The organism is Streptomyces sp. NBC_01116, from assembly GCF_041435495.1.
Lineage (GTDB): Bacteria > Actinomycetota > Actinomycetes > Streptomycetales > Streptomycetaceae > Streptomyces.
The window spans coordinates 2,349,695-2,405,876 of sequence record NZ_CP108644.1 but is presented as its reverse complement, the minus strand read 5'-3'; the positions used below and the strand labels follow the sequence as shown (position 1 = coordinate 2,405,876).

Annotated in this window: 51 protein-coding genes, 1 tRNA gene and 2 pseudogenes (2 of these 54 cut by a window edge); 27 read left to right on the top strand and 27 right to left on the bottom strand. The window is 71.2% G+C overall.

The window, feature by feature from the left end; all coding sequences use genetic code 11:
* Nucleotides 1-2,057 carry the final stretch of a DNRLRE domain-containing protein gene (locus OG245_RS10455; protein ID WP_371623251.1) on the top strand. It extends 4,138 nt beyond the left edge of the window, so the window shows 2,057 of its 6,195 coding nt (coding positions 4,139-6,195); its start codon lies beyond the left edge, outside the window; its stop codon occupies nt 2,055-2,057.
* Nucleotides 2,058-2,786: 729 nt separating this feature from the next.
* Here OG245_RS10455 and OG245_RS10450 read toward each other — a convergent pair.
* Nucleotides 2,787-3,002, bottom strand: a complete 216-nt coding sequence (locus OG245_RS10450) for a hypothetical protein (protein WP_371623250.1) — start codon at nt 3,000-3,002, stop codon at nt 2,787-2,789.
* 15 nt (nt 3,003-3,017) lie between these two features.
* Nucleotides 3,018-6,419, bottom strand: coding sequence for an RHS repeat-associated core domain-containing protein (locus tag OG245_RS10445; RefSeq protein ID WP_371623249.1), 3,402 nt, complete (start codon nt 6,417-6,419; stop codon nt 3,018-3,020).
* Nucleotides 6,420-7,095: 676 nt separating this feature from the next.
* Between OG245_RS10445 and OG245_RS10440 the strand changes: the two genes are divergently transcribed.
* Nucleotides 7,096-7,569: an ATP-binding protein gene (locus OG245_RS10440; RefSeq protein ID WP_371623248.1), complete on the top strand. Its 474-nt coding sequence runs from the start codon at nt 7,096-7,098 to the stop codon at nt 7,567-7,569.
* Here the strand turns inward: OG245_RS10440 and OG245_RS10435 are convergent.
* The 6 genes from OG245_RS10435 to OG245_RS10410 all read right to left on the bottom strand — a co-directional run bounded on the left by OG245_RS10435 (nt 7,538) and on the right by OG245_RS10410 (nt 13,696).
* Nucleotides 7,538-8,350, bottom strand: coding sequence for a serine hydrolase domain-containing protein (locus OG245_RS10435; RefSeq protein WP_371623247.1), 813 nt, complete (start codon nt 8,348-8,350; stop codon nt 7,538-7,540). The two genes, OG245_RS10440 and OG245_RS10435, sit on opposite strands and share 32 nt — an antisense overlap.
* Nucleotides 8,351-8,498: 148 nt before the next feature.
* On the bottom strand, nt 8,499-9,704 hold the full coding sequence (locus OG245_RS10430) for a glycerate kinase (RefSeq protein WP_371623246.1): 1,206 nt from the start codon (nt 9,702-9,704) through the stop codon (nt 8,499-8,501).
* Nucleotides 9,701-11,134 carry an SLC13 family permease gene (locus tag OG245_RS10425; protein WP_371623245.1) on the bottom strand — a complete coding sequence of 478 codons (1,434 nt, stop codon included), beginning with the start codon at nt 11,132-11,134 and terminating at the stop codon, nt 9,701-9,703. The genes OG245_RS10430 and OG245_RS10425 overlap by 4 nt, the downstream gene beginning before the upstream one ends.
* A 198-nt stretch (nt 11,135-11,332) precedes the next feature.
* Nucleotides 11,333-11,992: a response regulator transcription factor gene (locus tag OG245_RS10420; protein WP_371623244.1), complete on the bottom strand. Its 660-nt coding sequence runs from the start codon at nt 11,990-11,992 to the stop codon at nt 11,333-11,335.
* Nucleotides 11,989-13,413 (bottom strand): ATP-binding protein, encoded by a 1,425-nt coding sequence (locus tag OG245_RS10415; RefSeq protein ID WP_371623243.1) that lies wholly within the window; start codon nt 13,411-13,413, stop codon nt 11,989-11,991. Before OG245_RS10415 ends, OG245_RS10420 begins: the two co-directional genes overlap by 4 nt.
* The gene (locus OG245_RS10410) at nt 13,403-13,696 is read right to left on the bottom strand and encodes a small hydrophilic protein (protein ID WP_371623242.1); all 294 of its coding nucleotides are present in this window, start codon (nt 13,694-13,696) and stop codon (nt 13,403-13,405) included. Before OG245_RS10410 ends, OG245_RS10415 begins: the two co-directional genes overlap by 11 nt.
* A gap of 211 nt (nt 13,697-13,907) precedes the next feature.
* Between OG245_RS10410 and OG245_RS10405 the strand changes: the two genes are divergently transcribed.
* Together OG245_RS10405 and OG245_RS10400 are read left to right on the top strand one after the other, a co-directional pair.
* Entirely contained in the window at nt 13,908-14,408 is a 501-nt protein-coding gene (locus tag OG245_RS10405; protein WP_371623241.1) for a MerR family transcriptional regulator, read from the top strand.
* A complete protein-coding gene (locus OG245_RS10400; protein ID WP_371623240.1) occupies nt 14,408-15,421 on the top strand; it encodes an aldo/keto reductase in 1,014 nt (337 codons plus the stop codon). Before OG245_RS10405 ends, OG245_RS10400 begins: the two co-directional genes overlap by 1 nt.
* A 71-nt stretch (nt 15,422-15,492) precedes the next feature.
* Here the strand turns inward: OG245_RS10400 and OG245_RS10395 are convergent, their stop codons facing one another.
* From OG245_RS10395 to OG245_RS10365, 7 genes are all read right to left on the bottom strand, one after another.
* Nucleotides 15,493-16,722 carry an acyltransferase gene (locus OG245_RS10395; protein WP_371623239.1) on the bottom strand — a complete coding sequence of 410 codons (1,230 nt, stop codon included), beginning with the start codon at nt 16,720-16,722 and terminating at the stop codon, nt 15,493-15,495.
* Entirely contained in the window at nt 16,719-17,888 is a 1,170-nt protein-coding gene (locus OG245_RS10390) for an alpha/beta hydrolase (protein WP_371623238.1), read from the bottom strand. The genes OG245_RS10395 and OG245_RS10390 overlap by 4 nt, the downstream gene beginning before the upstream one ends.
* 131 nt (nt 17,889-18,019) lie before the next feature.
* Complete coding sequence (locus OG245_RS10385) at nt 18,020-18,709, bottom strand: response regulator transcription factor (protein WP_050361318.1); 690 nt, start codon at nt 18,707-18,709, stop codon at nt 18,020-18,022.
* Nucleotides 18,706-20,040, bottom strand: a complete 1,335-nt coding sequence (locus OG245_RS10380) for a sensor histidine kinase (protein ID WP_371623237.1) — start codon at nt 20,038-20,040, stop codon at nt 18,706-18,708. Before OG245_RS10380 ends, OG245_RS10385 begins: the two co-directional genes overlap by 4 nt.
* Nucleotides 20,041-20,246: 206 nt before the next feature.
* On the bottom strand, nt 20,247-21,212 hold the full coding sequence (locus tag OG245_RS10375) for a DUF4429 domain-containing protein (protein ID WP_371623236.1): 966 nt from the start codon (nt 21,210-21,212) through the stop codon (nt 20,247-20,249).
* An 86-nt stretch (nt 21,213-21,298) separates the two neighbouring features.
* On the bottom strand, nt 21,299-22,507 hold the full coding sequence (locus tag OG245_RS10370) for an alpha/beta hydrolase (protein WP_371623235.1): 1,209 nt from the start codon (nt 22,505-22,507) through the stop codon (nt 21,299-21,301).
* 224 nt (nt 22,508-22,731) lie between these two features.
* On the bottom strand, nt 22,732-23,385 hold the full coding sequence (locus tag OG245_RS10365; RefSeq protein WP_371623234.1) for a TetR family transcriptional regulator: 654 nt from the start codon (nt 23,383-23,385) through the stop codon (nt 22,732-22,734).
* A gap of 127 nt (nt 23,386-23,512) precedes the next feature.
* Here OG245_RS10365 and OG245_RS10360 point away from each other — a divergent pair.
* Both OG245_RS10360 and OG245_RS10355 read left to right on the top strand, forming a co-directional pair.
* Nucleotides 23,513-25,145 (top strand): annotated as a pseudogene (locus OG245_RS10360) (MFS transporter); the annotation flags it as partial.
* A gap of 223 nt (nt 25,146-25,368) precedes the next feature.
* Nucleotides 25,369-25,773 (top strand): peptidase inhibitor family I36 protein, encoded by a 405-nt coding sequence (locus OG245_RS10355; RefSeq protein WP_371623233.1) that lies wholly within the window; start codon nt 25,369-25,371, stop codon nt 25,771-25,773.
* A gap of 62 nt (nt 25,774-25,835) precedes the next feature.
* Here OG245_RS10355 and aceE read toward each other — a convergent pair whose 3' ends face one another.
* Nucleotides 25,836-28,568 (bottom strand): pyruvate dehydrogenase (acetyl-transferring), homodimeric type, encoded by a 2,733-nt coding sequence (gene aceE / locus OG245_RS10350; protein ID WP_371623232.1) that lies wholly within the window; start codon nt 28,566-28,568, stop codon nt 25,836-25,838.
* Nucleotides 28,569-29,064: 496 nt separating this feature from the next.
* On the opposite strand from aceE, the gene OG245_RS10345 reads away from it, so the two are divergent.
* From OG245_RS10345 to OG245_RS10320, 6 genes are all read left to right on the top strand, one after another.
* Nucleotides 29,065-29,502: a DUF3052 domain-containing protein gene (locus OG245_RS10345; RefSeq protein ID WP_030585952.1), complete on the top strand. Its 438-nt coding sequence runs from the start codon at nt 29,065-29,067 to the stop codon at nt 29,500-29,502.
* Between the two features lie 172 nt (nt 29,503-29,674).
* Nucleotides 29,675-30,133, top strand: coding sequence for a peroxiredoxin (locus tag OG245_RS10340; RefSeq protein WP_073801621.1), 459 nt, complete (start codon nt 29,675-29,677; stop codon nt 30,131-30,133).
* A gap of 138 nt (nt 30,134-30,271) precedes the next feature.
* On the top strand, nt 30,272-30,847 hold the full coding sequence (locus OG245_RS10335) for a TerD family protein (RefSeq protein WP_003969402.1): 576 nt from the start codon (nt 30,272-30,274) through the stop codon (nt 30,845-30,847).
* A gap of 126 nt (nt 30,848-30,973) precedes the next feature.
* Nucleotides 30,974-31,549: a TerD family protein gene (locus OG245_RS10330; RefSeq protein ID WP_371623231.1), complete on the top strand. Its 576-nt coding sequence runs from the start codon at nt 30,974-30,976 to the stop codon at nt 31,547-31,549.
* A gap of 70 nt (nt 31,550-31,619) precedes the next feature.
* The gene (locus OG245_RS10325; RefSeq protein WP_371623230.1) at nt 31,620-32,771 is read left to right on the top strand and encodes a DUF475 domain-containing protein; all 1,152 of its coding nucleotides are present in this window, start codon (nt 31,620-31,622) and stop codon (nt 32,769-32,771) included.
* 129 nt (nt 32,772-32,900) lie between these two features.
* Nucleotides 32,901-33,635 carry a Tellurium resistance gene (locus tag OG245_RS10320; protein ID WP_371623229.1) on the top strand — a complete coding sequence of 245 codons (735 nt, stop codon included), beginning with the start codon at nt 32,901-32,903 and terminating at the stop codon, nt 33,633-33,635.
* 65 nt (nt 33,636-33,700) lie between these two features.
* On the opposite strand, the gene OG245_RS10315 is transcribed toward OG245_RS10320, so the two are convergent.
* Complete coding sequence (locus OG245_RS10315; RefSeq protein ID WP_371623228.1) at nt 33,701-34,567, bottom strand: TerD family protein; 867 nt, start codon at nt 34,565-34,567, stop codon at nt 33,701-33,703.
* Nucleotides 34,568-34,788: 221 nt separating this feature from the next.
* Between OG245_RS10315 and OG245_RS10310 the strand changes: the two genes are divergently transcribed.
* From OG245_RS10310 to OG245_RS10295, 4 genes are read left to right on the top strand one after another with little or no spacing between them, the layout of a single operon-like run.
* Nucleotides 34,789-36,048, top strand: a complete 1,260-nt coding sequence (locus OG245_RS10310) for an HpcH/HpaI aldolase/citrate lyase family protein (protein ID WP_371623227.1) — start codon at nt 34,789-34,791, stop codon at nt 36,046-36,048.
* A 10-nt stretch (nt 36,049-36,058) separates the two neighbouring features.
* A complete protein-coding gene (locus tag OG245_RS10305) occupies nt 36,059-38,677 on the top strand; it encodes a phosphoribosyltransferase domain-containing protein (protein WP_371623226.1) in 2,619 nt (872 codons plus the stop codon).
* The gene (locus OG245_RS10300) at nt 38,674-39,495 is read left to right on the top strand and encodes an HAD family hydrolase (protein WP_371623225.1); all 822 of its coding nucleotides are present in this window, start codon (nt 38,674-38,676) and stop codon (nt 39,493-39,495) included. The genes OG245_RS10305 and OG245_RS10300 overlap by 4 nt, the downstream gene beginning before the upstream one ends.
* Before the next feature lie 41 nt (nt 39,496-39,536).
* The gene (locus tag OG245_RS10295; RefSeq protein ID WP_371623224.1) at nt 39,537-40,196 is read left to right on the top strand and encodes an O-methyltransferase; all 660 of its coding nucleotides are present in this window, start codon (nt 39,537-39,539) and stop codon (nt 40,194-40,196) included.
* A 39-nt stretch (nt 40,197-40,235) separates the two neighbouring features.
* Here the strand turns inward: OG245_RS10295 and OG245_RS10290 are convergent, their stop codons facing one another.
* From OG245_RS10290 to OG245_RS10280, 3 genes are all read right to left on the bottom strand, one after another.
* Entirely contained in the window at nt 40,236-40,454 is a 219-nt protein-coding gene (locus OG245_RS10290; protein WP_371623223.1) for a zinc ribbon domain-containing protein, read from the bottom strand.
* 246 nt (nt 40,455-40,700) lie between these two features.
* Nucleotides 40,701-42,146 (bottom strand): hypothetical protein, encoded by a 1,446-nt coding sequence (locus tag OG245_RS10285; protein WP_371623222.1) that lies wholly within the window; start codon nt 42,144-42,146, stop codon nt 40,701-40,703.
* Nucleotides 42,147-42,216: 70 nt separating this feature from the next.
* The gene (locus tag OG245_RS10280; RefSeq protein WP_371623221.1) at nt 42,217-43,017 is read right to left on the bottom strand and encodes a DUF4097 family beta strand repeat-containing protein; all 801 of its coding nucleotides are present in this window, start codon (nt 43,015-43,017) and stop codon (nt 42,217-42,219) included.
* Between the two features lie 327 nt (nt 43,018-43,344).
* Here OG245_RS10280 and OG245_RS10275 point away from each other — a divergent pair.
* Nucleotides 43,345-43,419, top strand: a tRNA-Val gene (locus OG245_RS10275).
* Between the two features lie 59 nt (nt 43,420-43,478).
* Here OG245_RS10275 and OG245_RS10270 read toward each other — a convergent pair.
* Complete coding sequence (locus OG245_RS10270) at nt 43,479-43,904, bottom strand: DUF4209 domain-containing protein (protein WP_371627855.1); 426 nt, start codon at nt 43,902-43,904, stop codon at nt 43,479-43,481.
* On the opposite strand from OG245_RS10270, the pseudogene OG245_RS10265 reads away from it, so the two are divergent.
* Together OG245_RS10265 and OG245_RS10260 are read left to right on the top strand one after the other, a co-directional pair.
* Nucleotides 43,878-44,267, top strand: a pseudogene (locus tag OG245_RS10265) (SAM-dependent methyltransferase); the annotation flags it as partial. The gene OG245_RS10270 and the pseudogene OG245_RS10265 sit on opposite strands and share 27 nt — an antisense overlap.
* Nucleotides 44,268-44,641: 374 nt before the next feature.
* Nucleotides 44,642-45,190 (top strand): DUF6313 family protein, encoded by a 549-nt coding sequence (locus OG245_RS10260; protein ID WP_371623220.1) that lies wholly within the window; start codon nt 44,642-44,644, stop codon nt 45,188-45,190.
* Nucleotides 45,191-45,825: 635 nt separating this feature from the next.
* Here OG245_RS10260 and OG245_RS10255 read toward each other — a convergent pair.
* Nucleotides 45,826-46,293 (bottom strand): nuclear transport factor 2 family protein, encoded by a 468-nt coding sequence (locus OG245_RS10255; protein ID WP_371623219.1) that lies wholly within the window; start codon nt 46,291-46,293, stop codon nt 45,826-45,828.
* A gap of 275 nt (nt 46,294-46,568) precedes the next feature.
* Between OG245_RS10255 and OG245_RS10250 the strand changes: the two genes are divergently transcribed.
* Nucleotides 46,569-47,237, top strand: coding sequence for a GNAT family N-acetyltransferase (locus tag OG245_RS10250; RefSeq protein ID WP_371627854.1), 669 nt, complete (start codon nt 46,569-46,571; stop codon nt 47,235-47,237).
* A gap of 55 nt (nt 47,238-47,292) precedes the next feature.
* The gene (locus OG245_RS10245) at nt 47,293-48,195 is read left to right on the top strand and encodes an inositol monophosphatase (protein WP_371623218.1); all 903 of its coding nucleotides are present in this window, start codon (nt 47,293-47,295) and stop codon (nt 48,193-48,195) included.
* Nucleotides 48,196-48,244: 49 nt separating this feature from the next.
* On the opposite strand, the gene OG245_RS10240 is transcribed toward OG245_RS10245, so the two are convergent.
* Nucleotides 48,245-48,868: a histidine phosphatase family protein gene (locus OG245_RS10240; protein ID WP_371623217.1), complete on the bottom strand. Its 624-nt coding sequence runs from the start codon at nt 48,866-48,868 to the stop codon at nt 48,245-48,247.
* A 147-nt stretch (nt 48,869-49,015) separates the two neighbouring features.
* Here OG245_RS10240 and OG245_RS10235 point away from each other — a divergent pair, with 147 nt between their 5' ends.
* The 4 genes from OG245_RS10235 (at nt 49,016) to OG245_RS10220 (ending at nt 50,499) form a co-directional block, all read left to right on the top strand.
* Nucleotides 49,016-49,234, top strand: a complete 219-nt coding sequence (locus tag OG245_RS10235) for a hypothetical protein (RefSeq protein ID WP_007459297.1) — start codon at nt 49,016-49,018, stop codon at nt 49,232-49,234.
* A 4-nt stretch (nt 49,235-49,238) separates the two neighbouring features.
* Nucleotides 49,239-49,583, top strand: a complete 345-nt coding sequence (locus OG245_RS10230) for a hypothetical protein (protein WP_371623216.1) — start codon at nt 49,239-49,241, stop codon at nt 49,581-49,583.
* Between the two features lie 133 nt (nt 49,584-49,716).
* The gene (locus tag OG245_RS10225; protein WP_371623215.1) at nt 49,717-50,181 is read left to right on the top strand and encodes a hypothetical protein; all 465 of its coding nucleotides are present in this window, start codon (nt 49,717-49,719) and stop codon (nt 50,179-50,181) included.
* Between the two features lie 93 nt (nt 50,182-50,274).
* A complete protein-coding gene (locus OG245_RS10220) occupies nt 50,275-50,499 on the top strand; it encodes a DUF2277 domain-containing protein (protein ID WP_371623214.1) in 225 nt (74 codons plus the stop codon).
* 43 nt (nt 50,500-50,542) lie between these two features.
* On the opposite strand, the gene OG245_RS10215 is transcribed toward OG245_RS10220, so the two are convergent.
* On the bottom strand, nt 50,543-51,346 hold the full coding sequence (locus tag OG245_RS10215) for a DedA family protein (protein WP_371623213.1): 804 nt from the start codon (nt 51,344-51,346) through the stop codon (nt 50,543-50,545).
* 197 nt (nt 51,347-51,543) lie between these two features.
* Between OG245_RS10215 and OG245_RS10210 the strand changes: the two genes are divergently transcribed.
* A complete protein-coding gene (locus OG245_RS10210) occupies nt 51,544-52,332 on the top strand; it encodes a superoxide dismutase family protein (RefSeq protein WP_371623212.1) in 789 nt (262 codons plus the stop codon).
* Nucleotides 52,333-52,490: 158 nt separating this feature from the next.
* On the opposite strand, the gene OG245_RS10205 is transcribed toward OG245_RS10210, so the two are convergent.
* From OG245_RS10205 to OG245_RS10195, 3 genes are all read right to left on the bottom strand, one after another.
* Nucleotides 52,491-52,940 (bottom strand): DoxX family protein, encoded by a 450-nt coding sequence (locus tag OG245_RS10205; RefSeq protein WP_371623211.1) that lies wholly within the window; start codon nt 52,938-52,940, stop codon nt 52,491-52,493.
* A gap of 84 nt (nt 52,941-53,024) precedes the next feature.
* Nucleotides 53,025-54,818, bottom strand: coding sequence for an alkaline phosphatase D family protein (locus OG245_RS10200; RefSeq protein ID WP_371623210.1), 1,794 nt, complete (start codon nt 54,816-54,818; stop codon nt 53,025-53,027).
* A gap of 137 nt (nt 54,819-54,955) precedes the next feature.
* Nucleotides 54,956-55,600 (bottom strand): HNH endonuclease family protein, encoded by a 645-nt coding sequence (locus OG245_RS10195; RefSeq protein WP_371623209.1) that lies wholly within the window; start codon nt 55,598-55,600, stop codon nt 54,956-54,958.
* Between the two features lie 279 nt (nt 55,601-55,879).
* Between OG245_RS10195 and OG245_RS10190 the strand changes: the two genes are divergently transcribed.
* Nucleotides 55,880-56,182, top strand: partial view of an ABC transporter permease gene (locus OG245_RS10190; RefSeq protein ID WP_371623208.1) — the 5' end (the start) only. It continues 432 nt past the right edge of the window; only the first 303 of its 735 coding nucleotides appear in the window; the start codon lies at nt 55,880-55,882; the stop codon falls past the right edge of the window.

Here is a 56,182-nt window from a genome sequence, read left to right as displayed (position 1 = left end):
CAGCCACTGTGTACGACTGGTCGAGGGGACTGCCGACATCTGTCGTGGTAGACCCCAGCGGGCTGAAGCTCACGTCGGGAACGAGCTACGACGCACAAGGCCGCACCGTCAAGACCACGACACCGAAGTCCAACGGCTCAGACGCTGGCGCAACCGTCACCCGCTACTGGTCCGGCACCGGAACCGGCACGTGCGAGGGACGCCCGGAATGGGCGGACCTCCTCTGTTCGACAGGTCCGGCCGGCCAGATCACCGGCGGCGGTTCGAACCCGAATGAACTACCGACCAGCACCGTCGAGTACGACCGATGGGGCAGCCCCGCCAAGATCACCGAGACGGCCAACGGAGTGACCCGCACGACAGCCCATACCTACGATGCGGCTGGACGTGCGCATCAGACTCAGATCACCGGCGGCATCGGCACTGCGGTGGCCACCCAGACAACCACCTACGACCCCGCCAGCGGTGACATAGCGACGGCCTCTGACAGCACCGCCACCATCCGACACACGATCGACGTGCTCGGCCGGGAAGTCAGCTACAACGATGGCTCGGGCAACGTCACTCGAACCGAATACGACAACCGCGACCGCAAGGCCCGGGTAACCGACTCGGCACCGTCGACGGTCAGCTACGACTACCAGGACCTCGGCGGTATGCCCACGCGGATCCATGATTCCGTGATGGGGACCATCGGCGACGTCACCGGCCTCTACGACTCCGACGGCCGCCTCTACAAACAGAAGCTGCCATGGAACATGGACGTCGAGTTCAACATCGACCCCACCGGCGCCGAAACCTCCCGCTACTGGCACTGGGAGTCGGGCTGGACCGTCCAGGGCGAGACGACTAGCCGGAGTATCCACGGCCAGATCGCCAACCGCACCACCTACACCGGGGGCGGCGCCTATCAGGAGCACCTCTACGACGCTGCTGGCCGCCTCACTCGAGTGGACGACTCGCAAGCCGGTGTCACTACCCACCGTGAGTACGCGTTCGACGACAACACCAACCGCACCGCTCTGACCACCAAGGTCGATGACGTCGATGGAGCCGCACCCGACACCAAGAACGTCACCTACGGATACGACAGCGCGGACCGGCTGATCGGCACTGGCGTCGCCTACGACGCCCTCGGCCGCACCACCACCCAGGCCAACGGGGCCCAGTACGCCTACTACGCCAACGACATGGTTCGCCAGAGCACGGCCAACTCCAAGCGTACGACCTGGAATCTGGATGCTGCCGGACGCCTCGCTTCCTGGACCACGGAAGAGCAGGCGGAAAGCGGCACCTGGAGCGGCTCTGGCACCCAGACCAACCACTACGGCGGCGGCAGCGACAGCCCGGACTGGACCGCAGGCGACAACGGCAGCGTCAGTCGCAGCCTGAAGGACCTGACGGGTGAACTGATCGCTTCGACCAGCGCAACCGGAGACGCCGTCCTGCAGCTGACCAACCTGCACGGGGACGTTGCCACGCAGATCCCGCTGGTTTCCGGCAGCACTCCGGTGGTCAATTCCTATGACGAGTACGGCAACCTGCTGCCCGGTACCGACCCCACGCGCTACGGTTGGCTCGGCGGCAAACAACGCTCAAGTGAAACCCCAAGCGGTGTGACGCTCATGGGCGTACGCCTCTATGACCCGACCATCGGGCGATTCCTCTCAGTGGACCCCCTTCCGAACGGCAACGCCACCGCCTACGAGTACTGCGCCGCGGATCCCACGGGCTGCACCGACCTGACCGGTGCCTTCAGGGTGTCGTGGTGGAGCCCATGGTATTCCCCGGTCTACTACGTCACGGTAAAATTCAATAAGCGCGAAACGAGAGACCTGGCAATTGGCGGAGGAGTGGTAGGAACCTACCTGTCCATCGTCAAGGACTACCTGCCGAAAAGCTTCAAGCACGTCATCTCGGCAGCGCGAGCCATAGCCTGGTATATCGCCGGAATATCGGCGTACGCTGCATCCCGAGGGAAGTGCACAAAGATATATGCCGGTGCAGTCAAGGGGACCGTGCTTCGCACATGGAACGTCTGGCCGACTAAGTGCTGAAGGTTTACGCCGGGAGGTAGGTAAGTGATAGAGCTCAAACGCGGTGAACTCCAGACCGCAGGTGAAGCCATCATGGTGATCATGCTGGCCATGGTCGCTCTATGGTTGGCCATGCAGGGAGAAGGCCTACTCGCTGTTCTGTTTGCGGCGGGCAGTGCGACGTACGTGGGGGATGTCCTGCGTAGAGCTCGAAAGAGACGGCGTGCTTAGCTGAAAGAGCGATTCGCAGCAGGCCGGTTTCCTCATGAAACTGGCCTGCTGGCATCAGTAGGGACGCCGTCGTTGGCTTGCCTCCCGCCTGCCCTTGCTCCTGCTTCGTCAGCACCACGGCCGGCAGTAACGCAGCCTTCCACCGCTGAACCCATCGCGATGCCGACTCCGATTCCGGCAGCCCTTGCGCATACTCCGCCGAGTCCGGCGTTCCGCATCCGGCCGGCGGCATCAACGTCGTCTACTCCCGGAGTACCGCCGGGTGCTTCGCGTGGACGGCCTGCGCTGCCTGCCCTGCGAGCCCCCAACCGTTGCCGGTTGGGGGCTCGCAGGCTGTTCGCGCTGCTCTTCCACAGGTCGGATACGGAGTGCTCGACAACGGTGAATCACAGCTCGTCCAGTGGGCCGACAAGGCGGCGGCCGTTCCCTCTTGAGCGCTCCGGCCGCGATCTCTTGGCGCGGTTGGTGGCGTCCTGCTCCTGGGCGGCCGTCACGCCTGGGTCATGTGGCGTCTCGCCATCAGCTCCTGGAGATCTCACCCACGACATAGGCGCCGGCCGAGATGAAGCAGACCACGCCTACTCCCAGGAAGAGAAATCGGGTGACCGACTTGCCGATCACTGCATTGCGCTCGTCCTGTCGCGCCGCGATCATTCTGCCTTGTGCCCGGGATGCGTAGATTCCGATGGCGACGAACAGGACTCCGAGCAGGACGAGCACGGCAGCGACAATCATGATGGGTCTCCTGGTCTAAAATTGCCTGTTGACAAAGTCTTCGGCGGCGTAACTCCCGAATTCCGTCGCTGCGTAGCAGCCGACTCCGACCGCAAGGCCCACGCCACCGGTGGTGGCGCCGAAGGCGGCTGCTGTAGCCCCGCAGGTGGCCCCGACGAGCGCGCCACCAGCCATGCCCGCCAGACCGGCAAAGCCCGCTTTCGTATCGCCACTGGCGAAGTCACTCACGACTCCGCCAATGTCGAATGCTGTTCCAGCCTTGTCCACGAATCCGCCCAGGCTGAGGAGTCCGGTGGGGTCGATGCGGTTGACGGGGTCGCCTTCGGCGTAGAGGTAGGGGTTCTGTTCCTGGCCGGAGGGGTCGGGGGTGGTGAAGCGGCCGATGTTGGGGTCGTAGTAGCGGGCCGCGAAGTGGTAGAGGCCGGTGGGGTCCTGGTAGCCGCCGGTGAAGCGGTAGGGCTGGGGGACCGTTTCGGTGGTGGTGGTGGTGCGCTGGACGCCGCGGGGGCTGTAGGCGTAGGTGTTGACCTTGGTGCCGGCTTCGTCTGTCAGGGCGACGACGCTGCCGAGTGCGTCGGTCAGGTAGTAGTGGTTCTTCCCCCCGCGGGTCATGGAGTTCAGCGTGCCCCCGGGCTCGCGGTTGAATCCCGTGTCCACACCGGCCGTCGAGGTGGCGGCCAGGCCGAGGGGCCCGTTGTGGAAGAAGGTGTCGCCGAGCTTGATCCGCTCGGACTGGTCGGTGGAGCCGTACTGCCCGGCATAGGTCTTGCCGCCGGTCGTGATCGACGTCATCTGCGAGTAGTCGGTCCACTTGACGCCGGTGCGGGTGCCCTCCGGAGTGGAGGCACCTGCGGTCTCGTTGCCGATCTGGTCGTAGGACCAGTTCGTTGTGGAGCCGTTCTTCGCGGTGATCTGCTGGGCGTCGTTGACCGTGTAGGTGGTGCCGCGGGGGCAGCCCTTGTCGACGCCCTGCGAGGTGAGGTTCCCGGCCAGGTCGTAGCAGTACTGCCAGGAGGCGTTCAGCGTGCTGCCCTTGTTCTCCGCCGCGTAGGCGAAGCGGCCCGCCTTGTCGTACTCGTAGCTCGTCTTCGTCCCCGCGACCGCGTCGGTGGTGGTACCGATCTTGCCGCCGTCCTTGCCGTCCGGGCGGGCGTAGGCGTAGGCAAGGTCGACGAGGGTGCCCTTGGGGCTGGTCGCCTTGATCTTCTCGGGGCGGCCTGACTTGTCCGGGGTGACTTCCTGGACGGTGCTGCCGGGGTAGGTGGTCTTGGTGCGGACGCCGTTCTTGTTGTACTCGTACTTCGTGATCTTGCTCTGGGGGTCCTTCAGCTCCGCCAGTTTGTTGACCTTGTTCCAGGTGTAGTCGGTCAGGCCCGCGGGGTCCTTGTACGTGTCGACGTTGCCCGCCGGGGTGTAGGCCAGCACCGTCTGGGAGCCGTTCTGCAGAGTGCGGACCGTCTCCCGGGAGAGCGGATCGAACTCGTACTTGGTGACGCCGGTGCCGTCCGAGCGCTGGATGAGGTTGCCGTCGCCGTCGTACTCGTAGGTGACGGCCAGGGAGTTGGAGGAGTCGACCTTCTTGACGCGGTCGCGGTGGTCGTAGGTGTAGAGGACCGTGACACCGCGGGCATCCTTCACCGTCTCAGGACGGCCCAGCGCGTCATAGGTGTAGGTGGTCTCGCCCAGCGGGGCGGGAGCCTTGACCGTCTTCAGGTTGCCCTGGGCGTCGTAGGTGAAGGTGGTGGAGACCGACTTCGAGGCTGTCATCTTCGTGGTGACCTTGCAGACCTGGCCCTCGAAGCCACCGCAGGTCGGGGTGGCGGGGTTGTAGTCGAAGGACTGATTGCCGCCGCCTGTACCTTCGATGGCGACGGACTTGGTGTTGCCGGCGGTGTCGTAGGTGTACTTCGTCTTCTCGTCGTCCGCCGTGGTCAGCGTCTCGGGCAGGTCCGCACCGGCGATCGTCTGGTAGCCCCCCATCGTGGCCGTCGCGCCGGTGGGCAGCTCGGACGAGGTGGGGTTGTTGCGGGAGTCCCATCCGTACGTGGTGACGTTCCCCGTGGCCCCGCCCACGCCCATGGCGTCGGTCGCGGTGTCGATGTTGCGGTTCGCGTCGAAGGTTCGTGAACGACTCTGCTCCAGCGCGTCGGTGACCTTGGTGACCTGGCCGTCGGCGTCGTGGTCGTACTTCGTGGACTGCTGCTCCGGGTCGGTGACCGTCGTCCGGCCGGCCGCCGAGGGCGAGGTGGCGGAGTAGGTGTAGGTCCAGGTGGGGCCGGTGTGGCCGGAGCCGTTCAGCTCAGTGGCGCGGAGCATGGAGGTGACGCGGTTCTGGGCGTCGTAGGTGAAGACGGTGACCCGGCCCTTGGGGGTGGTGATCTTCGTGAGACGGCGCGAGGAGTCGTAGTCGAAGACCGTGTGCTTGCCCTCGGTGTCCGTCGTCCTCGCCAGGTCGCCGGCCGGGTTGAGGTCGAACACGGCGGTGCGGCCGGTGTGGTCCTTGGCCTGCCACTGGTTCGGGTACGCCTTGACCAGGTCGACCCAGCGGCCGGAGCGGGTCTCGGTGAGTTTGAAGCCCTTGTGCTCGGAACCCGTGTTGTGCTGGGTGACGGTGATGGCGCCGTTGTTCTTGTCGGTCACCTTCGTCAGTGTGCCGTTGGCGTTGTAGGTGTCCTTGGAGCCCGATTTCCGGTCGGTCAGCGTATAGGTGCCGTCCGCGTTCTTCTTCAGGTCCTGGGAGTAGCCCTTCGGCGTCGTGAGCGCCCCGCCTGCCGCCTTGGTGAAGCGGACTGCGGCCCCGGTGGCGTCGTACAGGACGACCTCGTCCGCGTTCGACAGGTTCAGGTAGCGCTCGTACTCCTGCCACCACCGCTGCGACACCTTCCCCCACGGTGCGTCGAGCGAGTTGTACGTACGGGCCAGCCGCAGCTTCTGCCCCACCCCCGCGACCTCGAAGTCCGTCCCCGCCAGCATCAGGTTGCCCGTGGAGTAGTTCACCCGCGCCACCAGCGAATCGGTGACCCGGAAATCGGATATCTGATGCCACGGCACCGAACCCTGCCCCTCCGGGACATACGCGGACAGGGAGGCGGCCGCCGTCCCGCGGGCCGCCCCACGGGAGGGTGCGGGCGGCGTGCCGGTCCCGGCCCGTCCCTTCTCCGCCTCCAGCCAAGCGGCCTTCTCCGGCGTGAGGGCTGCCTCCGCCAGGTTGCCGACCGGCTTGTTGGAACCGACCTTGACCGGCGGTATCTCCGCCTTCGGCCCGCCCGGACCCCACGCGGAGGCAGCCGCGCCGTCGGCTCTCGGAGCGTCGGCCGGAGCGGCCAGCGCCGGGAGTACGGTTGCCCCCAGCGCGGCCACCACCAAGGCTGCTGTCAGAGCACTTCTGCGGGATGTACGCGCACGCCGAAACGGCATGCCGGAAGCACGCGAAACCATGAAGTCCCCCCACGGGATACGTAGACGCAGTGACCACTGGAGCCACCGGAGCCCCACACGCTGCCACGGCTTCTTCACAAGGTGCGAACACCTTCTTGACCGAGAACACGCAAACGGGCCGGAACAAGCCGACTTCAACGTCCCATTCGCCCCACAACGGCCTCTGCTGGAGCCTCTCTTGCCTTGTGGCAACTGTTTCAACATCAACAGAATCGGGGCTGAAAACCAACCCGAATGGCGCCGCTCCTCGCGCTCGAACGCCTGAACAGTCAAGGCCGGGCAGATGGGAACGTGCCAAGCAGGGGGATCATGGAGCAGGACGGCCAGCGAGCGAAGCACGCACTACCGCGACCTGCGGGCAGCGGAGTTCGGTGTGGCCTTCCGTGCCGAGCACGGGCACGGTCCTTCGTTCAAGCAGCTGGCCTGGTGCTCCTGATCGTGCGGTTCGTCCAACGGCGGCGGAAGCGGGCAGCCGCGGAAGGCGCCGGCGGCGAGGACTGATCCCCGAGAAGCGGCAGCGGCGGTACGGAGGGCCACTCGCCTCCGTACCGCAGCGTCCGGATGTCGGCCACGGACGGACCTCAAGGGAGCAACGCCTCGCGGCGTTCGTTTCGATACGTAGCCGAGCGTAGCCATCCCGTCGCAGTCTGGTGGCATGAATCACGTACTCGTCCCCCGGAGGGATCCCGGGGAGCCCGTCTACCGCGCCGACTTCGCCCTCGGCGAGCACTCCGCCCGGCATCTGCGCCGCGTCCTGCGGCTCTACCTCACGGCGTGGGGGCTGCTGTTCCTCGCCGACGCGGCGGAGCTGGCGCTCACCGAGCTGATCGCCAACGTCGTGCGGCACGTGCCCGACCGGCGCGGCAGGGCCTTCATCTTCCGGCTGCCGCGCGGCGAGGGCGTACGCGTCGAAGTGGCGGACAGCAGCCCCGCCCTGCCCCTCGCCATCACGGGTGACCCGCTGGACGAGGGAGGCAGGGGGCTGGTCCTGGTCGACGCCGTCACCGACGACTGGGGCGTCGAGAGGCGGTGGGACGGCAGCGGGAAGACCGTCTGGTTCGAGTGCCTGACGCCGCCGGAGAAGGGCGGCAGCCGGTTCAGGACAGCTCGGCCAGAACCGCGTCCGTGAACGGCGTCCACGCCTGTGCCGCCCAGGGCCCGAACGCCCGGTCCGTCAGCGCGACGCAGGCCGCGCCCGCCACCGGGTCGATCCACAGGAACGTGCCCGACTGGCCGAAGTGTCCGAAGGTCGCCGGGGAGGAGGAACCACCCGTCCAGTGCGGGGACTTGGAGTCGCGGATCTCGAAGCCGAGGCCCCAGTCGTTCGGGCTCTGGTGGCCGTAGCCCGGCAGGACGCCCTTGAGGCCCGGGTGCACGACGCTCTGGGCCTCCAGGACCGTACGCGGGTCGAGCAGGCGGGGGGCCTGCACCTCGGCGGCGAAGCGGACCAGGTCGGCGACCGTGGAGACGCCGTCGCGGGCGGGGGAGCCGTCCAGGGTCGTGGACGTCATGCCCAGCGGCTCCAGGACGGCCTGGCGCAGGTACTCCGCGAACGGGATGCCGGACGCCTTGGCGATGTGGTCGCCCAGCACCTCGAAGCCCGCGTTGGAGTACAGGCGGCGGTCGCCCGGCGGGGCTGTCACCCGGTGCTCGTCGAAGGCCAGGCCGCTGGTGTGGGCGAGGAGATGGCGGACCGTGGAGCCCTCGGGCCCGGCCGGCTCGTCCAGCTCGACGGCCCCCTCCTCGTACGCCACCAGCGCCGCGTAGGCCGCGAGCGGCTTGGTGACCGAGGCGAGGGGGAAGCGGTGGTCGGCCGGCCCGTGCGTGCCGAGGACCGTGCCGTCCGCCCGCACGACGGCGGCGGCGGCCGTCGTGACCGGCCAGGTGTCGATGATGCGCAGGCTCTCCATGGCTCCGAGCCTAACCGCCGCGCCCGGCACCCCGTTCCCGGCCCCGGCAGACCCGGGAGACCCGGGACAGCGAGGGCCCCCGATGGCCCGCCGCGCGTACCGCCGGGCCCCGGGGAGCCGGGGGGAGCCCGGGACCCGGGCGTGCGCGTCAGGCGGCGGCCAGGGGCGCGAGCCGGGTGCCCAGGGCCATGATCCGCATCGCGCGCTCCGTGGCGTCGGCCAGGAACTCGCCGCTCCGGTCGATCGCCTCCACCAGCGTCATCGGCGCGGGCAGGATCGCGCTGTACGCGTCCACGCCCACCGCCCGCACGTCCTGCGCGCCCGGTCCGATCGTCCCGGCCAGCACCAGGACCGGCACCCCGGAGGCGTGCGCCCGCCGGGCGACCTCCGCCGGGATCTTCCCGCGTACGGTCTGGTGGTCGAGCGCCCCCTCCGCCGTGATCACGAAGTCGGCGCGGGCGAGGCGCGCGTCCAGGTCGAGACCGTCGAGCAGCACGTCGTAGCGGGGGAGCAGCCGCGCGCCGACGGCCGCGAGACCGGCCCCGAGGCCGCCGGACGCGCCCGTGCCGGGAGCCGTGCGCAGATCGACCGGGACGCCGGTCGCCGGCGCGAAGGCCGGGGCGAGGTCCCGGGTGAGGACGGCGGCCAGCCGCTCCAGGCCCGCCGAGAGCAGCTCCACCTCCGCCGGGGTCGCCCCCTTCTGCGGCCCGAACACCCGGGCCACCCCGCGCTTCCCGCACAGCACGTTGTACGGGTTGCAGGCCACGAGCAGCTCCGTGCGGGCGAGCCTCGGGTCGAGGCCGGACGGGTCGATGCGCTCCAGCTCGTGCAACGCCCCGCCGCCCCGGTGCAGTTCACGGCCGTGCCGGTCCGTCAGCCGGGCCCCGAGGGCCTGGAGGGCGCCCGCGCCGCCGTCCGACGTACCGGAGTCGCCGCAGCCGACGAGGATGCGCCGGGCCCCCGCGTCCAGGGCCGCCCGGATCAGCTCGCCGACGCCGTACGTGGTGGTCGCGCCCGGGTGGCGCAGGTCCGGCGGCACCAGGGCGAGCCCTGCGACGGCGGCCATCTCCACGACGGCGGTCAGCGGCCCCGGCCCGCCCAGCAGCGCGAAGTGCGAGGCGACCGGCTCGCCCACCGGGCCCGTCGCGGTGCACGGGACCAGCCGGCCGCCGCCCGCCAGGGCCAGCGCCTCGGCCGTGCCCTCGCCGCCGTCGACCAGCGGGATGAGGTCGAGGTCGGCGTAGGGGATCACGCGCCGTACGCCGACCGCGATGGCCTCGGCCACCCGGGCGGCCGAGAGGGACTCCTTGAAACCGCTGGGGGCGATGGCGATGCGGTGGGTCGGACGGGTCATGGCTGGGTCTCCAGAAGGACGGGCACGCCGAGCAACGGCCAGACGGCGAGGGCGAAAACGAGGACGAGGGCCGCGCTGAGCGGGGCGAGGAACGCGGACAGCCGCAGCAGGTCGCGCGGGGTGTAGGTCGGGGTGTCGGGCACGTCCGCGAAGAGCGCGACCGGCTTGGCCGAGGAGGGCAGCGTGTGGCAGAAGCCGGCGGCGGCCGTGGAAGCCAGCGCCGCCGTGACCGGGTTGACCCCGGCCGCGACCGCCGCCGCGACCACCAGCGGCACCAGCACGGAGGACCGGGCGGAGCGCGACTGGAGCGCCAGGTGGGCGGCCGTGCTGACGACGACCACTCCGGTCAGGAAGACCCACGGGGGCGTGGACGCCCCCAGGGGTATCCAGCCCACCAGCCAGTCGGCGGCGCCCGAGTCGGAGAGGGCGACGCCCATCGCCATGGTGGCGGCCATGAACAGCAGCAGCGGCCAGGGCACCGTCCGCAGACCGTCCTTGAAGCGCACGGTCCCCAGTGCGGGAGAGGTCGCCACCAGTGCGCCGATGAGCGCGACCACGGCGGGCGACACCCCGTGCAGGGGCTCGCTGCACCAGAGCAGGACGACCGTGGCCAGCAGGAGCAGGCACCGGGACTCCGCCGGGCTGAACGGTCCCTCGACGGCCGTCTCGGAGTGCTCCTGGATCTGCGCCGCCGTGATGGTGACCGGACCCTTGCGGTCGGACCGCCGGGTCGTCGTCAACAGCACCAGTTCGGCGGCGAGATGGGAGGAGACGACGGCCAGCGGCAGCCCGAGGACGAGCCACTGCACGAAGCTCAACTGCTCCCCGGTCTGCTCCCAGAGCACGCCGACGGTGATCAGGTGCGCGCCCGCGCCGATCAGGGTCGCGACGGCGGAGAGCAGGATCACCGTGGGGAAGAGCAGGGCCAGCATCACCACCAGGCGGCCGCGCTCGCGCAGCGCCGCGGCCAGCGCCAGGAACACCGGGAGCGCGAGGGCGGCACGCCCCGACGTGGCCGGCACGGCGAACGCGGTGACGACCAGTCCGGCCGTGGTCAGGTGCACCAGCTGGCGCACGGTCCTGGCCCCGCCGACGAGGAAGACGGCGGCCCGGCCGGCCAGACCGGTCCGGGTCACGGCCGCCGCCAGGACGAAGGCGCAGATCAGCAGCCACACCGTCTCGTCGCCCAGGGTGGCGAAGAGGGTCTCGCTGCTGATCACCCCGGTGACCGTCAGCGCCAGGCCCGCGCCGAGCGCGATGTAGGCGTCGTCCACCGGAGTGGCGATCCAGGCGGCGGTGGCCAGGGCGAAGACGGCGAGGGAGAGCCGCCCGTCGACGCCGAGGCCGGGGGCGGCGCCGGGGACGGCGAGGAGAGCGCAGAGTCCGAGGACGGCACAGAGGCCGACGGTCTGCCGGAGTGGTAGAGGCACGCTGTACAGCCTCGGAAGGCGGGGTGAGTGCCCGATGAGTGTCCGGTGAAGGCCTTTTCATCAAGTTTGTCGAGCGGCTGCCCCCGCCGCCCGAGGCGGCCCGGGAACGCGGACGGCACGGCTCCCGGGAACGTGAGAGGCCCCGCCCCGGGCGCGCGGGACGGGGCTCGGGCCGGGGCCGGGTGCCGGGGGCGGAGGTCAGGGCAGGCGGTAGCCCATGCCCCGGATCGTCTCCAGTCGCTCCGCGCCCAGCTTCCGGCGCAGCGCCCGCACGTAGACGTCCACGATGTTGGACCCGGGGTCGAAGTCGTACCCCCACACATGGGAGAGGATCTGCTCGCGCGACAGCACCTGGCCGGGGTGGCGCAGGAACATCTCCAGCAGCACGAACTCACGCGCCGTCAGATCCACCGTCCGGTCGCCCGCGCGGGCCCGGCGGGTCCGCAGGTCCAGGGCGAGAGTGCCGCTGCGCAACATGGTGACCTCGGGCGCGCGGGCGGCGGTGCGCTGCCGCAGCCGCACCCGGGCGAGCAGCTCCTCGAAGCGGAACGGCTTCGTCATCCAGTCGTCGGCCCCGCCCTCCAGCCCGGCCACCGTGTCCCGCACGGAGTCGCGGGCGGTGAGCACGATGACCGGCAGCGTGACACGGGCCTCGCGCATCTCCCGCAGCACGGTGAAGCCGTCCCGGCCCGGCAGGCCGATGTCGAGCACCATCAGGTCGAACCCGCCGGACAGCGCGTGGCCCAGCGCCAGGTCACCGTCCTCGGCGACGACCGTGGTGAAGCCGTTGGCGCGCAGCCCCTTCTGGACGAACGAGGCGATGCGCTCCTCGTCCTCGGCGATCAGGATGCGGTTCATGAGGCGGTCTCCAGCGTGAGTACGAAGGTGGCTCCGCCGCCTTCGGTCCGGCGTAGTTCGACGCGGCCGTGGTGGCCCTCCGCGATGGCCTTGACGATGGCGAGGCCGAGCCCCGCGCCGCTGGTGCGGGTCCCGCGCCGGGACGTCCCCCGGCGGAACCTCTCGAAGATCACCTCGGCGTCCTCCGGCGGAATCCCGGGCCCGTGGTCGGCGACGTACAGCTCGACGCGGTCCGCCTCGGCCCGCGAGCCGATCCGGATCCGCTGGCCGGGCCCGGTGTGCTGGACGGCGTTCTGCGCGAGCTGCACCATCGCCTGGGTCATCCGCTGCTCGTCCAGGCGCACTTCGAGGTCCGCGACGCCGTCGAGCTGCCACTCCCGGTCGCCGAGGGTCCGCACCTTCACGAACACGTCGGCGGTCAGCTCCGCGAGCTGGACGGGCTCGGGGCGCACGAAGTCGGGGCGCTCGGCCCCCGCGAGCAGGAGCAGGTCCTCGACGATGCGGCTCATCCGGTCCAGCTCGTCCGTGACCAGCCGCACCGTCTCCTCCCGGTCCGCCGGGTCGTCGCCCATCAGCTCCAGGTGTCCCCGGACGATGGTGATGGGGGTGCGCAGCTCGTGCCCGGCGTCGTCGACGAAGACCCGCTGCGCGGCGAACGCCCGCTCCAGCCGGTCGAGCATCGCGTTGAACGTCTCGGCGAGGGCCGCGATGTCGTCCCGGCCCTCCACGGGGATGCGCCGGGTGAGGTCCTGCTCGGTCAGCTCCGCCGCCGTCGTCCGGACCAGCCGGACGGGCGCGAGGATGCGACCGGCGACCGCCCAGCCGATCCCGGTCGTCATCAGCAGCGCCACACCGGACAGGGCGAGCAGCGTCCAGAACGTCTTGTCGGCGACGGCCCGTTCGCGCTCCGGATGGAAGGCGACGACGAACGCGCCGGGCTGTTCCCCCGCGGACGGCCCGATGACGACCTTGGCCCAGCGCACCTCGCCCTGCGGGCGGTCCAGCGTCCCGAAGGAGTCCTTGGAAGCGTAGATCTTGGTGTACGCGTCGCCGTCCGGCCAGAGGGCGATGTCCTGCGGCAGTTCCCGGCGCTGCCGGATGACGCCGGGTTTGGTGCCGGGCTCCCCGGTCATGCCCAGCAGCTCCTCGTCAGGGTCCGCGTACTGCCGTTGCAGATAGATGCGGAGCAGCTTCTCCACGGTGTCGAACCGGCCGCCGGTGTCCGGGTCCACCCCCTGCGGCACGAAGTTCGCGAACTCGCCGGTCTCCTGGGTGAGCAGCTGGCTGATGCGGTGGTCCACGTCCCGCTGGAGGATGGAACGCACGGTGACGGCGACCGCGCCCAGCGCGACCGCCATGACGACCAGCAACCAGAGCATGATCCGTACGCGGGCGGAGATCCTCGGAAAGCTAACCGTCATCACCGAGGTCGTCGTCATCGTCGTCGTCGGCCGCCGAGGGGCCCGGGACGACGGAGCTGTCGGGTGTACGGGACGGAGAGGAGGAGCCGCTCGGTGTCGGGGCGTCGGTCGGCGACGTGACACCGCTCGGCGACGGTGTGCCGCGCGGACTCTCCTCCAGCTGGACGGTGGGAGGCACCTTCGGCGCTTCCGAGGTGTCGGTCATGGCATAGCTGGTGGCCGCTATGCCGAGGGGCACGGCGACGACGGCTGCCAGGGCCGCCAGACGAGGTGAGAAAGCCATGTATTCACCCTGACTGTCCCGGGCGGTCCGAACATGAAGCGAAGATGAACAATCCTTCATCTCGGGTGTGCTCTCCGTCCAGCTGTGGGAACGGCCGCCCGGGAGAGCGCCCCGGAAGGTGTCCGGGAGGACACCCGGGAAGGTGCCCGAAAAGACTGACCTGCCGTTTCCGCTTGCTTCGAGTGCACTCCAAGGATTTAGCGTGGAGGGCATGACGGTGATCGACGGAACCTCCCGGAGCACTCCCGCGACAATCTCACACCCGCGCCCCTCACCGGCGGTGGACGCCTGTGCCGCCGCCCCGGAGGCGCACCCCCGCCCGGCGGGCAGGGACAGCTACACGATCAGCGAGGTCGTCGCCTTCACCGGGCTCACCGCGCACACCCTGCGCTGGTACGAACGCATCGGGCTCATGCCCCACGTCGACCGCTCGCACACCGGCCAGCGCCGCTTCAGCAACCGCGACCTCGACTGGCTGGCCTTCGTCGGCAAGCTGCGGCTGACCGGGATGCCCGTCGCCGACATGGTGCGGTACGCGGAGCTGCTGCGCGAGGGCGCGTCCACCTTCGAGGAACGGCAGGAACTGCTGGAGGCGACCCGCCGTGACGTGATCACGCGGATCGCGGAGCTCCACGACACCCTCGCCGTCCTCGACCACAAGATCGATTTCTACGCGGGCGCCCGCAGGGGCCCGGAGAGGAACACCGCCTGATGACCGCTGACCGGATCACCACCGTCGAGCTGGGCGCCGGAGGGCCCCGGGTCGGCGTCCAGGGCCTCGGCTGCATGGGCATGAGCGAGTTCTACGGCGACACCGACGAGCTCGCCGCCCGGGACACCCTGGACGCGGCCCTGGAGGCCGGCGTCACGCTCCTCGACACCGCCGACGCCTACGGGCGCGGGGCCAACGAGGAGTTCCTCGCGCCGTTCGTCGCCGCCCACCGGGACGAGATCACGCTCGCGACCAAGTTCGCCCTGGTCCGCACCGAGGACCCGGCCTACCGGGCCATCCGCAACGACCCCGCGTACATCCGCACCGCCGTCGAGGCGAGCCTGCGCCGGCTGGACACCGACGTCATCGACCTCTACTACATGCACCGCCGCGACCCGGCCGTCCCGCTCGCCGAGTCGATCGGCGCGCTGGCGGAACTCGTCCAGCAGGGCAAGGTCAAGCAGATCGGGCTGAGCGAGGTGACCGGCCCCGAGCTGCGCGAGGCGCACGCCGTGCACCCGATCGCCGCCCTCCAGTCGGAGTGGTCCCTCTTCAGCCGGGACGTCGAGAAGAGCGCCGTCGGCGCGGCGGCCGAGCTGGGCGTCACGCTCGTCCCCTACTCACCGCTCGGCCGGGGCTTCCTCACCGGCTCCTTCACCGACGCGGGCAAGGACCTCTCCTCGGGCGACTTCCGGGCCCGCCAGCCCCGGTTCAACGGCGACAACGCCCGCACGAACGCTGCCCTGCTGGAGCCCGTCCACAAGATCGCCGCCGCGCACGGGGCCACCGCCGCGCAGGTGGCCCTGGCCTGGGTCCAGCAGCGTGCCGACGTGCACGGGCTGACCGTGGTCCCGATCCCCGGAACCCGCAGGCGGAGCCGTCTCCTGGAGAACGTGGCGGCGACCGGGCTGACCCTGACGGCGGACGAACTGGCCGCGCTGGAGCCGATCGCGGGCCGGGTGGCGGGGGACCGCTACCCGGACATGAGCAGCACGTCGGCGGCACGGGAGTAGCCCGCGGCCGTATGCGGTGACTGCCCGGTCCATGAAATTCATGACGGCCGGGCCGCGCTCCGGAAGGCCCCTCACGCCAGCCCCAGCGCGAAGACCGCGAACCCCGCCGCGAGCAGCCCCGCCAGCGCGCGGCGGGCGTTCGCGGCGCGGGTGCCCGCCCGCCACGGAGCCTCGAAGCGGCGCGCGTACCGGGCGATCAGCGCCAGCAGCCCGGCGAACACCGGCAGCCAGGCGATCCGGGCGAGGATCCACCCCACCGTGTCCGGCGCGGTCGTCAGCCCCGCCACCGTCGTACCCGCCCCGGCGAGCGAGGCCGGTACGGCGGCGGCCAGCATCGCGGTCTGGTGCCAGCACAGGATCGTCATCGCGGACAGGTTGATCACCACGACCGGCGCCCAGAGCAGCGGCGTCCGCAACAGCCGCCCGAGCCGGTCGCGCAGCAGGATCGCCGCCCCGCTCTGTGCCGCGGCGAGCGCCACCACCAGCAGCGACGGCGGGTGCGAGTTCGTCCGCGCCTCGCCCGGCACCCCGACCATCGACGCCGGGTAGTGGAAGGCGAGCAGCAGCGCGGCGAACAGCACCCCGCCGCCGACCAGCAGCAGCCGGGCCCCGCGCTTCCCGATCCGCCCCTCGCCCCAGGACACGCCCAGCTGATACGCGAAGAGCCAGCCGGGCAGGATGTTGAGCATGCTCAGCCAGGACGGCATGGCCTCCGCGAAGGGCCCGTAGCGCAGGAGGTCCACCACCGCGACCGACGCCAGCAGCGGCAGCGCCGCCCATCCGCCGAGCTTCCGCGCCAGCGTGACGCAGACCGGGGTGAGGGCCGTGACCACGGTGTACACCCCGACGAACCAGAGCGGCTGGATCACCAGCGTCGACCCCGTACGCAAGGTGTCGCCGGGCACGCCCAGCGCGGACAGCACCGCCAGCAGCACCGCCCACACGGCGGTCACCCCGAGCACCGGCCGGCCGAGGCGGGCCAGCCGGCCGCCCAGCCAGACGGCCGCGGTCGAGGTCCGGCGGCGGAAGGAGAGCACCGAGGCGTACCCGCCGACGAGGAAGAAGATCCCCAGCATCTGGAGCACCCAGCTCGCGGGAGCGAGCCCGGCGAACGTCGAGAGCGGGCTCGCGTTGTGCAGACCGTCGGCGTCCAGCCGGAACGCGCCGAGCATCCAGTGACCGAGCGGCACGGCGAGCAGCGCCAGCGCCCGCAGGCCGTCGATGGCCCGGTCGCGGTGGGCGGGGGTGGAGGCGTCGATCCGGGCCGCGAGCCGTCGGCCGTTCTTCAGCGGGGTGTTCATCGGGCAGCGCCTTCCAGGACCGGGGCGGCTTCCAGGACCGGGACGGCCGCCGGGGCCGGGGCGGCTGCTGCCGCCGGACCCGGTTCCGCCGCCTCCGGGGCGGCCTCCGCGTCCGGGGCGGCCTCCGCCGCAGCGCCGCGCGCGATGGCGGCGAAGGTCCGCAGCGAATCCGTCCCGGGCTCGAAGTACCCGGCGTGCCCCCGCGCCTCGTCCGCCGGCACCCGGCGGGCGCCGAACGCCGGATCGGCCGGGTCCGCCCCGTGGCCGAGGCCCGCGAAGCGCACGTTCGGCACGTCGTCGATCCAGTCGGTCGGGTCCTTCGCCGCCCACACCTGGGCGCTCGTCCGCAGCGCGTCCACGTCGTCGGCGCGCATGCCGGGGGAGCCGAGGACCACCAGGTCGGTGGCGCGGAGGCGGTGCGCGGCCAGGCCGCAGACCACCGAGCCGTAGCTGTGGCAGAACACCGCCGGCGCGGGCAGCCCGTCCGCCGCCAGGCCCTCCGTGAACCGGGTCAGCCGCCCGGCCCCCGCCTCCGCGAGGGCGCCGGTGGCCGCGTCGATGCCGACGCCCACCGGGGTCGTGTACCCGACCCAGGCGATGACGGCGGTCCCCGGACCGGCCGCCGTGTGCAGGGTCCTGGCCATGCCGGCCGGGGCACCGTGGTCGGCGACCTTCCGGTCGAAGGTCCCGGCGTCGTTGTCGGAACCCGGCACCACCACCGAGACCCGGTGCGCCGTGCGGAGGTCCCCGAAGACCTCGGCGACCTGGCCGCGTCCGCGCGGGTCGAACGCGAGGATCTGGCGGCCGGGGGCGGCGAGCGAGCGGTAGCGGGGGTCGTCCTCGGCGGCCAGCGCGAGGGAGTTGGCGCGGTAGCGCAGTTCCAGGGGCGCCCCGTCGAGATTCCCGACGACGGACGGATGCCGAACGAGCAGGAGTTGCCGCTCGTCGGCACCCAACCCCGCGAAGAACGCGGAGACTTCGGCGGGCGTGGCACGCTCCGGATCCGGCAGCCCCGCCCCCGGCGCCCGGTCCGCCCGCCACTGCGCACTGCCCGGTGGCGGCCCGGTCAGCGCCTGCTGCGCGTCCGTCGAAACCCAGCCCGCGGTTCCCGTCACCACGCTGGTAGCCAGTGCGAACGCGACCAGGGTCCTCGCGTATCGGCGCATCGTGCCCTCCCTCTCCGGATGCGCACCGACCGGTGCGACCGGGAGGAAGGTAGGAAGAGGACGGGTGGGAGGGCGTCACACCGGAGGGCCAACCGCGGGGTGATACCGGGGTAGGGGGTGGGGCAGAGGGGCTATGCCCCCGCGTCCCCCGGAGTCACCAGCCCCGACTCGTACGCGAAGATCACCGCCTGCGCCCGGTCCCGCAGGTCCAGCTTGGCCAGCACCCGCCCGATGTGCGTCTTGACGGTCTGCTCGGCCAGCACCAGCCGCCCCGCGATCTCCTGGTTCGACAGCCCCCGGGCGATCAGCTCCAGCACCTCGCTCTCGCGCGGGGTGAGCCCGTTGAGCCGGAGCGCCTGGCCGCCGCGCGTCGCCCCGGAGGGCCGCTGCGCCGCGAAGTCCGCGATCAGCCGCCGGGTCACCGAGGGCGCGAGCAGCGCGTCCCCGGCCGCCACCACCCGTACCGCCGCGATCAGATCGGCGGGCGGGGCGTCCTTCAGCAGGAACCCGGACGCGCCGGCGCGCAGCGCCTCGTACACGTAGTCGTCCACGTCGAACGTGGTGAGCATCAGGACCTTCGGCCGGTGCACCACCCCGACCGGCGGGTTCAACAGCTCGCGCGCGGCGGCCAGTCCGTCCATCTCCGGCATCCGGACGTCCATCAGGACGACGTCGGGGTGCTGGTTGCGGCTGACGTCGACGCCCTGGCGGCCGTCCGCCGCCTCGCCCACCACGTCGATGTCGCTCTGCGCCGCCAGCAGCGCCGCGAACCCGGCCCGCACCATGGCCTGGTCGTCGACGATGATCACGCGGATGGTCACAGGTCCTCCGAAGGGGGCGGGACGGACGGGGAGACGGCCGGCGGGAGCGGCATCCGGGCGGCCACCCGGAACCCGCCGTCGGGCAGCGGCCCGGTGTCCAGGGTGCCGCCGGTCAACCGTACGCGCTCCCGCATCCCCACCAGCCCGTGCCCGGTCCCGGCGCTCTCCAGCGGCGAAGCGGGCTTCGGTGCGGGCCCGTTGACCACGAGGACGTTCAGATGACCCTCGGACGCCCGGACGGAGACCTGCGTGTGCGCCCCGGGCGCGTGCCGCACCACATTGGCCAGTGCCTCCTGCACGATCCGGTACGCCGACAGATCCACCGTCGACGGCACCTCGCCCAGATCCGCCGCGAGCGACAGCTCCGCCGGAAGCCCGGCCCGTACCGTCGCCTCCACCAGCTGCTGGAGCCGGTCCAGGCCCGGCTGCGGCGCCCGGTCGCCCTCCGTGCCGTCGCTGCGCAGCACCGACAGCAGCCGCCGCATCTCACCGAGGGACTCCCGCGCCGCCGCCGCGATCGAGGCGAACTCCTCCTGCGCGGGCTCCGACAGCCCGGAGATCCGGTACGGCGCGGAGTCGGCCTGCACGGTGATCACCGACATGTGGTGCGCGACCACGTCGTGCAGTTCACGGGCGATCCGCGTCCGCTCCTCCAGCAGCGTGCGCTGCGCCCGCTCCGCCTCGCTGATCGTCTCCTGCTCGGCCAGCCGCCGCGTCGCCTCGCCACGCTCCCGTACCGCCGCGCCGATGACCAGGACGACCGCGCCGAGGATCGCCAGGAGCAGGGCACTGTCCGCGCTGCGCTCCGGCGCGATCGGATGCAGCGCCGCCCCGGCGGCGGCCGTCACCGTCCAGACGCCGATGACGGTCCGCCGGGTCTCGCGCAGGCCGAGGGCCAGCAGCAGGAAGAGGTACGCGATCAGGGCCGGCGCGGTCCACGGCCAGAGGGCGCTCGGCTCGGCGGACCGGGACAGGACCACCAGCGCGCCCGCGATGTCGGCGGGCAGGATGATCCACCACGCCTGGAGCGGCCGGTGGGCCAGCATCAGCAGCGGAGCGGCCTGGGCCACCCCGAGCGCCCCGGCCAGTGCGCCCGGCAGGTCGTACTGCGTGGTCAGGACGTTGATGGTGACCGGGATGAAGGTCGCGGTCAGGGCGAGCACCACGGCGTACGGCAGCAGCCGCTGCCACGTCTTCGGCGCGCCCGCCAGCAGCGGGGTGGACGGATGGGACGCGTGGGACAGCCCGTGGGCGAGCTCGCGCAGATTGCGGCGGGCGGCGCTCACCAGGCCGTCGGCGGGCGGCGGAGGCCCGGCGGGGGATGTGGACATGGCCCGGTCAGCCTAAGCAGGCCCGGGGGCCAGGGGCGTCATACCGGGGTCGCGGTCCTCGGCGGGTCCGCCTCATACTCCGGTACGGGGTGACAGCCCGGCGGGGGCATGAAAGGTCACGCCTCTCACAGCTCTTACCGCTCCCACGGCGCTCACAGCTCTCAGGGCTCTTGCCGTTCCCACAGCTCTTACCGCTCTCACGGCCCTCACAGCTCCGCGAGCAGCTGGGCCTTCTTCGCGCTGTACTCGGCGTCCGTCACCAGTCCGGCCTGATGCAGCTCGCCGAGGTGATGTATTCGCTCGGCGATGTCCGCCGGGTCGCGCCGCCCGGCGTTCACCAGGACCGGGGCGGAGGCGGCGGGCGCGGGCTGGGTCCGGCGTACGGATTCCAGGACGGCGGCGGCGAACGGCAGCGACTCGTGCACCGGCCCGTAGCCCAGGCCGAACAGCACGGCCGCCGGATCCTGGTCCGCGCGGGCGGCCGGGGGCTCGGCGGGCACGCCCGGGGGCGCCCCGCCGTCCGCGTCACCGGAGCCGCCGGGGCCGTGCAGATCGCCCAGGCTGCCGCCGGTGCGGTGGTCGACCGGGGCCGCCGCGCGGGGCACCAGACGCAGATAGCCGTCCAGCGCCTCGGGCGAGCGCCATACGATTCCGGCCAGTTCGCTCACTCGGAAGGTCTGGTCGCCGGCCTTCCACTTGGCGCTGGAGGCCCCGGTCCAGGACCACCGGAAGGAGATCCGCTCACCGTCGAAGCTGGCCCGGCCGTCGTACGCCTTGAAGTTCATCGGGGCCTCGGGGGCCGCCACCAGGAAGCGGTCGGCGCTCTCGCCGGACGCCGGGTCCAGCAGGGCCCGCAGCTCGTCCGCGTAGTACTCGGCGAGCACCTCCCGCTCCGCCGGAAGCACCAGGCGATAGGGGTCGCACCCCTCCTTGAGCTGCCCGGAGGCAGCCTCCACCAGAGGATCGGCACCCGCTCTCGGCACGGCACGCAGAACCACCGTGCCCCGCTTGCCGGGAGTCAGCGTCACCGACGACAGCGCCGCATACGGGATGCGGCGTTCCCGCAGGCTCTGGAAGAGCTTCGGTGTGCGGATGCCCCGTTCGAAGCGGATGAGCACGGAGTCGGTGTCGAACTCCCAGGTGGCATGAATTCCGGCCAGCACATCACCCATGTGCCTCATCGTATGCGGCACAGTCGCGCACGTCCCCCCTCGGAGCAATTCCCGATTAATCCGCCCGACACCGACCTCTACGCGCGTCAGCCGTCCCGTTGGCCGGAAATACCGCTGTGGCACGTGCTGTCGGCAGATGCGCAGCTCACCGACCCGTACGCTCCGACGCCGATCGCGGCGAAGTTGTCCAGGCTCTCGGTGCCCGGTTCGAAGTAGCCGCTGTGCCCGGCGGCGCCGGCCGCCGAGACGATCCGCGCGCCGAAGGCCGGGTCGACCGGGTCGGCCCCGTGTCCGATCCCGCCGAACTCCAGATGCGGGACGTCCCCGATCCAGTCGTTCCCGTCCCGCGTCGCCCAGATCCGCGCGCCGGTCTCCAGCTGGCGCGCGTGGGCGGCCCGCATGCCGGGGCTGCCCGCGACCGCGATGTCGGCCACCCGGTCGTGGGCCCGGTGCGCGGCCACCCCGCACACGACGGAGCCGTAGCTGTGGCAGAACAGCGAGACCTTCGAGACGCCCGGCAGCGCGCGGACCATCGCGTTCAGCCGGACCGCGCCGTTCGCCGCGAGCCCGCCCAGCGCCGCGTCCATGCCGAGACCGGCCGGGGCGGTGTAGTCGGCCCACGCGATGACAGCCGTACGGGTGCCCGGGGAGGCCGAGCGTTCCGCCTGGTACAGGGACTTGGCCATGCCGACGGGGGCCCGGTACGCGCGCGTGCTGCGCTCCAGGGTCAGCAGATGGGTGTCGACGCCCGGGACGACGACGGAGACCCGGGCGGCCCGGTCGAGATTCCCGAACACCTCGGCGGCACGGCCTCTCCCGGAGGGATCGAAGGCCAGGAACTGGCGCTTGCCCGCGAGCATCGACCGGAACCGGTCGAGGCGGTCCTCCGCCTCACCCCGCCCGTCCGGCGACAGCTTCCCGTCGTGCGCCCGCACCTTCTCCACGGCCACGGCCTGTCTGAGAGCCACCCTGTTCGCGTAGTAGCGCAGGGTGACCGGAGCGCCGTTCAGATTCCCCACCACCGAGGGGTGCTCGCCGGCGAGGGCGATCTGCTGTCCCGAGGTGAGGGTGGCGAAGAAATGGGCCAGCCGGTAGGCGGGAGCGTCGGCGTCCGGCAGCGAGCGCCCGGCTATCCGGTCCTTCGCCCAGGAGGCGAGCGCGAGCTCGCGCGGCCCGTTGGAGTGCTGATCGCGGACGGCGCTCCAGCCCGTCGTCGCCAGCATCACGAACACCACCGCCACGGCGAGCAGAGCGCGCCATGCGGTCAACGTGGGTGAGGTGTCGAAGGAAGTCACTGCGCCACACCCTAGGAGACGCGTGCCGACCACCGTGATGCGGGTGAGGTACATCACCCGTCCGCGAAGGATTCATCATGGATTTCTCACGCAGGGTCACTGTCGGCCCGTGGCCACGCCACCTCCGACGCGCGTTCCGGGCCGCGCCTCCCGACTCCCGTCGCCTCCCGCCTCCCGTCGCCTCCCGCCTCGCGTCGCCTCCCGACTCCCGCCCCGGAGTCGCGCTACTTCCGACGCCAGTCCCGGGCGAGGGCCGGGACGAGCTGGTCGAGATACTCCTCGGTCAGGTCGCGCAGCGCCTCCACGCTCGGGTCGAGCCCTCGGCCCCACAGCTGACCGGTCACCCGCATCACCCCGGTGAACGCGGCGACGGCCACCCGGGGCCGGGGGTCCCGATCCACGTCGAGCCCCTCGCGCTCCGCGATCAGCAGGGCGATCTGGTTCTCCAGGGCGACCCCGCGCCGCATGTGGGCGGCGAGGAGGGAGGGCGTCGACTCGATCATCTGGTAGGTCCGCATATGGAGATCGACGGTGACGACCTCCTCGATCGCCTCGCCGATGCTGTTCCACGCGCACAGCACCGCCCGGCGCATGGCCTCGAAGGGGGCTTCGCCCGCGGGGCGGCGGCGCAGCTCCTCGATGAAGCGGGACTCGACCATCTGCTGCACGGCGAAGGTAACGTCCTCCTTGCTCGCGAAGTAGCGGAAGAAGGTGCGCTGGGAGACCTCCACGGCGTCGACGATCTCGTCGACGGTGGTGCGTTCGTACCCCTGGGTGGTGAACAGTTCGAGGGAGGCGCGTACCAGGGCGTCCCGGGTGCGCTGTTTCTTGCGTTCACGCAGTCCGGCTCGGGGCTCGACTGCCTGCCCGTCGGTCACGTACCGGTTCCTCTTTTCCCGTGTTTGTCCAGCTCAGCATATCCGTGAGCTACGTGTGAGCTACGTGACAGTTACTGACTTGTGAATTGGTTTGTCAACTGTCAGTAGCTGTCACTAGTCTCGCCGTATGACTAGTCAGACCACCGTCGAGAAGGCGCCGCGGGAGCCGGAAGACAACGCAGTACCCGCCCCGGTCAAGGGGCTTCGCGGCCACCCCTGGCTGACCCTCTTCGCCGTCGCCATCGGCGTGATGATGGTCGCCCTCGACGGCACCATCGTCGCCATCGCGAATCCCGCGATCCAACAGGACCTCGGCGCCTCGCTCGCCGACGTCCAGTGGATCACCAACGGCTATCTCCTGGCGCTCGCCGTCGCCCTGATCACCGCGGGCAAGCTGGGCGACCGCTTCGGCCACCGTCAGACCTTCCTGATCGGTATCGCGGGATTCGCCATCTCCTCGGCCGCGATCGGTTTCTCCAAAGAGATCGTCCTGGTCGTCGTCTTCCGCGTGCTCCAGGGCCTCTTCGGCGCTCTGCTGATGCCGGCCGCCCTGGGCCTGCTGCGCGCCACCTTCCCCGCCGAGAAGCTGAACATGGCGATCGGCATCTGGGGCATGGTCATCGGCGCGTCCACCGCGGGCGGCCCGATCGTCGGCGGTCTGCTCGTCGAGCACGTCAGCTGGCAGTCGGTCTTCTTCATCAACGTGCCGGTCGGCGTCGTCGCGCTCATCTTCGGCCTGGTGATCCTCAAGGACCACCGCGCCGCCAACGCGCCGCGCTCCTTCGACGTCCTCGGCATCGTGCTGCTCTCGGGCGCGATGTTCTCCCTCATCTGGGGCATCATCAAGGCCGGTGAGTCCTGGGGCTGGGGCGACGGCCGCACCTGGGCGTGGCTCGGCCTCGCGATCCTGCTCTTCCTGGCCTTCGGCCTCTGGGAGACCAAGGTCAAGGAACCGCTCGTCCCGCTGGGGATGTTCCGCTCCGTCCCGTTGACGGCCGGTGTCGTGCTCATGATGCTGATGGCCTTCGCCTTCATGGGCGGCCTCTTCTTCGTGACGTTCTTCCTCCAGGGCGTCCACGGCCTCAGCCCGGTCGACAGCGGTCTGCACCTGCTGCCGCTGACCGCCATGATGATCGTCTCCTCGCCGGTCGCCGGTCTGCTGATCACCAAGTTCGGCCCGCGCGTCCCGCTGGTCGGCGGCATGGTCTGCACGGCCACCGCGATGTTCGGCATGACCACGCTCACCGACTCCACCGGCACCTTCGCGATGTCCCTCTGGTTCGCCCTGCTCGGCTGCGGGCTCGCCCCGGTCATGGTCGGCGCCACCGAGGTCATCGTCGGCAACGCGCCCATGGAGCTGTCCGGCGTGGCCGGCGGTCTCCAGCAGGCCGCCATGCAGGTCGGCGGCGCGCTCGGCACCGCCGTCCTCGGAGCGGTCATGTCCTCCAAGGTCAGCGCCGAGTTCGCGGACAACTGGGCGGGCGCGGGCCTGCCCGGCGCGCCCGACCCGAAGCTGGAGGAGGCCGCCGAGTTCGGCATCGTCCCGGCCGAGGAGCTCGCCAAGGCCCCCGGCATGACGCCGGACGTCATCGACCGCATCGGCGGGGTCATCCACGACACGTTCATGTCGGGCATGGGCCTGGCCTTCACGGTCGCGGGCGTCGTCGCCGTGGTCGCCGCCTTCGTCGCCACCCTCACCAAGCGCGGCGCGAACGCCGAGGCGGGCGCCGGAGTCGGCCACATCTGACGCCCGACGCGGCGCAGGCCGTCAACACAGCGCAGGCCGGAGCCCCGCCGAATCCTTTCGGCGGGGCTCTCGCCTATCAGGGTGGTGCCCCCCGGCCGCCCTTCCGCGCACCACGCCCGGTGACGCAGAGTGATCGGCGGAAGCGAACACCGACCGGCACCGACCGGCACCGACCGGCACCGACCGGCACCGACCGGCACCGACCGGCACCGACCAACCACGGGGGTTGATCCATCATGCGTACGACCTTGACCCGCACGACCGTTCTCGCGGCCGCCCTGGCCGTCACCGCACTCGTTCCCCAGGCCCTGACCCACGACCGGGCCGCGGCGGCCCCCGAGCGGTCCCCGGGCGTCGCCCTCGGGGCCTGTGAGGCGGGCAGGCTCTGCCTCTGGAAGAAGCCCGACTTCACCGGGGCCCGCCACACCTTCGAGCTGTCCGGCGTGGACATCGAGAGCTGTGTCCCGCTGCCGAAGGGCGGCGACGCCCAGTCCCTCGCCAACCGCACCGGGCGGCCCGTCACCACCTACCAGTCCGCCGAGTGCGCGGAGACGGGGGAGTTCGAGACGTACCCCGGCGGCGGCACCTGGACGCCCCGGTCCCCGTACCAGGTACGGGCCTTCAAGATCTGGGAGAACTGAGCCCGGACACGCGGGAGGGGCGGCGACGCTCCAGCGCCACCGCCCCTCCCGGCCGTCCCTGCCTACGCGTCGCCGCCCGCCGCGCCCGGATCGGCCGCGGTCACGTCCAGGAGCTCGTAGCGGTCCACGGCCGTCTTCAGGGCGGACCGGTCGACCTTGCCCTCCTTGGCCAGCTCGGTGAGCACCGCCAGCACGATCGACTGCGCGTCGATGTGGAAGAACCGGCGGGCCGCACCCCGCGTGTCCGCGAAGCCGAAGCCGTCCGCGCCCAGCGACTGGTAGGTGCCCGGCACCCAGCGCGCGATCTGGTCCGGAACCGAACGCATCCAGTCCGAGACCGCCACGAACGGACCCTGGGCCGCTTCGAGCTTCCTGGTCACGTACGGGACGCGCTGCTCCTCCTCCGGGTGCAGGAGGTTGTAGCGCTCGACGTCCACCGCCTCGCGGCGCAGCTCGTTCCAGGAGGTCGCCGACCAGACGTCCGCCTTGACGTTCCACTCGTCCGCGAGGATCCGCTGCGCCTCCAGCGCCCAGGGGACCGCCACGCCGGACGCCATGATCTGGGCCGGGATCTCGCCCTTCTCGCCGGCGCTGAAGCGGTGGATGCCCTTGAGGATGCCCTCGACGTCCACGTCCTCCGGCTCGGCCGGGTGCTGGATCGGCTCGTTGTAGACGGTGAGGTAGTAGAAGACGTCCTCGTTCGCCTCGCCGTACATCCGGCGCAGCCCGTCCTTCATGATGTGCGCGATCTCGAACCCGTAGGCCGGGTCGTACGCGACACAGCCCGGGTTCGTCGAGGCCAGCAGCTGCGAGTGGCCGTCCGCGTGCTGGAGGCCCTCGCCGGTCAGCGTCGTACGGCCGGCGGTCGCGCCGAGCACGAAGCCGCGCGCGAGCTGGTCGGCCATCTGCCAGAACTGGTCGCCGGTGCGCTGGAACCCGAACATCGAGTAGAAGACGTACACCGGGATCAGCGGCTCGCCGTGCGTGGCGTACGCCGAACCGGCCGCGATCAGGGAGGCCGTGCAGCCCGCCTCGGAGATGCCGTCGTGCAGCATCTGACCCGTCGGGGACTCCTTGTACGCGAGCAGCAGATCGCGGTCGACCGCCTCGTACTGCTGACCCAGCGGGTTGTAGATCTTCGCACTCGGGAAGAACGCGTCCATGCCGAAGGTGCGGTACTCATCGGGGGCGATCAGCACGAAACGCTTGCCGATCTCCTTGTCACGCATGAGGTCCTTCAGGACGCGGACGAACGCCATGGTGGTGGCGATCGACTGCGAGCCCGAACCCTTCTTCGCAGCCGCGTACGTCTTGTCCTCGGGCTGCGGAAGCGGCTTCGCACGCACCACACGGGTCGGGACGTAACCGCCCAGACCCTGGCGGCGGTCGTGCATGTACTGGATCTCCTCCGAGTCGCGGCCCGGGTGGTAGTAGGGCGGGTAGCCCTCGTCCAGCTGCTTGTCCGTGATCGGGATGTGCAGCCGGTCCCGGAAGCGCTTGAGGTCCTCGACCGTGAGCTTCTTCATCTGGTGGGTCGCGTTGCGGCCCTCGAAGTTCGGCCCCAGCGTCCAGCCCTTGACCGTCTGCGCCAGGATGACCGTCGGCTGGCCCTTGTGCGCCTTGGCCGCCGCGTAGGCCGCGTAGACCTTGCGGTGGTCGTGGCCGCCGCGGCCGAGGTGCAGGATCTGCTGGTCGGTCATGTCCTTGACCATGTCCCGCAGCCGCGGGTCGTCGCCGAAGAAGTGCTCGCGGATGTACTGACCGGTCTCGGTGGCGTACGTCTGGAACTGGCCGTCCGGCGTGGTATTCAGCCGGTTGACCAGGATGCCCGTGCGGTCCTGCGCCAGCAGCGGGTCCCAGGAGCGGTCCCAGACCAGCTTGATGACGTTCCAGCCGGCGCCCCGGAACTGCGACTCCAGCTCCTGGATGATCTTGCCGTTGCCGCGCACTGGGCCGTCGAGCCGCTGGAGGTTGCAGTTGACCACGAAGGTCAGGTTGTCCAGGCCCTCACGGGCGGCGATGGACAGCTGGCCCAGGGACTCCGGCTCGTCCATCTCGCCGTCGCCCAGATAGGCCCACACGTGCGACTTGGAGGTGTCGGCGATGCCGCGCGCCTCCATGTAGCGGTTCATCCGCGCCTGGTAGATCGCGCCGAGCGGACCGAGGCCCATCGAGACGGTCGGGAACTCCCAGAAGTCCGGCATCAGCCGCGGGTGCGGATAGCTGGACAGCCCGTTCGGGGCCTTCGACTTCTCCTGGCGGAACGCGTCGAGCTGCGCCTCGTTCAGCCGGTCCAGCAGGAACGCGCGGGCGTAGATCCCCGGGGACGCGTGTCCCTGGAAGAAGATCTGGTCGCCGCCGTCGCCCTGGTCCTTGCCCCGGAAGAAGTGGTTGAAGCCCACGTCGTACAGCGAGGCGGAGGAGGCGAAGGTGGCGATGTGGCCGCCGACGCCGATCCCGGGGCGCTGGGCCCGCGAGACCATCACCGCGGCGTTCCAGCGGGTCGCGTTGAGGACCTTGCGTTCGATCTCCTCGTCGCCGGGGAAGAACGGCTCGTCCTTCGTGGCGATCGTGTTCACGTAGTCCGTGCTGCGCATCTCCGGCACGGCGACGCGCTTCTCCCGCGCGCGCTCGATGAGCCGGAGCATCAGGTAGCGGGCGCGCTCACGGCCGCGCTCGTCGACGGCGGCGTCGAGGGAGTCGAGCCATTCCCGGGTCTCCTCGGGATCAAAATCCGGGACCTGGCTCGGAAGGCCGCCAATGATGATCGGGTTGCGATCGGATCCGGAAGCCACACTGTTCCTTCGCTGTTCGGTGGTGCTCTACGGGGCCTGCTACGGGCACACGCCCCCGGGGGCAACTCTGGGTGCGCCGCCTCCATCGTGCTACCGCGAGGGCCCGAACGTCATCTTTACCGTGGGGTAACTCCGAGGTTCCGAAACGTGCCCGCGGGGCACGAGTGTGGGCAGTACGCGGCTGGGTACGGGCAAACCGCAACCTTACGCCCAAGGCGTCCAAGTGTTCCCAAAGGCTGTTCGACTCCGATTGGCGGATCGAAACCGCATAAGCTGAGGAAGGACGTAAACGGATGGAGTGACCCGGGGGAAGCCCCGGGAAGCCGCCGGGGAGACATGCCTGAACTTGCGTTGACGTGGCAGGGAACGTCACCGTATAGGCGGTCTCGCACGCTGGGTACTTGCGCGATTCGCCGGTCCCGTGTGGACTACGGCCAACGCCCCGCGCACGCGCGTGGCTGCAGCATTTTCCGAAGACATGATCAGGAGGCAACCCGTGAGCGCGACCGCGGACCACGCGGAGGAGCGGACCAACCCGGCAGCACGCCTGGGGTTCGAGCCCGGACAAGTGGTCCAGGAGATCGGCTACGACGAAGACGTCGAGCTGGAGCTCCGTGAGGGCATTGAGGCCACTACCGGCCAGGAACTCGTCGACGAGGAGTACGACGACGTCGCAGACGTCGTCCTGCTCTGGTTCCGCGACGAGGACGGCGACCTTACGGACGCGCTGGTGGATGCCATTGGTCTGATCGAGGACGGCGGTACGGTCTGGCTGATGACGCCGAAGACCGGCCGTGACGGATACGTCGAACCGAGCGACATCAATGAGGCTGCCCAGACAGCCGGTCTCGCCCAGACCAAGAGCATCAGCGCGGGCAAGGACTGGACGGGCAGCCGTCTGGTCACCCCCAAGGGGGCCAAGGCCAAGCGCTGAACCACGCTTCGCACCACCCCGGGGCCCTCACGGGCGCACACACCGCGCCCGTGAGGGCCTTCGTACGTCCACGGCCCCTCCGGGCCCCGCCGCGGGCCCCTGCGTAGGGTGGGAGTCACCCGCACGGACCCGGCCCGGGATGCGGAGAAGCGGCGATAAGGATGCGTGTTCCATGACGATCGAGGTCGGCAGTCAGGCCCCGGACTTCCAGCTCAAGGACAACCACGGCCGGACCGTGCGGCTGTCGGAGTTCCGCGGCGAGAAGAACGTCGTGCTGGTGTTCTACCCGTTCGCCTTCACCGGCGTCTGCACCGGCGAGCTGTGCGCGCTCCGCGACGAGCTGCCCCGCTTCGAGAACGAGTCCACCCAGCTGCTCGCCGTCTCCAACGACTCCATCCACACCCTGCGCGTCTTCGCCGAGCAGGAGGGCCTGGAGTACCCGCTGCTGTCCGACTTCTGGCCGCACGGGGAGACCTCGCGGGCGTACGGCGTCTTCGACGAGGACAAGGGCTGCGCGGTGCGCGGCACCTTCGTCATCGACAAGGCGGGCGTCGTCCGCTGGAGCGTCGTGAACGGGCTCCCGGACGCCCGCGACCTGAACGACTACGTCAAGGCGCTCGAAGCGCTCTGAGGCGATCTCCTGGCGACGCCCGGTCAAAAGCCTGTTTTGGCCGGGAACCGGTCACTAGGATCCACTCGTTGATCCGATGCCAATGAACGACGGGGAAGCCGGCGTCCGCCGGCCCCTGAGAAAACTACTGGAGGACTCGTGGGAGTCAGCCTCAGCAAGGGCGGCAACGTCTCGCTGACCAAGGCCGCGCCCAACCTGACCGCGGTCATCGTCGGTCTGGGCTGGGACGCCCGCACCACCACCGGTGGTGACTTCGACCTCGACGCCAGCGCGCTGCTGGCGAACGCCGAGGGCAAGGTCGCCGCCGACGGCAATTTCGTCTTCTTCAACAACCTGAAGAGCCCCGACGGCTCCGTCGAGCACACCGGTGACAACCTCACCGGTGAGGGCGAGGGCGACGACGAGGTCATCAAGGTGAACCTGGCCGGCGTTCCGGCCGACGTCGACAAGATCGTCTTCCCGGTCTCGATCTACGAGGCCGAGAGCCGCCAGCAGAGCTTCGGCCAGGTCCGCAACGCGTACATCCGCGTGGTCAACCAGGCCGACAACACCGAGCTGGCCCGCTACGACCTGAGCGAGGACGCCTCGACGGAGACCGCGATGGTCTTCGGCGAGCTCTACCGCAACGGCGCGGAGTGGAAGTTCCGCGCCATCGGCCAGGGGTACGCCTCGGGCCTGCGCGGCATCGCCCAGGACTTCGGCGTCAACGTCTGACGTCACTGGGCCCCAGGGGGTGTCCGGCACCATGCGCCGGGCACCCCCTGACCGGGCGCTTTCGACGCCCGGCCCCGGGCGTCGAAAGCGCCCGGCAGCGTTTTACACGACTCGGGGAGGACACACATGGGCGTCACGCTCGCCAAGGGAGGCAATGTCTCCCTCTCCAAGGTCGCACCCAACCTCACCCAGGTGCTGGTAGGGCTCGGCTGGGACGCACGCTCCACCACAGGAGCCGATTTCGACCTCGACGCCAGCGCACTGCTGTGCCAGTCGGGCCGCGTGCTCGGCGACGAGTGGTTCATCTTCTACAACAACCTCACGAGCCCCGACGGCTCCGTCGAGCACACCGGTGACAACCTCACCGGTGAGGGCGACGGCGACGACGAGTCCGTCATCGTCCGTCTCGACCAGGTGCCCGCCCACTGCGACAAGATCGTCTTCCCGGTCTCGATCCATGACGCGGACAACCGGGGCCAGGCGTTCGGCCAGGTCAGCAATGCTTTCATCCGTGTCGTCAACCAGGCCGACGGCCAGGAGCTGGCCCGCTACGACCTCAGCGAGGACGCCTCGACGGAGACCGCGATGATCTTCGGCGAGCTCTACCGGTACAACGGCGAGTGGAAGTTCCGTGCGGTCGGCCAGGGGTACGCGTCGGGCCTGCGCGGCATCGCTCTAGACTTCGGCGTCAACGTTTCGTAACGCCGCGCTCGGCGCGGGGGAGCCCCGACACACCGGGGGAGACGCTTTTAACAACACGATGGGGTAGCCAGTGGTTCTGAAAACCTTCGGCTGGTCGTTCGCGGTCACCGCGCTCGGCCTGGTCGCAGCGATTTTCTACGGGGGGTGGCAGGCATTCGGCATCGTCGCGATCCTGTCCGTCCTGGAGATCTCGCTGTCCTTCGACAACGCGGTGATCAACGCCGGAATCCTGAAGAAGATGAATGCCTTCTGGCAGAAGATCTTCCTCACCATCGGCATCCTCATCGCCGTCTTCGGTATGCGACTGGTGTTCCCCGTCGTGATCGTGGCCGTGAGCGCCCAGCTCGGGCCGATCGAGGCCATCGACCTGTCCTTCAACGACCCGGACAGGTACAAGGAACTGGTCACGGACGCCCATCCGTCGATCGCGGCCTTCGGTGGCATGTTCCTGTTGATGATCTTCCTCGACTTCATCTTCGACGAGGACCGCGACATCCACTGGCTGCGCTGGATCGAGCGCCCGCTCGCCAAGCTCGGCAAGGTCGACATGCTGTCGGTCTGCGTCGCGCTGATCATCCTGCTCTTCACCGCCATGACCTTCGCGACCCAGGCCCACCAGCACGGCGGCGGACACGCCGACAAGGCGGCCACGGTCATGCTCTCCGGCATCGCCGGTCTGATCACCTACCTCGTCGTCGGCGGGCTCTCCGGATTCTTCGAGGGCAAGCTGGAAGAGGAGGAGGAGCGCGAGCACGAGGCCGAGGAAGAGGCCAAGAAGAAGGGCAAGCCCGTCACCGGGGTCGCCCTCGCCGGAAAGGCCGCGTTCTTCCTCTTCCTCTACCTGGAAGTCCTGGACGCCTCGTTCTCCTTCGACGGCGTCATCGGCGCCTTCGCGATCACCAACGAGATCGTGCTGATGGCCCTCGGCCTCGGCATCGGCGCCATGTACGTCCGTTCGCTCACCGTCTACCTGGTGCGCGAGGGCACGCTCGACGACTACGTCTACCTGGAGCACGGCGCGCACTACGCGATCGGCGCGCTCTCGATCATCCTGCTGATCACCATCCAGTACCAGATCAACGAGTTCATCACCGGCTCGGTCGGCGTGATCCTGATCGCCCTCTCCTTCTGGTCCTCGGTCCGGCGCAACCGCGCTCTCGCCGCGGAATCCGAGGGCGGCGGCGGCTCGGGAAGCAAGTCCGAAGTGTCCACCGGGGTGTGACCCGGTAAGGATTGAGGAACGCTCTCTGCGGGGCGGCCCACACGGCGACGGCTCTCCGGGATCTCCCGGACCCGGCCCGGTGGCCGCCCCGCGGTGATGTCCGGGGCGCGCGAACAGGTGGGGGTTGGTATGGGATTCTTCGACGGCCTGTGGCCGGGGCGCGCGGCGCAGTTCGACTCGGGCAACTCGACGTCGAGCGCGGTCGTGCTGTCCAAACGCAACGCGACGATCTCGCTCAACAAGCAGGGGGCCCTGTCGGGCAACCTCCGGGTCAACCTGTCCTGGCGGATGCGGACCTCGGACATCGAGGGCCGGTCGCGCCAGAGCGGCATGCTGCGGCGCCCCCTCCAGCTCTTCAAGCCCGAGGTCGTCCAGGCGCACACCCAGGGCGTCGTCAACGTCGACCTGGACCTCGGCTGCATGTACGAGCTGATGGACGGCACCAAGGGCGTCGTACAGCCGCTGGGCAGCCTGATCGGCGACCTCAACGGCCCGCCCTACGTCCGGCTCAGCGGCGACGACCGGTTCGGCGCGCCCTCGGGGGAGACGGTCTACGTCAACCTCGACCAGCGCGACCAGATCAAGCGGCTGCTGTTCTTCGTCTACATCTACGACCGGACGCCCGCCTTCGACCGTACGCACGCCAAGGTCACGCTCTACCCGGGCAACGGCCCGCGCATCGAGATCGAGCTGGACGAGCGCGCACCGCAGGCCCGCTCCTGCGCGGTGTTCACCGTGGAGAACATCAAGGACGAGCTGATCGTGCGCCGCGAGGTGAAGTTCGTGTACGGCTTCCAGTCGGAGTTGGACCGGCTGTACGGCTACGGCATGCAATGGGGGCGCGGCTACAAGTCCCGGACCTGAGCCCGGTCAGCCGTGAGGACCCGGGGACGGGAGCGGTACTCCCGGGGACGGGAGCGGGAACCGGCTCAGGACCGTACGAACTGCGGACCCTGTGGAGGCAGCGCGAAATGGGGGTCGGGCGCGTGCGCGGCGGCTGCCGCGGGCTGCGGATAGCCGTACGCGGGCGGCTCGGCGGCAGACTGCGGATAGCCGTACGCCGGCTGGTGGGCCGCGGCGGCAGCGGGGTGCGCGACCGGTGGCGGATAGCCGTAGGAGGGCTGCTGGTGCTGGACCGTGGCCTGGGAGTCCGGGCCGGGCCCGGGCGGCACGGCCGGCGGCGGGGGCACGGCGGCGGGGAGGGGCCCCGCGCCCGCCGACGCGCCCGGGTCCTGCGGCCCGTTCACGGCCTCCGACTCGTCCACCGAGATGCCGAAGGCCGTGGCGAGGCCGATCAGGCCGGTGGGATACCCCTGGCCGACCGCGCGGAACTTCCATCCCTCGCCGCGGCGGTACAGCTCGCCGCAGATGATCGCCGTCTCTTCCCCGGTCTCCGGCCGGACATCGAACACCGCCAGCGGCTCGCCCTCGGCGAACGCGGCGTCGAACAGGAGTATCCGCAGGTCCAGGACGTGTTCGAAGGCGGCCCCGTCGGAGGAGGCCGCGATGACCACCTGGTCCACCGACGCGTCCAGCGCACCGAGGTCCGCCTCGACCGTGTCCGTCAGCCCCTCCGGGACACTGCGCTTCGGCAGCCGCCGGACCAGGCCCGAGGGGTGCCGGGGCTGGTTGTAGAAGACGAAGTCCTCATCGGACCGCACCCGGCCGGACGCACCGAGGAGCAGGGCGGAGGCGTCCACGTCGGGAACCCCGGCGCCCGGGGTCCAGCGCAGCACGGCCCGTACGGCCGCGGCATCGACGGGGACGTTCGAGCCCTTCAGCATCGTGTGCGTCATGACCGTCATCCTGCCTGCTGGGGGCCCGTGCGGACAACGCGGGGGGCGGCACGGCCGTGCCCGGAGGCCGCGCGGGCAGGGCGTGACGATACCGGGAGAGGGGCCGGGACGAGAGGCGGGTAACCGGAAATTCATGTACATGGGGAACTGTTGACACCCGTCCGTACGTACTATTACCGGCCATGCACGGTCCGGCCGATCCGGCAGTTCGGGGGAAAAAGATGCGTCACTTCGGGCATATATCGCCCACTGCCCGCGAGGGGCTGTTCTTCAGGGAGCCCTGCACCTTCACCGCGGACTCCCCGGCACGGATGCTCTCCGTCGCCCTGGGAGCCACGCTCTACTCCCCGGCCACCCGGCCGTCGCTCGCCGACGACGTGCTCAAGCAGGCCGCGCGCGGCGTCGTCTCCATGGTGCTGTGCCTGGAGGACTCCATCGACGACGCCGAGGTCGTCGGTGCCGAAACCAACCTGATCAGGCAGTTTGCCGCGCTGGCCGCCAAGGACGCGGCATCCGGGACCCGGGGGGCGGGGCCGGGGAGCCAGGACACGGCATCGGGGAGCGGCGCACAGGGCCCGGACGATGCCGCGGGCGCGGCGAGCGCCGATATGCCGCTGCTCTTCATCCGCGTACGGGAACCGGCTCAGATCACCGACCTGGTGCGCCGCCTCGGCGACTCGGTCCGGATGTTGTCCGGTTTCGTACTTCCCAAATTCACCGAGGACCGTGGTCGACAGTTCCTGGAGGCCCTCGCCGAGGCCGAGGCGGCGTGCGGACGACGGCTCTTCGCCATGCCGGTCCTCGAATCCCCCGAGCTGCTCCATCTGGAGACGCGCGGCGAAATCCTCCAGGGCATCGCCCGCAGCGTGGAGAAGCACCGGGACCGGGTGCTCGCCCTGCGCCTCGGCGTCACCGACTTCTGCTCGGCCTACGGACTCCGCCGCGCGCCCGACATGACGGCCTACGACGTCCACATCGTCGCCTCCGTGATCGCCGACGTGGTCAACGTGCTCGGCCGGGCCGACGGCACCGGCTTCACGATCACCGGCCCGGTCTGGGAGTACTTCCGCCGCCAGGAGCGCATGTTCAAGCCCCAGCTGCGCCGCAGCCCCTTCCTGGAGGGCCGGGCCGAGGAACTGCGCACGGCCCTCATCCAGCACGACCTCGACGGACTGCTCCGGGAGATCGAGCTCGACCGCGCCAACGGGCTGCTCGGCAAGACCTGCATCCACCCGTCGCACGTGGCACCGGTCCACGCACTGTCCGTGGTCAGCCACGAGGAGTACACCGACGCCCAGGACATCCTGAGTCCGGAGCGCGGGGGCGGCGGGGTGCTGCGCTCGGCGTACACGAACAAGATGAACGAAGTGAAGCCCCACCGGGCCTGGGCCGAGCGCACGCTCCAGCGGGCCGAGGTCTTCGGGGTGGCCAAGGAAGACGTCGGCTTCGTGGACCTGCTGGCCGCCGGCCTGAAGAACTGAGCGCGCGTCGATGAGCGAGCGCGCGACGAGAGAAGAGGCCGTGGACGTGGTGTGGTCGGGCAGCTGGGTGGCGGAGCGACTGGGAGTCGCCCTCGAAGGCGACGGAGAGCTCCGGGAACTGCTGGGCCTGGCCCTGCGCCGCAACCCCAAGCGGGCGCATCTGCTGGTGTCCAACGTGCTGGGCAAGCACGTGCCCCAGCGGCCCTCCGTCGTCCACGGGGCCGGGTTCGAGCTGGGTGAGCGGGTACGGGCGCTGCTCGGCGCCGAGGAGGCCCGCCGCGCGGTGGTTCTCGGCTACGCGGAGACGGCCACCGGCCTCGGCCACGCTGTGGCGGACGGCCTGCGGGACGCCCCGTACCTGCACTCCACCCGCCGGCCGGTGGCGGGCGTCCGTCAGGCGGGCGGCTTCGAGGAGTCCCACTCGCACGCCACCTCGCACCTGCTGCTGCCGGAGGACCGCGATCTGCTGGCGAGCGGCGGGACCGGGGCCGACGCCTCGGTGCTGGTGCTGGTCGACGACGAGTTCTCCACCGGCAACACGGTCCTGAACACCATCCGCGCGCTGCACGCCCTGCACCCGCGCGAGCGGTACGTCATCGTCGCCCTGGTCGACATGCGCTCGGCCGGCGACCGCGACCGGCTGTCCGCCTTCGCCGCCGAGATCGGCGCCCGTGTCGACCTGGTGACGCGCAGCACCGGAACGGTCGCCCTGCCGGACGGCGTGCTGGAACGCGGCCAGGCCCTGGTCGCGGCCCAGGAGGCGGAACAGGCGCGGCAGGCGGAAAAGGCGGAGCAAGCACGGCAGGCGGACCTGGCAGCGCGGTCCGGGCGGGCCGGGCAGGGACAGCCGCCCGCCGGCTCCGCCGCAGGCGCGGTCCTCGTCCCCGTCCCCGCCCCCGTCACCCGCGTCGACCTCGACTGGCCGGCCGCCGTGCCCGACGGAGGCCGGCACGGCTTCACCCCCGCCCACCGGGCGGCGCTGGAAGCGGCGCTCCCGGGCATGGCGGACCGGATCGCGGCCAGGCTGGGAGACCACGCCGGCCCCCGCCCCCGCCGGGTCCTCGTCCTCGGCTTCGAGGAGCTGATGTACGCCCCGCTGCGCCTGGGCACCGCCCTCGAAGCCGCGCTGGGAACCGACGCAGAGGTCCGCTACTCCACCACCACCCGCTCACCCGTCCTGGCCGTCGACGACCCCGGCTACGCGATACGCACCCGCCTCGTCTTCCCGGCCCACGACGACCCGGCGGACGGCCCCGGCGACCGGTACGCCTACAACGTGGCGGGCGCCGGCTTCGACGCGGTGGTCGCCGTCGTCGACTCCACCGCCGACACCCCGGAACTGCACGCCCCCGACGGGCTGTTGGCCCGGCTCGCCGAGCACACCGGCCACGTACTCCTCGCGGTCGTCCCCTCGTACACCCCCGCACCCGCCACCCCCGCACCCGTTCCCCACCGGCAGGAGCCCGCCGTGCTGCCCGAGCCCCTCCGAGGCCCCGCCTTCTCCAGTTACGCGCCGGAGGACGTCGGCTGGCTGCTCCAGGACCTCTCGGACACCGAGCTGGAAGCGCCCACCGAGGAGCGCGAGGAGGCGATCCAGAGCGGCGGCGCGCACTACGCGGAGTCGCTGCCCGTCGAGTACCAGCCGAGCGCCGCCTACCAGGCCCTGTTCACCGCGGCGCTGGAGACCTCCGCCGCCCGCATCGCCCGCGCGGTCGGCACCGTCACCGAGACGGTCCTCGCCGAACGCGGCCCGCGCCCCGTGCTCGTCTCGCTCGCCCGCGCCGGAACCCCGGTCGGCGTGCTGATGCGCCGCTGGGCCCAGCACCGGCACGGCCTGGACCTGCCGCACTACGCCATCTCCATCGTCCGGGGCCGAGGCATCGACGCCACCGCCCTGCGCTGGCTGGCCGCCCATCACGACCCGGCCGACGTGGTGTTCGTCGACGGCTGGACCGGGAAGGGCGCGATCACCCGCGAACTGGCCGCGGCCATCACGGAGTTCGAGGCGTCCGGCGGGCCCGCCGGCTTCGACCCGGAGATCTCGGTGCTCGCCGACCCGGGCGGCTGCGTGCGGACGTACGGCACCCGCGAGGACTTCCTCATCCCCTCGGCCTGCCTCAACTCCACGGTGTCCGGCCTCATCTCCCGTACGGTGCTCCGCGCCGACCTGGTCGGCCCCGACGACTTCCACGGCGGGAAGTTCTACCGGGAGCTGGCGGACTCCGACGTCTCGGGCCTCTTCCTCGACACGATCGCCGCCCGCTTCGACGAGGTGGCGGGCCAGGTCGAGGCGGCGGCCAAGGAACTCCTCGCCGCCGACCGCGCCCCGACCTGGGAGGGCTGGGCGGCCGTCGAGCGGATCAGCGAGGAGTACGGCATCCACGACGTCAACCTGGTCAAGCCGGGCGTCGGCGAGACCACCCGGGTCCTGCTCCGCCGGGTCCCCTGGAAGATCCTCGCCAAGCGCGGCGCGGGCGCGGACCTGGAGCACATCCGGCTGCTGGCCGAACAGCGCGGAGTCCCCGTCGAGGAGGTCGACGACCTCCCGTACAGCTGTGTCGGACTGATCCACCCCCGGTTCACGCGCGGCGCGACGGGCGCGGACGGCAAGGCGGTGCAGGGCGCATGAGCACGACTTCACCGGCCACCCTGGTGGCGAGCGACCTCGACCGCACGCTGATCTACTCGGCGGCCTCCCTCGACCTGTCGATGCCCGACGCGGAGGCGCCGCGGCTGCTGTGCGTGGAGGTGTACGGCCACAAGCCGCTCTCGTACCTGACCGAGACGGCCGCCGCCCTCCTCACCGAGGTGGCGACCTCCACCGTCTTCGTCCCGACGACCACCCGCACCCGCGAGCAGTACGGCCGCATCCACCTCCCCGGCCCCGCCTCCCGGTACGCGATCTGCGCCAACGGCGGCCACATCCTGGTCGACGGCGTCTCCGACCGCGACTGGCAGCGGCGGGTGGAGGCCCGCATCGCACAGGAGTGCGCCCCGCTCACCGAGATCCGCGCTCACCTCGCCACCACCGCCGACCCGGCCTGGCTGCTCAAGGAACGGGTCGCCGAGGACCTCTTCGCCTACCTCGTCGTCGAACGCTCCCTGCTGCCCGAGGAATGGGCGAAGGAACTGGCCGCCTGGGCCGGGCCGCGCGGTTGGACGGTTTCCCTCCAGGGCCGCAAGATCTACGTGGTCCCGGCGCCGCTCACCAAGAGCGCCGCCATGCACGAGGTCGCCCGCCGCACCGGCGCCACGCGCACGCTCGCCGCCGGGGACTCCCTCCTCGACGCGGACCTGCTGCTCGCCGCCGACCTCGGCTGGCGCCCCGGCCACGGCGAACTGGCCGACGAGGGCTGGCGGGCCCCGCACGTGGTGGCCCTGGAGGAGCGGGGAGGAGCGGCGGGGGAGGAGATCCTGCGCCGGTTCCTGGCGGCCGCGGCTGTCTGATATTCCCTGCTGACGGGCGCGGGTTGCGCGAGGCTGGGGGCATGACCAAGGGCAACGACACCACGATCACCGGCGAGCTGTACGCGTACATGCTGGCCCACAACCCGCCGCTGGACCCGGTCCAGCGGGAGCTGGTGGACACCACGTACGCACGGTTCCCCGACCACGCCGGCATGCAGTCGGCCGAGGAACAGGCCCCCCTGCTCGCCTTCCTCGTCCGGCTGGTCGGCGCCCGGCACGTGGTGGAGGTCGGCACGTTCACCGGCTTCAGCGCCCTGGCGATGGCCCAGGCGCTGCCCGCCGACGGCACGCTGATCGCCTGCGACATCTCGGAGGAGTGGACGGCGTACGGCCGGGAGGCCTGGGATAAGGCGGGCGTCGCGGACCGGATCGACCTGCGCATCGCCCCCGCCCTGGACACCCTGCGCGCGATGCCCGCCGAGCCGCACATCGACTTCGCCTACCTGGACGCGGACAAGGGCGGCTACATCGCCTACTGGGAGGAGCTGGTGCCCCGGATGCGGCAGGGCGGGGTCATCGCCACGGACAACGTGCTCTTCCACGGCGGGGTCACGGACCCGGAGGCGACCGGCCCGACGGCGGCGATCAAGGAGTTCAACGACCACGTGAGCGCCGACGACCGGATGGACAGCGTCCTGCTGACGGTCTCGGACGGCCTGACGCTGTCCCGAAAGAAGTAGGCCCCCGGCTGGTGCGAGGCCCAGAGGCGACGGCCGGGCTCAGCCGCAGCACCCTCCCCCGCAGCAGCCCCCGCCCCCACCGCCGCCGGAAGGCGCGGGAGCGGACCCGGCCCCACCGCCCACGGCCACGGCGGACAGCAGCTTGACGGTGTCGTCGTGGCCTGCGGGGCAGGCGGCGGGGTCCGAGGACTGAGCCATGGGGCGGCTGACTTCGAACGTGTCTCCGCAGGTGCGGCAGCGGAATTCATAGCGAGGCATGGGCTCAGGCTAGAGCCATCGCGGCCGGGGGGCTACGGGCCCCCGCCCTGCCGCCCCGGACCCACCAGCCGCCTCAGAGGCAACTCGGCCGCCTCGGGAGCCACGCGTGGCCTCAGGAGGCACCGACCGCCTCGGGTGCTACCGGCCGCCCCGGGAGCAACCGACCGCCTCCGGAGCTACCGGCCGCCCCGGGAGCACCCGATCACCCCGGGGAGCACCTGGTCGCTCCGGGAGCACCTGGTCGCCTCAGGCGCCGGTGCCGCGTTCCTCGCGGATGTCGGAGACGACCCGGGCGGCGGTCTGCCGTACGGCCTCGGTCTCCGTCAGGAAGTGCCAGTAGTCGGGGTGGCGCCCCTCCAGACCGGCGATGGCGCGTTCCAGCCGGGCCACGGAGTCGTCCAGCGGCCGGGCGTGCCGAGGGTCGGGCGTGTGCCGGCCGGCCATGGCGAGGCGCTGGGCGTCCCGCACCGCGAACCGGGTCCGCTCGATCTCCTGCTGCGGGTCCTTCGCCACGGCGTTCAGCTGCTGCAACCGGTCCCCGGCGGCGGAGACCGCCTCGTCCGTGGCGTTGAGCAGGGCGCGGACCGTGGACAGCCGGGACGTGGCGTCCGCCCAGCGCTGCTCGTCGCGCGCCTTCGCCGCCTCCGCGAGCTTGTCCTCGGCCTGCCGGACATTGACGGCGGCCTGCTCCGGGACGGGCTGGAGGTCCTGCCAGCAGGCGGCCGAGAAGCGCCGCCGCAACTCGCTGAGCACCGGCTCCACCGAGCCCGCCCGGGTCGTCAGGGCCTGCGCGCGGGTCCGCAGCGAGACGAGCCTGCGGTCGATCTCGGCGGCCCGCTCGGGCAGCCGCTCCGCCTCGGTGCGCACGGCCTCGGCGTCGCGCAGCACCGTGTCGGCCCGCTGGAGGGTCTCCGCGACGCCGTGCTTTCCCGCGCCCTGGTTCAGCTTGGTCAGCTCCGGGGCGAGCGCGGCGAGCCGGGCGGCCAGCTCATCGGCCCGCAGCCCCGCGGCCCGGGCGCCGTCGAGGGCGTTGCTCGCGCCCAGGAGCGCCTGGCGGGCCCGCTCGACGGCCGGGGCGAGCCGGGCGAGCTGCGTCTCCGCGCTGCCCAGCAGGGGCCCGAGCCCCTGGGCGAAGCGATCCAGCTCGCCCTTGACCCGTACGAGGCCGTCCTTGGCCCGGTTCAGCTCGGTACGGGCCCGGGAGGCGACGGCGGGCTCCAGATCGTCCCGGTCCAGGTCGTGGCTGTCGACGGCGGTGATGTAGGTGTGACTGACCTCGTCGATGCGCCGGCCGAGCGAGGCGAAGTCCTCGGCGGCCTTGCGACCGCGGGAGGAGTTGTCCACGGCGTTGATGGTCTCGATGGAGATCCGGAGATCGCGCTGGGCGCTGTCCAGCTCGTAGAACGCCTCGGCGGCGGCGTCCTTCGCGGCCTGTGCCTCGGCCCGCTCGTTCTCTCCGCGCCCGCCGAACCACCGGCGGGTACCGCCCCCGGCGAAGGCGGCGGGCAGCACGGCGAGCACGAGGGGCACGGGCAGGAGCATCAGCGCCAGCAGATCCCGGCCGCCGGAACGGCCCCGACCGCCCTGCCCCCGCGACCTCCCCAGGGCGTGCTGCCCCGGCAGGTCCTGACCCCTGTGGACGGCGGAACTCCCACCCGCTCCTGCCTCCGGCCGCGCGTGTGTCGCCGTCACATCCCTCTCCCGTGCCGATTCGCCCTGCCCGGTACATTCTCCCACCAGTAAGGACGAACACACGGGTCGGTTAGTTCGCGCTTCGCACGGTGACTTGGCCGTTGTCGCTGCGGGCCTTCACCACATGCGCGCTGTCGTCGCCGCGCGGCACCCCGATCGAGACGTCCCCGTTGTCGGCGGAGGCGTTCACCGCGTACTTCTGCCCGCCCGGCGGCAGGTCGATGGTGATGCCCCCGTTGTCGCTCACGGTGTCCACGAGGTCGGGCACGGAGCTGAAGTCCAGCCGGATCTCCCCGTTGTCGGCACGGGCGACCACGGAGGAGGCGGATATCCGGTCGGCCCGGATCTCCCCGTTGTCGCTCTTCAGCTTCAGTGCGCCGCTGGCGTCCCGGACGTTGATCTCCCCGTTGTCCGAGGAGAGGTCCAGCGCACGGTCGAAGCCGGTGGCGCTGATCGTCCCGTTGTCCGACGAGGCCGTCACCTCGACCCCGCGCGGCACCTTCACACGGTGCCGGGCCTCGCAGTTGTTGATCAGGGCGTCACACTTCACCCGGAGCGTGAGGGTGTCGCCCTCCATGCTCCAGACAGGGTCGGGCCCGCTGCCCAGCACCACCCACCCGTCGACCTGCCGCTCCACCTCGACCTGCTCCACGTCGGCCGGCACGAGGTCCACGGTCACGTTCTCGGAGTCGATGGTCAGGGTCTTCCCCTCCAGATCGAACGACTTGCGCTCGACGGGGGCGCCGTCGACATCCGTACTCCCGCACCCCGTGAGAGCCAGGGCCAGCAGCGCGACCCCACTCCCCAGAGCGAGGGCCCGCCCGGCTGCTCCACGGAGCGTGCGGGTCGCTGCGCTCGTCACGATGTCCACGGTGATCGTTCCCCCAGTACGTGCTGCCGGACGGTGCCGCACCTGACCTCACTGCCGGTGCACTCGAACCGTATGCCGCCGACGCCCGCCGACGGCATCCGGACGGCTACCGTCTCGTGGTGGGGTTAACCCCCGGCCGCGGTCCCGCTCCTGGCCCGGTTCCGACCTCGATCCCGGCCACTGCCCCGACCACGATCCCTGGCCCTGCCCCGACCTCGGTCCCTGCCTCGGCCCCGACCTCGGCCCGGCTCCGGCCTCGGCCCGGCTCCGGCCAGGAACGGTTTATGAGCAGGGGCCCGGGTCCATGTACGCTGTTGCCTCATCCACGGGTGCGTAGCTCAGGGGTAGAGCGCTGCTCTTACAAAGCAGATGTCGGCGGTTCGAAACCGTCCGCGCCCACCAGCCAGAACGTCCCCGCAGCGAGCCGCTGCGGGGACGTCGACGGTAGTAGATGACGGCAGTCAGGTTTGATCTTCTTCTGCCTCCACCCCAGCGGCAACGTTCTGTGCCTTCGCACCGAGGCCCCAAAGGTAGATCACGCACTGGAACAGCAGGGCTGCCGCAGGCGACCCAGCAGCGAGTATGAAGCCGTGAGCGATCTCGTTGCGCAGGTTCCACCCGCCCGCTGGGTTTCCGCAAATGGTGAGGATGCTTCGGTACCACGATTCATGCATGTCTTTTTTGCGTAGAACGCCCAGCAAGTATCCCAGGCCGGGGTACTGCCCTGGCTTTTCGTCTCTCTGTAGTGTGTATACGCCTGCGTCAAGCGCTAGCACCAGATTTCGGGCTAGCGTCTCAATTTTAAGGCGCGATGGTGAAGGTCGCCCCTTCGGTGTCTCCGGACCAGTAGCGAATGAAACAATCGCTATGCGTCGCTCTTCGAGCACGTCACGTACGCACACCTGCACACGGAACGGATTCACAACTCAGTCTCCAAGATTCTGGAGACGGCGGTCTACGACGGAGCGCGGGGGTTCACCCTGTCGTACTTCCACCGGGCCGAAGAGCTGGTGACGGAGCTGGTCGCCTCCGGACTGGAGGGCGTGCAGGTCTTCGGTATCGAGGGCCCCGCTTGGTCGCTGGTGAAGGCGGCGGAGCGGCAGCCGGGCGCAGGTCCCACGGATGAGCTGATCGCCTCAGCCATGGACGCGGCCCGCATGGCAGGGCCGTACCCGGAACTCCTCGCCGCCAGCTCGCACCTCCTGGCCGTCGGTACGGTTCCCGCCTGCAGTGCCGACCAACGGCCCTGACCTGCGGACGGGGTCATGGCGCGCCGTACCGTCTACGACACTGGATGAACCATGCCTAAGTTCGGAGTTCTGGTCAGCGGAAGTCCAGCCGGAAGCGAGTGACGGCGGCTTCCTCGCAAAGATGGTGCGACCGACTCCCCTCTCCCCTTGGCTAGTTGGCTTAGATCCCGTTCTTGATGCAGAATCCCGTTCACCAGGGCACGCCGCAGCGTCAGCTGCACTACCGCGTGCCCAGTAGATCGGGGGACGCTGTGCCCGGGGGACCACTTCCGATTCCGCCTGACCTCAAACTGGCTCCTGGCAAGAGCGGACTTGTGAGGAAGTTGCGCCGCGTCAGGCGGTCGAGAAAGGCGCTCAAGGGTCTGACTCAGTGGGTGATCGACTGGGGCGTTCCGCTCGCCTTCGGCGCGACGCTTCTCTTCATATACGCAGCTAGTGCGACATCAGCCAAATCGGTCTACAAAGCCTTCACGCTTATTGACCCGCCCAACCGCCTTGCGCTTTGGCTACCGTCCATCCTCGGCTGGCTGCTTGTGCCGGCAATTATCGGTGGTGTCGCTGGCCATGTTATTGCGCAGCGCATCAGCAGTGTTAAGGCCATCTCCACCGAGAGACTGTTCCGTCGACGTACCTGGGGGCAGCGGCTCAAGCCACCTGGTCGCATTCCTGACCTGCGCGGATACTTCCACGGCACCTACGCGCAGCAGAACTTCGTTGATGCTTGGGTGCGGGTAGCCCATCGGAACGACTGGAGCCGAGCACAAGACCACTGGGAGGTTTTCATACGTGATGTCCTCTCCACTCAGCAGTTTGCCCACCTGGACCGACACGAATGCCTGAAGCAGGCCAAAGACACGGCGCACCTAGTATTGGTGATCACCGCCCAGATGGGTATTTGCATCGTGTGTGAGCGGAGGCGCTAGGCGTGCGGGCAGAAGACGCAGTTGAGATCGTGAGGGCGTCTCTGGCTCTCGCCTTCCCTGGTGCCTCCGCCGAAGGCCTATCAAGGGCGGCGGAACTTGTGGTTCGGTGGGGAGCGGAAGGTGTTGCGGAGCACCTTGACCAAGCCCTGACGCGAAGAATGTTGTTGGATCTGCTTGTTGTCTCAGGTGCACCGGCCCCGGAGCTGGCAGACCGGCAGTCACCTTCCCGCGGGCCTACTGCTTGGTGGAGGACTTGGTCGAGGCCAGAAGAAGGTCCGGAACTGCCGTTCCGGCCTCCTGGGTCCGAGCCGCCACCCGACCCTGATCAGCCACCGGGGGAGCCCAGACGGCGGCGTGAGCCACCGTTCTGACCGTGCACCGCTAGGAGGCGAAGGGGAACAGCCCCGGACGTGACGGCACTTCTTGACGGCAACGTCTACACACGAGTGCAGTCATAGACGTTCACGCGAGGCGCGTGTGGGGCTGCGTTCTGAAGTGGTCCCCATGTGAGCCTCGCGCCCGGACGGACTTACAAAGCGCAGATGTCGGCGGTTCGAAACCGTCCGCGCCCACCAGCACGAGGGCCCCCGGCCGATCATGGTCGGGGGCCCTCGGCGTCTCCCTCGCGTCCACGGTCAACGCGCGCGGTCACTCACCGCCTCCGCGATCGACAGGCTGTTCTCGTAGAGGTGGTGCCGGGTGATCCGGCCGTTCTCGACGGTGAGGCGCAGCGCGAACGGTCCCTCGAAGGATCGGCCCGTCGCCCGCACGGTCCCCGACACGTGGCCCGTCAGGACGGCGTCGGTGCCGTCGACGAGGAAAGCGTCGACGGAGGCGCGCGCGACCTCCGGCACGGTGTGCTCCATCAACTCCGTGAACTGGGCCGCGCATTCGGCGGCCGTGGACCGGGGGCGGATCCACGGCACGGCCGGGTTCTCGGCGAGCAGCCAGTCGACCTCGTCGGCGAAGAGCGCCGTGAGCCGGGCGGTGTCACCGGCCAGCCGGGCGGCGAGGAAGTCCTGGACCACGGCCCGGGTCGTTTCGGCGGAGGAAGGCGCGGTGTCGGCCGGGCTCGCCGTGGAGGTGGAGGGCGTGACGGACATGGTGCTCTCCTCGTTGTTGGGCGCGGGGCCTGTCGGGGCCGGCTCCGCGTCGATGGGTTCGATCCTGCCGGGGTGGGCGGCCGCGGTCGATTACGTCGGAGGTCATGGCGGACGTCATGCCGAAGGACCGGCCTACTCTGAATCGGTGTGCCGAGGGAGAGAGAAGGATGAACGTTTCGTCGTCCATCGCCTCCGTGCGGCGACGCGGGCTGCGGCGTACGACGGCCCGCCCGGGCGACGGTCCGGCCGGGCGACGGGACAGGAGAGGGCACTTCATGGGGCAGACGCTGGCGGAGATCCTGGACGAGGCGGCGCGCGGGCGGTTTCCGGAGACCGACGGGAGGACGACCGTGGTGGCCGCGCCGAGTGCTCGCGACACGGGAGCGATCGCCTTCACCGCGCACTCGGTCGTGTTCACCGACGAGGATCCCGAGTGGGTCCATACGACGCTGGCCGCCCTGGAATGCGATGCGCTGGCCGCCACGATGCACCCCGGCTTCCTGACGGCCCTCCTGGAACGCACCGGGCGGGTCACCGACACGATCGACCTCCTGACCGTGGCGTCCTCGCTGCCCGGCGAACCCGGGCTGGAGCTGCGGGAGGTCACCGATCCCGTCCACCCGCGGGTGACGAGTGCCCGCCGGCGCCGGGACGGGGTGCGGATGTGGGAGGCCGACGGAGGAGTGCTGGTGCTCGGACGCGGGGTGGCGGGGCGTTGGGAGGTGGCCGTCGAGCTCGACGAGGATGCCCGGCACCGGGGCCTCGGCCGCGCCCTCGCCACCGCCGCACGGCACCTCGTGCCCCCGGGCGAACCGCTCTGGTCGCAGCAGGCCGCGGGCAACGCCCGCAGCATCCGGGCGTTCCAGGCCGCCGGGTTCCGCCCGGTCGGCTCGGAGGTGCTGCTGCTCGCCCGCGGCCAGGGGCAGGACGCCGGGGGAGCGTGAGGGCTCTGCCGGGCTCTCCGCACGACGGCTGCGGCCTCCCGCTACTCTGCTCGCCATGATCGACTCACCCGCGAGCCCCACGGACACCGAGGTGGCCGCGGCCGCGGCGCTGGCCGGGGCCGAGGTCGTGCGCGCCCGGTACGGGCGCCGGCACACCCGTATCGACAAAGGGGCCGGGGACTTCGCCACCGACGCCGATGTGGCGGCCGAGGAGGCGATCCTCGACGTCCTCCGTGCTGCCCGGCCCGAGGACGCGGTGCACGGCGAGGAGGGCGGCCGGCGAGGCGCGGCCGGCGCGGTGCGCGAGTGGTTGGTGGACCCCCTGTGCGGGACGCTCAACTACGCCACCGGCTCCCGACTGGTCGCCGTCAACGTGGCGCTGCGCGACGGTCCGGCCGCGGTGGCCGATCCGTTCAGCGGCGAGGTCTTCCTCACGGATGGCGAGACCGCGTGGGTCCGGTACGGCCCGGAAGGGGGCGGCGGCCCGTACGGAGATATGTACGGGGGCGGGGGCGGCGACCCGGGCGGGCAGGTCCCCGGCTCCGTTCCGCGGCGACGACCCGACGGCGCGGAGCAGTTGGCGCCGACCGCGGACACCCGGCTGGTGGACGTGAACCTCGATCCGCCCTTCCCCGGCGCGCCCGGCTTCCGTGCCGTCGATCTGCTCGCGCACCCCGGTTTCGTCGAGCGCTTCCGCCCGCGCGTCGTCTCCACGTCGCTCGCACTGGCCTGGGTCGCCGCCGGCCGGAGGGCCGCCTACGTCACCGACGGCGGCGACCTGGGCGGGAGCGTGCACTTCGCCGCCGGGATCGCCTTGTGCCGGGCCGCCGGCTGCGTCGTCACCGGGGTCGACGGCGGCCCGGTCGGGCCGGGGGGCCGCGGGCTCGTCGTGGCGGCTGACCTCGAAACACACGGGCTGCTGCTGTCGTTGATCCGCGGTCGGGTGCGGAGTTCCTGAGCCACTGCCCATGCCGAGGCGCGCGTGTGCCCGTTGCGCCGCGTCTGCCTCAGACGTGCAGCTCGGGCGGGAAGCCGGTCCAGCGGAGCTCGGCGGGCAGGTGGCCGGTGTCGTTGAACAGGAGGAGGGCCGGGGGGCGGCCGGGCGCGTAACGGATGACGGTCAGCGCGGCGTTGGCGTGGTTGATGCCCAGCCAGCGCCACTCCGGCGCGTCCAGCGCGGCCCGGACGAGCCAGCCGACGAGGAAGTTGTGGGTCACGAGCAGTTCGTGGCGGGGCTCGTCGCCCTCGACCGTTCCGGTGAACCGTGCGAGGGCCTGCCGGGCCAGCCCGGGGCCCTGCTCGCGTTCCGCCGCCGGGAACCCGGCCAGCCGGGCGAGCATCTCGTCGGCCGACTCCGCCGGCAGCTCCTCCCGTCGCGGCAGGTACGGGATGTAGTCGCCGGCGGGTTCGGACCGCAGCAGAGGAACGCCCGCCAGCCGCTCGCCGACCAGCCGCGCCGTCTGCTCGGCTCGCGGGAGCGGGCCGTGGTGGATCGCCGTGATGGGGGACCCGCGGAGCCGCTCCCCGAGCAGGGCGGCCTGGCGGCGGCCGTCGTCGGTCAGCGTGCTCTCGTCGGCGGACGCCTGGCCGTGCCGGGTGAGGTACAGGTAGCGGGCAGCCCTTGCCGTCATGGGCGGGTCCTCCGTCGCGGTTCATGATCGTACGAACGTCTGCGGGGACGCCGGGCCGGGATCGGACGGTTCCGCCGAGGTGGGCGGGGAAGAGGGGCCCGCCCCCCCCGGGATGCGTGGGGGCAGCGGCCGGGGCACCGTGGAGGCATGGCCGAGCACCCGCCCGTGATCGTCTATCCGCCTTCCGCGACCGGAGGGCGGCGGGTCACCGTGCACGGGCAGATCGTGGGCCTGGCGCACGGGCGGGGCGAGGTGGCCGCGCTGCTGCGGGCCGCGGGGTTCGCTCCGGGCCCCGACAAGGTCGTCGAGCTGGACCGGCCGGGGCTGATCGAATGGCGGGGCGGCGACCTCGACACCTGGGAGTGATCCCGTGAAACGTCGTCGAACGGTACGGGAGAGCGCCTCCATCGAACCGCCGCCCGGCTATTACGTCGCCGGGGGAGGGCCGCCCGACGCTACACAGCGCGCGCTGATCCTGGACTGGATCGTCAGCCGGCGCATCGCGAGCGGCTGGCGCGTCGAGTCGCGTTCGGAGAGCCAGGTGGTGCTGGTGCGCGGGCAGCCGGTGAACCACGTGCTGCACGCTTTCCTCACCGTCTTCTCGTGCCTGGCGTGGGGAGTCGTGTGGGCCGGCGTCGCCCTGGTCAACCGCGTCGAGCGGGTGGCGCTCACCGTCGACGCCCAGGGACGCGTCGTCACGGTCAGCGCGCCGTGACGCCTCACCCGAACGGGCGCGTCCGGGTGGCCCTGACCCGAGGCCGGGAGGAGCGTCGGAGCTGATCTGCCCGCACCACCGGGGCAGGTCAGGACAACAGGCGCCCGGCGCCTGTTCCGGCCAAGGAGTCCTCATGTCGCAGTTCAACACGCCCGCACCCGGCGCCTCGCGCCCCGCCGATCCCCGCCCGGGTGGTGACTCCGGCAGCCCGTGGGCGGCCGGGGGAACGGTGTTCGCCGGTGTCCTGCTCTTCGTGGACGGCATCCTCGGCGTGCTGAAGGGCATCGCGGGGATCGCCTCGAACGACGTCTACACGCGGATCAACGACTACGTCTTCAAGTTCAGCGTGACCTCATGGGGCTGGATCCACCTGATCCTCGGCGTGATCCTCATCCTCGTGGGCTGGGGCATCCTCAAGGGCGCCTCCTGGGCCCGCGCCGCGGGTGTCGTTCTCGCCTCCCTGAACCTCATCGCCAACTTCATGTGGCTTCCGTACACCCCGGTCTGGGCCATCGTCACCATCGCGATCGACGTCTTCGTCATCTGGGCCCTGTGCACCGACCGGTCGAACCCGCGCGACCAGCTGCGGAGCAGCTGAGCGACGGGCGGACGGGCGGGCGAACCGGCCTTGTGGCGGGGCGGGCGGCGGCGACGGGTGTGCGTTGTCAGTGGGGCGGTCCACACTGGAGTCATGTGCCGCAGCATCAAGACGCTCCGCCCGCCCGCCCTCCCCGAAGAGGCCACCGAGGAGGACATGCGGGCCGCCGCCCTTCAGTACGTACGCAAGGTCTCCGGGTTCCGCGCGCCCGCCGCGCACAACCGGGAGGTCTTCGACCAGGCCGTCGACGAGATCACCGCAGCCACGATGAAGCTGCTCGACGGCCTGGAGATACGGGGCGCCGCGGCCCGGGGCTGAGGCCCACCGCCCGTACGTCGGCCCCTCCGCAGCATCCGTCCGGTCAGGGGGCGGCCGGCGCGGGCGCCGACACCGGTCCCGGCCCGCCGAGGGACGTCGGCCCACCCGGGGGAGCGGTGCCGGGGGCGGATGCGGGCGCCGGCACGAGCGGGTGCGTCCTGACCTCCGTTGCCGCTGCCGCTGCCGTTTTTTCCGCCTCAGCCTCGGCTTCGACTTCGGCTTCGGTCGTTGTCACCGTCCGGGTCGCCGGGCGCTTCACCACGAACGCGGCCAGCGCGCCCGCCAGGAACAGGGCCAGTACGGAGACGGCCGTGCCGAACCAGGTCGAGCCCAGCCACCGGCCGCCGAAGTAGCCGAGCCCCACGCTGTAACCCGCCCACGCCAGGCCCGCCAGCGCGGACCAGGGAAGGAAGTCCCGCTTCCTGCGGTGGGCGGCGCCCGCGCCGAGGGAGACCACGGAGCGGCCCGCGGGCGCGAACCTGGCGATGATCACCAGTGCACCGCCGCCGCGGCTCAGCGCCGCGCCGAGGCGTTCGTGCGCGGAGGTGAGACGCCGGGAACGCGCGATGGCCCGGTCCAGCCGGTCGCCCCCGCGCCAGGCGAGCCGGTAGGCGACGAGGTCGCCGAGCACCGAGGCGGTGGCCGCACACAGGATCAGCACGACGAGCGAGGGAACCTGCCCGCCGGCGCCGCTGACGGTGGTGCTGCCCGCCGCCGCCGCCGTGGCGGCCGTGATGACGAGAACACCGCTGGGCAGCAGGGGGAGGAAGACGTCCAGGAGAACGGAGAGGGCGACCACCGCGTAGATCCATGGGCTGCTGGTCAGCGCGCCCACACTCTCTAGCACCGTCTACTACTCCCCGATCGTGTCAACGCCGCGACGTCGCAGGGGAGCGGCAGGGGCGGCAGGTTCAGCTGTACAGCGTACGCGTGAGGGGCATGCGGACATCCCCCAGGGCGGGTGATGTTGTGCAGGTCACGCACACCTGGAGGCCTTGTGCCCGTTAGGCGGGGAGAACGACCGGCACGAGCGAGGAGCAGCGCATGACGGCTTGGATGGTACGGACGGGACACGGTCCGGCGCACCCGAATTCGGGGCGGCGCACGGGGGGAGGAGAGGGCGACGCGATGTCGCGGGGCCGGGGACTCGCGCGGGTGCCCGGCGTGCTGGCGGGCACGGCGGCCCTGCTGGCGCTGGCCTGCGGTGTCGGCGTCGCTCACGGTACGGACGGCGGTGCGTCCGAGGGTTCCGGCGGCCACGGCGCGGCGCACGGCGCGCACGGCGCGCACGGGGCTCCTGCGGCGGTGCCCTCGGCGCAGGAGCCGGGCGGGGGTGGAGACCCGAGCCGCGTCGACGGCGTGGCCGCGGCGGGCGGCGGTTCGTGGATGCGGGCGGCGGGGGTGTTCTCCCCGCCCGGCTCCTTCGTCCCGTCCGACGCGCTGACGTACGACACCCGTCTGGTGCCGGCGGGCGCGCGGATCGAGGTCACCGAGTTCGCGGACCCGTCCGGCACCCGGGTCGGGGCCCGGCTGCGGGGGCTCGTGCCCGGCCGTGCGTACGGGATGCACGTGCACACCTCGCCCTGCGGCGCCGATCCCGCCGCCGCCGGGCCCCACTACCAGCACCGTCCGGCGGCGACCGCCGACCCGGTCAACGAGGTGTGGCTGGACTTCCGGACGGACGAGGAGGGCGACGGGCGTGCGGAGGCCCTGCACGGCCGGGGCTTCCGGGAGGGCGGGGCGCGGTCGGTGATCATCCACGACCGGCAGGGCGGTGCGGGTGAGCGGGCGGCCTGCTTCACGGTGCCGTTCGGGCCCCGCGGGCAGGGCTGACGGGGGCTCCGCACCTCCGGGCCGACGACGCGGCGTACGGCGGTGTCCCGCTCCTCCGTATCACCGGAGGTCGGGGCACCGCCGTACGTCCCCGCCGCTCCGTGCGAGGAAGCCGCGGGTCAACGGCGAGCCGGCCGGGCGGTGCCGCGGGGCGGTGGTCAGACCGAGACGGCCGGGGCCTTCTCGCGCCGGGGCGTGCCCTCGCCGTTGGCCGCCGTGTTCCGGGAACCGAAGAAGCGGTCCAGAGCGACGGCGCCCGGTCCGGTGAAGACCAGCAGCAGGAACGCCCAGCAGAACATCGCCGAGGCCTCGCCGTTGTTCTGGAGCGGCAGGAACGCCTCGGGCTGGTGGACCTTGAAGTACGCGTAGGCCATCGACCCCGAGGCGAGGAAGGCCGCGGCACGGGTGCCCAGGCCCAGGGCGACCAGGCCCCCGCAGACCAGTTGGATCAGAGCGGCGTACCAGCCGGGCCAGGCGCCCGTCTCCGCCTCGTTGCCGCCGAGCACTCCGAAGAGCGTGGCGGCGCCGTGGAAGGCGAAGAGCAGGCCGACGACGAAGCGGAAGAGGCTGAGAACGTAGGGCTGGGCCTGGTTCAAGCGGATGAGCATGGGGGGTGTGCTCCTTCGGTCGTGGTGGGGACGTGAACCGATTGAGCGCCACAGGTTAGGGAAACCTCACCAGTGCTTGCAAGTTCAACATTTGGTCGAGTGGCTGAAAATCGCCTCATTCTCAGGGGTGAGTGAACGCTCAAGAACCGCTTCGAGCTGGGCTCCCTGCTTGCTCGCTCTGGCCTGGACCAATGTCAGCGCAGACTTCCGGCCACGCAGCGAGAGCGTCATGAGCTGGTTGCCGAACCAGGGGCCGCCCGCCTTGTGCCAGGTCACCGGTGACGGTCCCGTGCGGCCGTGGCGGCTCAGCAGTCGGCCGATCCGTCGGCCCGCCCGACTCCAGCCGAAACGGAAACCCGTCCGGATCGACCGGGGGATCGAGTTGTGCACGGGAGAGCAGGTCAGCTGGAGAATGCGGGAGGCGGGGGCGCCCCCGGCCCCGGGACCGGAACCCGTCCCGGGGGCGGAGCCCGGTCCGGGATCGGACTTCGGCCACCGTGGCTCGGCGATGTACGCGTGGTGCACATCGCCCGAGAGGACGCAAACCGTCGCCGGGGCGTCGGGGCCGCTCCCCACCTCCCGCAGCAGCTCCGTGAACCGGTCGAAGGACTCCGGGAAGGCGGCCCAATGCTCCAGGTCGGACGCGCGGCGCAGCTTCTCGCCGAAGCGGGCCCAGCGTTGCCCGCGTACGCCCGCGCACAGGGCGGCGTTCCAGCGCTCCGCGTCGTGGACGAGCGGAGGCAGCAGCCACGGCAGGGAGCTGCCGATGAGGAGATGATCGTATGAAGAAGGGTCGTCCAGGACCGCGTCGCGCAGCCAGACGGCCTCCTCGGTGTCGAGCATCGCCCGCTGGTCCTCGGCCAGGATGCGGGCCGCGCGGGTGTCGACCATCACCAGCCGTACTCGGCCGAAAACACGCCGGTAGCTCCACCGGGTGCGGGCGGGATCCGCGTCGGTCCCGGCGGCGAAGCGGCGCAGCGCCCCGGTGCCGTCGGGCGAGGCTCTGACCGCCGCGTACACGGGGTCGGCGGCCAGCTCGGCGGGGGAGAGATTGCCCAGGTGCTGGTGGACCCAGTACGACATCAGCCCGCTGACGATCCGCTCGTGCCACCAGGGCGTGGCGCGCATCTCACGCTGCCAGGCGGCGCTGGTGTTCCAGTCGTCGATCACGTCGTGATCGTCGAAGATCATGCAACTGGGGACCGTGGACAGCAGCCATCGGACCTCCGGATCGCGCCACGACTCGTCGTAGAGGTAGGTGTACTCCTCGTAGTCCGCGATCTCCGTGCCCGGCGGCTCGTCCAGGTCCCGGCGGGCGGCGAGTCTGCGCCGGGTCGCCGCGGAGGTCTCGTCCGCGTACACCTGGTCGCCGAGGAGCAGCAGGACGTCGGGCCGCTCGGCCGCCGGATCCGCGGCGAGGTGCGCGGCCAGGGTCACCAGGGCGTCCGGGCCCACGGGGTCGTGCCCGCCGCCGGGGGCGGCCGCCCACCGGCACGACCCGAACGAGACGCGCACCCCGTCCGGGTCCGCCCCGGCATCGTCCGGCTCCGCCCCGGCGCCCTCCGGCGCGCCCTGCGGTGCCGCCGCCGACGGCGTGGTGATGGTGCTCGGCGGGAGGCGGGTGTCGTCGGGCGGCCAGACGCGCCGGGACCCGATCAGCACCTCGTACGCCGTGGTGGAGCCGGGGGTCAGCCCCGTCACGACGACCAGGGCGTAGTGGTGCCCGGCCACCGAGAAGGTGGGCGACGCCCCCGAGGCGCCGTCCGCGCACCGGACCTCCACGGTGCACGGACGGCTCGCCTCGACCCAGACGGTCGCGGTGGTCCCGGACTCCCAGTCGACGTACCGCAGCAGTGGTCCCAGGCGCAGCCCGGCCATGTGATATCTCCTCGCGACGCCGTCACGGATGGGGTCCGTAACGTACAGAACGCGGGAGGAGTGTGCACGGGTTCCGGTGGGCCGGGTGCCGTGCGGACGGACGGGTCAGGGGGTCGGCCGGCGGCCGGGGGTGGCGGTCAGCAGCCGTTCAGGGCGGACTGGAGGGCGCTCTTCTCGGCGGAGTCCACGGTCAGGTTGTACTGCTTCTTGACGTGGACCCAGGCGCGGACATAGGTGCACTTGTACGAGGAACTCGGCGGCATCCACTCGGCCGGGTCCTTGTCGCCCTTGGCCTGGTTCACGTTGTCGGTGACCGCGATGAGCTGGGGGCGCGTCAGGTCGTTGGCGAACGACTGGCGCTGGGCGGTGGTCCAGCTGCTCGCGCCGGAGCGCCAGGCCTCGGCGAGCGGGACCATGTGGTCGATGTCCACATCGGAGGCGGCGCTCCAGGTGGCGCCGTCGTAGGGCGAGTACCAACTGCCGCTGACCGCGGCGCAGGAGGAGTCCTGCTGGACGTTCGTGCCGTCGCGCTTGAGGACGACCTCGCGGGTGTTGCAGGCTCCCGACTGGGTGATCCAGTGCGGGAACTTGTCGCGGCTGTAGCCGCTGGACGAGCCCTCCGCGCCGACCGAGAGCTGGCCGAGGTAGGTGCGTGCGGTCGCCGCGCTGACCGGGGTGGGCATGGCGGCCTGCGCGCTCGGGGCGGTGAACAGGGTGGACGTGGCGGCGAGCGCGGCGGTTGCGGCGACGACGGAGAGGCGACGCGCGTAGACACCGGACATGCGAACTCCCTTGATGTGGGGGGTGCTTGGGCGGGCGTGAGGAGGCCCGCCCATCGTGGCGACGCCAGGTTTCCGTGGGGTGGGCGTCAGGTAACAGAGTGGCGACATGTGCACGTCACATCAAGGGGTGTGCAAGGGGAGTGACGGATCGCGGGAGCGCGCGGAACCGTCACGGGTGGTTTGTCCGGGTGGTGTTGGGCGTCGTTCGGTGGCCCGGGGGCGCTCGCGTTCCTGGGCGCGCCCCCGGGGGGTGGCCCTGGGGCGTCCTATCGTTGCCGCGTGCTGCTACCGGTCTCCCTCACCCTCGGCGTCGTCCTCGCGGTCCTGCTGGTCCTCGCCGCCGCCGTCGCCGCGTGGGCCTCGCTGGGCCGGTCGCGCGAGATCCTCGTCGCCGGAGTGCGGGCGGCGGTCCAACTCGCCGCCGTCTCCCTGCTCATCGGCTGGGTGGTCCGCTCCCTGGCGCCGCTCCTCGGCTTCGTGGCGCTGATGTTCGCCGTGGCCGTGTGGACCGCTGGGCGCCGGGTCACCGGCAATCGCACCTGGCGCTGGGCGGCGGTGCCGATCGGGGCGGGCGTGCTGCCC

What these genes read in the sequence shown, in the direction of transcription:
- OG245_RS10310 (WP_371623227.1), top strand. Translation starts at nt 34,789, where the DNA reads ATGCGTCACTTCGGGCATATATCGCCCACTGCCCGCGAGGGGCTGTTC.
- OG245_RS10395 (WP_371623239.1), bottom strand. Translation starts at nt 16,722, where the DNA reads ATGAACACCCCGCTGAAGAACGGCCGACGGCTCGCGGCCCGGATCGAC.
- OG245_RS10410 (WP_371623242.1), bottom strand. Translation starts at nt 13,696, where the DNA reads ATGGCTTTCTCACCTCGTCTGGCGGCCCTGGCAGCCGTCGTCGCCGTG.
- OG245_RS10220 (WP_371623214.1), top strand. Translation starts at nt 50,275, where the DNA reads ATGTGCCGCAGCATCAAGACGCTCCGCCCGCCCGCCCTCCCCGAAGAG.
- OG245_RS10290 (WP_371623223.1), bottom strand. Translation starts at nt 40,454, where the DNA reads ATGCCTCGCTATGAATTCCGCTGCCGCACCTGCGGAGACACGTTCGAA.
- OG245_RS10200 (WP_371623210.1), bottom strand. Translation starts at nt 54,818, where the DNA reads ATGGCCGGGCTGCGCCTGGGACCACTGCTGCGGTACGTCGACTGGGAG.
- OG245_RS10300 (WP_371623225.1), top strand. Translation starts at nt 38,674, where the DNA reads ATGAGCACGACTTCACCGGCCACCCTGGTGGCGAGCGACCTCGACCGC.
- OG245_RS10400 (WP_371623240.1), top strand. Translation starts at nt 14,408, where the DNA reads ATGACCGCTGACCGGATCACCACCGTCGAGCTGGGCGCCGGAGGGCCC.
- OG245_RS10450 (WP_371623250.1), bottom strand. Translation starts at nt 3,002, where the DNA reads ATGATTGTCGCTGCCGTGCTCGTCCTGCTCGGAGTCCTGTTCGTCGCC.
- OG245_RS10375 (WP_371623236.1), bottom strand. Translation starts at nt 21,212, where the DNA reads ATGGGTGATGTGCTGGCCGGAATTCATGCCACCTGGGAGTTCGACACC.
- OG245_RS10445 (WP_371623249.1), bottom strand. Translation starts at nt 6,419, where the DNA reads ATGCCGTTTCGGCGTGCGCGTACATCCCGCAGAAGTGCTCTGACAGCA.
- OG245_RS10390 (WP_371623238.1), bottom strand. Translation starts at nt 17,888, where the DNA reads ATGCGCCGATACGCGAGGACCCTGGTCGCGTTCGCACTGGCTACCAGC.
- OG245_RS10440 (WP_371623248.1), top strand. Translation starts at nt 7,096, where the DNA reads ATGAATCACGTACTCGTCCCCCGGAGGGATCCCGGGGAGCCCGTCTAC.
- OG245_RS10320 (WP_371623229.1), top strand. Translation starts at nt 32,901, where the DNA reads ATGGGATTCTTCGACGGCCTGTGGCCGGGGCGCGCGGCGCAGTTCGAC.
- OG245_RS10255 (WP_371623219.1), bottom strand. Translation starts at nt 46,293, where the DNA reads ATGTCCGTCACGCCCTCCACCTCCACGGCGAGCCCGGCCGACACCGCG.
- OG245_RS10225 (WP_371623215.1), top strand. Translation starts at nt 49,717, where the DNA reads ATGTCGCAGTTCAACACGCCCGCACCCGGCGCCTCGCGCCCCGCCGAT.
- OG245_RS10405 (WP_371623241.1), top strand. Translation starts at nt 13,908, where the DNA reads ATGACGGTGATCGACGGAACCTCCCGGAGCACTCCCGCGACAATCTCA.
- OG245_RS10415 (WP_371623243.1), bottom strand. Translation starts at nt 13,413, where the DNA reads ATGACGGTTAGCTTTCCGAGGATCTCCGCCCGCGTACGGATCATGCTC.
- OG245_RS10430 (WP_371623246.1), bottom strand. Translation starts at nt 9,704, where the DNA reads ATGACCCGTCCGACCCACCGCATCGCCATCGCCCCCAGCGGTTTCAAG.
- OG245_RS10250 (WP_371627854.1), top strand. Translation starts at nt 46,569, where the DNA reads ATGGGGCAGACGCTGGCGGAGATCCTGGACGAGGCGGCGCGCGGGCGG.
- OG245_RS10240 (WP_371623217.1), bottom strand. Translation starts at nt 48,868, where the DNA reads ATGACGGCAAGGGCTGCCCGCTACCTGTACCTCACCCGGCACGGCCAG.
- OG245_RS10195 (WP_371623209.1), bottom strand. Translation starts at nt 55,600, where the DNA reads ATGTCCGGTGTCTACGCGCGTCGCCTCTCCGTCGTCGCCGCAACCGCC.
- OG245_RS10315 (WP_371623228.1), bottom strand. Translation starts at nt 34,567, where the DNA reads ATGACGCACACGATGCTGAAGGGCTCGAACGTCCCCGTCGATGCCGCG.
- OG245_RS10340 (WP_073801621.1), top strand. Translation starts at nt 29,675, where the DNA reads ATGACGATCGAGGTCGGCAGTCAGGCCCCGGACTTCCAGCTCAAGGAC.
- OG245_RS10245 (WP_371623218.1), top strand. Translation starts at nt 47,293, where the DNA reads ATGATCGACTCACCCGCGAGCCCCACGGACACCGAGGTGGCCGCGGCC.
- OG245_RS10235 (WP_007459297.1), top strand. Translation starts at nt 49,016, where the DNA reads ATGGCCGAGCACCCGCCCGTGATCGTCTATCCGCCTTCCGCGACCGGA.
- OG245_RS10380 (WP_371623237.1), bottom strand. Translation starts at nt 20,040, where the DNA reads ATGTCCACATCCCCCGCCGGGCCTCCGCCGCCCGCCGACGGCCTGGTG.
- OG245_RS10420 (WP_371623244.1), bottom strand. Translation starts at nt 11,992, where the DNA reads ATGAACCGCATCCTGATCGCCGAGGACGAGGAGCGCATCGCCTCGTTC.
- OG245_RS10355 (WP_371623233.1), top strand. Translation starts at nt 25,369, where the DNA reads ATGCGTACGACCTTGACCCGCACGACCGTTCTCGCGGCCGCCCTGGCC.
- OG245_RS10435 (WP_371623247.1), bottom strand. Translation starts at nt 8,350, where the DNA reads ATGGAGAGCCTGCGCATCATCGACACCTGGCCGGTCACGACGGCCGCC.
- OG245_RS10305 (WP_371623226.1), top strand. Translation starts at nt 36,059, where the DNA reads ATGAGCGAGCGCGCGACGAGAGAAGAGGCCGTGGACGTGGTGTGGTCG.
- OG245_RS10330 (WP_371623231.1), top strand. Translation starts at nt 30,974, where the DNA reads ATGGGCGTCACGCTCGCCAAGGGAGGCAATGTCTCCCTCTCCAAGGTC.
- OG245_RS10210 (WP_371623212.1), top strand. Translation starts at nt 51,544, where the DNA reads ATGACGGCTTGGATGGTACGGACGGGACACGGTCCGGCGCACCCGAAT.
- OG245_RS10205 (WP_371623211.1), bottom strand. Translation starts at nt 52,940, where the DNA reads ATGCTCATCCGCTTGAACCAGGCCCAGCCCTACGTTCTCAGCCTCTTC.
- OG245_RS10295 (WP_371623224.1), top strand. Translation starts at nt 39,537, where the DNA reads ATGACCAAGGGCAACGACACCACGATCACCGGCGAGCTGTACGCGTAC.